The sequence below is a fragment of the Vibrio crassostreae genome (assembly GCF_024347415.1).
GTDB classification, from domain to species: domain Bacteria; phylum Pseudomonadota; class Gammaproteobacteria; order Enterobacterales; family Vibrionaceae; genus Vibrio; species Vibrio crassostreae.
Genome location: NZ_AP025477.1, coordinates 1,384,115 through 1,441,785 on the forward strand (window position 1 = coordinate 1,384,115; position 57,671 = coordinate 1,441,785).

Annotated in this window: 56 protein-coding genes (2 of these 56 running past the window's edge); 25 read left to right on the plus strand and 31 right to left on the minus strand. The window is 44.6% G+C overall.

Annotated features, from left to right (window positions below; all coding sequences use genetic code 11):
* Positions 1-414: the start of an acyltransferase gene (locus tag OC193_RS21885; RefSeq protein WP_048662453.1), read on the minus strand. 531 nt of this gene lie to the left of the window's left edge; the window shows 414 of its 945 coding nt (coding positions 1-414); it begins with the start codon at positions 412-414; the stop codon falls past the left edge of the window.
* 339 nt (positions 415-753) lie between these two features.
* Between OC193_RS21885 and OC193_RS21890 the strand changes: the two genes are divergently transcribed.
* The 3 genes from OC193_RS21890 (at position 754) to OC193_RS21900 (ending at position 3,167) form a co-directional block, all read left to right on the plus strand.
* Positions 754-1,557: a ferredoxin--NADP reductase gene (locus OC193_RS21890; protein WP_048662454.1), complete on the plus strand. Its 804-nt coding sequence runs from the start codon at positions 754-756 to the stop codon at positions 1,555-1,557.
* 62 nt (positions 1,558-1,619) lie between these two features.
* On the plus strand, positions 1,620-1,952 hold the full coding sequence (locus OC193_RS21895; RefSeq protein WP_048660978.1) for a DUF1971 domain-containing protein: 333 nt from the start codon (positions 1,620-1,622) through the stop codon (positions 1,950-1,952).
* Between the two features lie 222 nt (positions 1,953-2,174).
* Positions 2,175-3,167: a 2-hydroxyacid dehydrogenase gene (locus OC193_RS21900; protein WP_048660977.1), complete on the plus strand. Its 993-nt coding sequence runs from the start codon at positions 2,175-2,177 to the stop codon at positions 3,165-3,167.
* Between the two features lie 103 nt (positions 3,168-3,270).
* Here the strand turns inward: OC193_RS21900 and OC193_RS21905 are convergent, their stop codons facing one another.
* From OC193_RS21905 to OC193_RS21915, 3 genes are all read right to left on the minus strand, one after another.
* Entirely contained in the window at positions 3,271-4,143 is an 873-nt protein-coding gene (locus OC193_RS21905) for a patatin-like phospholipase family protein (protein ID WP_048662455.1), read from the minus strand.
* Positions 4,144-4,347: 204 nt separating this feature from the next.
* A complete protein-coding gene (locus OC193_RS21910; RefSeq protein ID WP_048662456.1) occupies positions 4,348-5,799 on the minus strand; it encodes a catalase in 1,452 nt (483 codons plus the stop codon).
* 199 nt (positions 5,800-5,998) lie between these two features.
* A complete protein-coding gene (locus OC193_RS21915) occupies positions 5,999-7,168 on the minus strand; it encodes a glycerate kinase (protein WP_048660974.1) in 1,170 nt (389 codons plus the stop codon).
* Positions 7,169-7,450: 282 nt separating this feature from the next.
* Here OC193_RS21915 and OC193_RS21920 point away from each other — a divergent pair, with 282 nt between their 5' ends.
* Entirely contained in the window at positions 7,451-7,660 is a 210-nt protein-coding gene (locus tag OC193_RS21920; protein WP_009845895.1) for a hypothetical protein, read from the plus strand.
* Between the two features lie 162 nt (positions 7,661-7,822).
* Here the strand turns inward: OC193_RS21920 and OC193_RS21925 are convergent, their stop codons facing one another.
* The 6 genes from OC193_RS21925 to OC193_RS21950 all read right to left on the minus strand — a co-directional run bounded on the left by OC193_RS21925 (position 7,823) and on the right by OC193_RS21950 (position 13,375).
* Complete coding sequence (locus OC193_RS21925) at positions 7,823-8,704, minus strand: L-ribulose-5-phosphate 3-epimerase (RefSeq protein ID WP_048662457.1); 882 nt, start codon at positions 8,702-8,704, stop codon at positions 7,823-7,825.
* Positions 8,705-8,712: 8 nt separating this feature from the next.
* A complete protein-coding gene (locus tag OC193_RS21930; protein WP_048660972.1) occupies positions 8,713-9,360 on the minus strand; it encodes a 3-keto-L-gulonate-6-phosphate decarboxylase UlaD in 648 nt (215 codons plus the stop codon).
* 4 nt (positions 9,361-9,364) lie between these two features.
* On the minus strand, positions 9,365-10,186 hold the full coding sequence (locus OC193_RS21935) for a pyridoxal phosphatase (RefSeq protein WP_048662458.1): 822 nt from the start codon (positions 10,184-10,186) through the stop codon (positions 9,365-9,367).
* A 110-nt stretch (positions 10,187-10,296) separates the two neighbouring features.
* Positions 10,297-10,995: an L-ribulose-5-phosphate 4-epimerase gene (locus tag OC193_RS21940; RefSeq protein WP_048660970.1), complete on the minus strand. Its 699-nt coding sequence runs from the start codon at positions 10,993-10,995 to the stop codon at positions 10,297-10,299.
* A gap of 9 nt (positions 10,996-11,004) precedes the next feature.
* Positions 11,005-11,472, minus strand: a complete 468-nt coding sequence (locus OC193_RS21945; RefSeq protein ID WP_048660969.1) for a PTS sugar transporter subunit IIA — start codon at positions 11,470-11,472, stop codon at positions 11,005-11,007.
* A gap of 64 nt (positions 11,473-11,536) precedes the next feature.
* Positions 11,537-13,375, minus strand: coding sequence for a PTS ascorbate-specific subunit IIBC (locus tag OC193_RS21950; RefSeq protein WP_048660968.1), 1,839 nt, complete (start codon positions 13,373-13,375; stop codon positions 11,537-11,539).
* 339 nt (positions 13,376-13,714) lie between these two features.
* On the opposite strand from OC193_RS21950, the gene ulaR reads away from it, so the two are divergent.
* The 4 genes from ulaR to OC193_RS21970 all read left to right on the plus strand — a co-directional run bounded on the left by ulaR (position 13,715) and on the right by OC193_RS21970 (position 16,636).
* Entirely contained in the window at positions 13,715-14,470 is a 756-nt protein-coding gene (gene ulaR / locus OC193_RS21955) for an HTH-type transcriptional regulator UlaR (RefSeq protein ID WP_048662459.1), read from the plus strand.
* Positions 14,471-14,590: 120 nt separating this feature from the next.
* The gene (ulaG, locus tag OC193_RS21960) at positions 14,591-15,658 is read left to right on the plus strand and encodes an L-ascorbate 6-phosphate lactonase (RefSeq protein ID WP_048609867.1); all 1,068 of its coding nucleotides are present in this window, start codon (positions 14,591-14,593) and stop codon (positions 15,656-15,658) included.
* Positions 15,659-15,726: 68 nt separating this feature from the next.
* Positions 15,727-15,969 carry a hypothetical protein gene (locus OC193_RS21965; protein ID WP_048662460.1) on the plus strand — a complete coding sequence of 81 codons (243 nt, stop codon included), beginning with the start codon at positions 15,727-15,729 and terminating at the stop codon, positions 15,967-15,969.
* A gap of 205 nt (positions 15,970-16,174) precedes the next feature.
* Positions 16,175-16,636 carry a hypothetical protein gene (locus tag OC193_RS21970; RefSeq protein WP_048662461.1) on the plus strand — a complete coding sequence of 154 codons (462 nt, stop codon included), beginning with the start codon at positions 16,175-16,177 and terminating at the stop codon, positions 16,634-16,636.
* Between the two features lie 43 nt (positions 16,637-16,679).
* Here OC193_RS21970 and OC193_RS21975 read toward each other — a convergent pair whose 3' ends face one another.
* Entirely contained in the window at positions 16,680-18,911 is a 2,232-nt protein-coding gene (locus tag OC193_RS21975; RefSeq protein WP_048662462.1) for a hypothetical protein, read from the minus strand.
* Between the two features lie 455 nt (positions 18,912-19,366).
* On the opposite strand from OC193_RS21975, the gene OC193_RS21980 reads away from it, so the two are divergent.
* The gene (locus OC193_RS21980; protein ID WP_048662464.1) at positions 19,367-20,266 is read left to right on the plus strand and encodes an AraC family transcriptional regulator; all 900 of its coding nucleotides are present in this window, start codon (positions 19,367-19,369) and stop codon (positions 20,264-20,266) included.
* Between the two features lie 76 nt (positions 20,267-20,342).
* On the opposite strand, the gene OC193_RS21985 is transcribed toward OC193_RS21980, so the two are convergent.
* The 3 genes from OC193_RS21985 to OC193_RS21995 all read right to left on the minus strand — a co-directional run bounded on the left by OC193_RS21985 (position 20,343) and on the right by OC193_RS21995 (position 22,160).
* Entirely contained in the window at positions 20,343-20,681 is a 339-nt protein-coding gene (locus OC193_RS21985; protein ID WP_048662465.1) for a hypothetical protein, read from the minus strand.
* A 198-nt stretch (positions 20,682-20,879) separates the two neighbouring features.
* Complete coding sequence (locus OC193_RS21990; protein WP_048662467.1) at positions 20,880-21,854, minus strand: Gfo/Idh/MocA family protein; 975 nt, start codon at positions 21,852-21,854, stop codon at positions 20,880-20,882.
* 3 nt (positions 21,855-21,857) lie between these two features.
* Complete coding sequence (locus OC193_RS21995) at positions 21,858-22,160, minus strand: putative quinol monooxygenase (RefSeq protein WP_048662468.1); 303 nt, start codon at positions 22,158-22,160, stop codon at positions 21,858-21,860.
* Between the two features lie 106 nt (positions 22,161-22,266).
* Between OC193_RS21995 and OC193_RS22000 the strand changes: the two genes are divergently transcribed.
* Positions 22,267-23,124 carry a LysR substrate-binding domain-containing protein gene (locus OC193_RS22000; protein WP_048660958.1) on the plus strand — a complete coding sequence of 286 codons (858 nt, stop codon included), beginning with the start codon at positions 22,267-22,269 and terminating at the stop codon, positions 23,122-23,124.
* A 63-nt stretch (positions 23,125-23,187) separates the two neighbouring features.
* On the opposite strand, the gene OC193_RS22005 is transcribed toward OC193_RS22000, so the two are convergent.
* The 3 genes from OC193_RS22005 to OC193_RS22015 all read right to left on the minus strand — a co-directional run bounded on the left by OC193_RS22005 (position 23,188) and on the right by OC193_RS22015 (position 26,040).
* Positions 23,188-24,381, minus strand: a complete 1,194-nt coding sequence (locus OC193_RS22005; RefSeq protein WP_048660957.1) for a winged helix-turn-helix domain-containing protein — start codon at positions 24,379-24,381, stop codon at positions 23,188-23,190.
* A gap of 34 nt (positions 24,382-24,415) precedes the next feature.
* On the minus strand, positions 24,416-25,063 hold the full coding sequence (locus OC193_RS22010; protein WP_048660956.1) for a DsbA family oxidoreductase: 648 nt from the start codon (positions 25,061-25,063) through the stop codon (positions 24,416-24,418).
* Positions 25,064-25,242: 179 nt separating this feature from the next.
* Positions 25,243-26,040, minus strand: coding sequence for a Cof-type HAD-IIB family hydrolase (locus OC193_RS22015; RefSeq protein WP_048660955.1), 798 nt, complete (start codon positions 26,038-26,040; stop codon positions 25,243-25,245).
* Positions 26,041-26,333: 293 nt separating this feature from the next.
* Between OC193_RS22015 and OC193_RS22020 the strand changes: the two genes are divergently transcribed.
* From OC193_RS22020 to OC193_RS22030, 3 genes are read left to right on the plus strand one after another with little or no spacing between them, the layout of a single operon-like run.
* Positions 26,334-27,740, plus strand: a complete 1,407-nt coding sequence (locus tag OC193_RS22020) for a CHASE2 domain-containing protein (RefSeq protein ID WP_048660954.1) — start codon at positions 26,334-26,336, stop codon at positions 27,738-27,740.
* Positions 27,741-27,771: 31 nt separating this feature from the next.
* Positions 27,772-28,149 (plus strand): hypothetical protein, encoded by a 378-nt coding sequence (locus tag OC193_RS22025; protein ID WP_048660953.1) that lies wholly within the window; start codon positions 27,772-27,774, stop codon positions 28,147-28,149.
* Positions 28,149-29,762, plus strand: coding sequence for a M48 family metallopeptidase (locus OC193_RS22030; RefSeq protein WP_048660952.1), 1,614 nt, complete (start codon positions 28,149-28,151; stop codon positions 29,760-29,762). Before OC193_RS22025 ends, OC193_RS22030 begins: the two co-directional genes overlap by 1 nt.
* 47 nt (positions 29,763-29,809) lie before the next feature.
* On the opposite strand, the gene OC193_RS22035 is transcribed toward OC193_RS22030, so the two are convergent.
* Entirely contained in the window at positions 29,810-30,355 is a 546-nt protein-coding gene (locus OC193_RS22035; RefSeq protein WP_048660951.1) for a TetR/AcrR family transcriptional regulator, read from the minus strand.
* Positions 30,356-30,483: 128 nt separating this feature from the next.
* Here OC193_RS22035 and OC193_RS22040 point away from each other — a divergent pair, with 128 nt between their 5' ends.
* From OC193_RS22040 to arsB, 3 genes are all read left to right on the plus strand, one after another.
* Complete coding sequence (locus tag OC193_RS22040; RefSeq protein ID WP_048660950.1) at positions 30,484-31,020, plus strand: HPP family protein; 537 nt, start codon at positions 30,484-30,486, stop codon at positions 31,018-31,020.
* 125 nt (positions 31,021-31,145) lie between these two features.
* Positions 31,146-31,481 carry an ArsR/SmtB family transcription factor gene (locus tag OC193_RS22045; protein ID WP_048662469.1) on the plus strand — a complete coding sequence of 112 codons (336 nt, stop codon included), beginning with the start codon at positions 31,146-31,148 and terminating at the stop codon, positions 31,479-31,481.
* A gap of 109 nt (positions 31,482-31,590) precedes the next feature.
* Positions 31,591-32,646 (plus strand): ACR3 family arsenite efflux transporter, encoded by a 1,056-nt coding sequence (gene arsB / locus OC193_RS22050; protein WP_048662471.1) that lies wholly within the window; start codon positions 31,591-31,593, stop codon positions 32,644-32,646.
* Positions 32,647-32,746: 100 nt separating this feature from the next.
* Here the strand turns inward: arsB and OC193_RS22055 are convergent, their stop codons facing one another.
* Positions 32,747-33,628 (minus strand): LysR family transcriptional regulator, encoded by an 882-nt coding sequence (locus OC193_RS22055; protein WP_048662475.1) that lies wholly within the window; start codon positions 33,626-33,628, stop codon positions 32,747-32,749.
* 130 nt (positions 33,629-33,758) lie between these two features.
* Here OC193_RS22055 and OC193_RS22060 point away from each other — a divergent pair, with 130 nt between their 5' ends.
* From OC193_RS22060 to glpD, 5 genes are all read left to right on the plus strand, one after another.
* The gene (locus OC193_RS22060; protein WP_048609883.1) at positions 33,759-34,190 is read left to right on the plus strand and encodes a PACE efflux transporter; all 432 of its coding nucleotides are present in this window, start codon (positions 33,759-33,761) and stop codon (positions 34,188-34,190) included.
* 448 nt (positions 34,191-34,638) lie between these two features.
* A complete protein-coding gene (locus tag OC193_RS22065; RefSeq protein ID WP_004732234.1) occupies positions 34,639-35,493 on the plus strand; it encodes an MIP/aquaporin family protein in 855 nt (284 codons plus the stop codon).
* A 59-nt stretch (positions 35,494-35,552) separates the two neighbouring features.
* A complete protein-coding gene (gene glpK, locus OC193_RS22070; RefSeq protein WP_048660940.1) occupies positions 35,553-37,073 on the plus strand; it encodes a glycerol kinase GlpK in 1,521 nt (506 codons plus the stop codon).
* Positions 37,074-37,383: 310 nt separating this feature from the next.
* Positions 37,384-38,175: a DeoR/GlpR family transcriptional regulator gene (locus tag OC193_RS22075; protein WP_048660939.1), complete on the plus strand. Its 792-nt coding sequence runs from the start codon at positions 37,384-37,386 to the stop codon at positions 38,173-38,175.
* A gap of 327 nt (positions 38,176-38,502) precedes the next feature.
* The gene (gene glpD, locus OC193_RS22080) at positions 38,503-40,062 is read left to right on the plus strand and encodes a glycerol-3-phosphate dehydrogenase (protein WP_048662476.1); all 1,560 of its coding nucleotides are present in this window, start codon (positions 38,503-38,505) and stop codon (positions 40,060-40,062) included.
* Between the two features lie 217 nt (positions 40,063-40,279).
* On the opposite strand, the gene OC193_RS22085 is transcribed toward glpD, so the two are convergent.
* The 9 genes from OC193_RS22085 to OC193_RS22125 form a co-directional block, all read right to left on the minus strand.
* Positions 40,280-40,516 (minus strand): YdcH family protein, encoded by a 237-nt coding sequence (locus tag OC193_RS22085; protein WP_009845921.1) that lies wholly within the window; start codon positions 40,514-40,516, stop codon positions 40,280-40,282.
* Between the two features lie 682 nt (positions 40,517-41,198).
* Positions 41,199-41,894, minus strand: coding sequence for an aspartate/glutamate racemase family protein (locus OC193_RS22090; protein WP_048662477.1), 696 nt, complete (start codon positions 41,892-41,894; stop codon positions 41,199-41,201).
* A gap of 160 nt (positions 41,895-42,054) precedes the next feature.
* Positions 42,055-43,038 carry an HAD family hydrolase gene (locus tag OC193_RS22095; protein ID WP_048662478.1) on the minus strand — a complete coding sequence of 328 codons (984 nt, stop codon included), beginning with the start codon at positions 43,036-43,038 and terminating at the stop codon, positions 42,055-42,057.
* 153 nt (positions 43,039-43,191) lie between these two features.
* Positions 43,192-44,436 carry an NADH:flavin oxidoreductase/NADH oxidase family protein gene (locus OC193_RS22100; protein WP_048660935.1) on the minus strand — a complete coding sequence of 415 codons (1,245 nt, stop codon included), beginning with the start codon at positions 44,434-44,436 and terminating at the stop codon, positions 43,192-43,194.
* Between the two features lie 176 nt (positions 44,437-44,612).
* The gene (locus OC193_RS22105) at positions 44,613-46,043 is read right to left on the minus strand and encodes a DUF1254 domain-containing protein (RefSeq protein ID WP_048662479.1); all 1,431 of its coding nucleotides are present in this window, start codon (positions 46,041-46,043) and stop codon (positions 44,613-44,615) included.
* Positions 46,044-46,055: 12 nt separating this feature from the next.
* A complete protein-coding gene (locus tag OC193_RS22110; protein ID WP_048662480.1) occupies positions 46,056-46,733 on the minus strand; it encodes a hypothetical protein in 678 nt (225 codons plus the stop codon).
* Between the two features lie 61 nt (positions 46,734-46,794).
* The gene (locus OC193_RS22115) at positions 46,795-48,333 is read right to left on the minus strand and encodes a sulfatase-like hydrolase/transferase (RefSeq protein WP_048662482.1); all 1,539 of its coding nucleotides are present in this window, start codon (positions 48,331-48,333) and stop codon (positions 46,795-46,797) included.
* A gap of 187 nt (positions 48,334-48,520) precedes the next feature.
* A complete protein-coding gene (locus tag OC193_RS22120) occupies positions 48,521-49,417 on the minus strand; it encodes a LysR family transcriptional regulator (protein ID WP_048662484.1) in 897 nt (298 codons plus the stop codon).
* A 17-nt stretch (positions 49,418-49,434) separates the two neighbouring features.
* Positions 49,435-50,586 carry an anaerobic sulfatase maturase gene (locus tag OC193_RS22125; RefSeq protein ID WP_048662485.1) on the minus strand — a complete coding sequence of 384 codons (1,152 nt, stop codon included), beginning with the start codon at positions 50,584-50,586 and terminating at the stop codon, positions 49,435-49,437.
* A gap of 229 nt (positions 50,587-50,815) precedes the next feature.
* Here OC193_RS22125 and OC193_RS22130 point away from each other — a divergent pair, with 229 nt between their 5' ends.
* From OC193_RS22130 to nfsA, 3 genes are all read left to right on the plus strand, one after another.
* Complete coding sequence (locus OC193_RS22130; RefSeq protein WP_048660929.1) at positions 50,816-52,216, plus strand: DUF1254 domain-containing protein; 1,401 nt, start codon at positions 50,816-50,818, stop codon at positions 52,214-52,216.
* A 102-nt stretch (positions 52,217-52,318) separates the two neighbouring features.
* Positions 52,319-53,431 (plus strand): OmpP1/FadL family transporter, encoded by a 1,113-nt coding sequence (locus tag OC193_RS22135; protein ID WP_048662486.1) that lies wholly within the window; start codon positions 52,319-52,321, stop codon positions 53,429-53,431.
* A gap of 189 nt (positions 53,432-53,620) precedes the next feature.
* Positions 53,621-54,343 carry an oxygen-insensitive NADPH nitroreductase gene (gene nfsA / locus OC193_RS22140; protein WP_048660927.1) on the plus strand — a complete coding sequence of 241 codons (723 nt, stop codon included), beginning with the start codon at positions 53,621-53,623 and terminating at the stop codon, positions 54,341-54,343.
* A 118-nt stretch (positions 54,344-54,461) separates the two neighbouring features.
* Here the strand turns inward: nfsA and OC193_RS22145 are convergent, their stop codons facing one another.
* Both OC193_RS22145 and OC193_RS22150 read right to left on the minus strand, forming a co-directional pair.
* Complete coding sequence (locus tag OC193_RS22145) at positions 54,462-55,994, minus strand: phospholipase D family protein (RefSeq protein ID WP_048660926.1); 1,533 nt, start codon at positions 55,992-55,994, stop codon at positions 54,462-54,464.
* A 205-nt stretch (positions 55,995-56,199) separates the two neighbouring features.
* The gene (locus tag OC193_RS22150; RefSeq protein ID WP_048660925.1) at positions 56,200-56,769 is read right to left on the minus strand and encodes a TetR/AcrR family transcriptional regulator; all 570 of its coding nucleotides are present in this window, start codon (positions 56,767-56,769) and stop codon (positions 56,200-56,202) included.
* A 61-nt stretch (positions 56,770-56,830) separates the two neighbouring features.
* On the opposite strand from OC193_RS22150, the gene OC193_RS22155 reads away from it, so the two are divergent.
* Entirely contained in the window at positions 56,831-57,397 is a 567-nt protein-coding gene (locus OC193_RS22155) for a dihydrofolate reductase family protein (RefSeq protein ID WP_132957247.1), read from the plus strand.
* Positions 57,398-57,517: 120 nt separating this feature from the next.
* Here the strand turns inward: OC193_RS22155 and OC193_RS22160 are convergent, their stop codons facing one another.
* On the minus strand, positions 57,518-57,671 hold the 3' portion of the coding sequence (locus OC193_RS22160; RefSeq protein ID WP_048662490.1) for a dicarboxylate/amino acid:cation symporter. It continues 1,127 nt past the right edge of the window; 154 of the gene's 1,281 nt are visible here — the last part of the coding sequence; the start codon falls outside the window, past its right edge — the gene reads right to left on this strand; it ends in the stop codon at positions 57,518-57,520.

Sequence of the window (57,671 nt, forward strand, 5' to 3'; positions counted from 1 at the left end):
TCGCATGAACGGCATATCCAAGCCCCAGCAGGCCAAGCCAACAAAAGGCACGTACAGCAGTTCGTGCTTAAGGAAGAACTTCGTCATCGGCATCTTGTCTTTCAAGATAGAAGACAAAATCACAATATCCGCCCAGCTCAGGTGGTTCGACATCATCAAATACCACTGCTTAGTCGAGATATCTTCCCCGCCTTCCACTTGCCACTCGATGTCATTATTCACGTTCAACATCCAAAGATTGAGCGAAGCCCAACACCAGAATGTGAAGTTAGCTAAACGAGTACACGACTTTTGCACAACAGAGATTGGCAGAATCAGTTTGATGAGGCCAAAGAAACTCACGGTAAACGCAGTCATTGCGGTATTGAGGGTCACGAACAACACGTTCAAGGCCATACGAAGATTATCAAGCATAAAACACGGCTATATTGAGATCGAAAGCCGCCATTATACGCATCTATAAATTATTCTCTTTAGTTATTAGTGCAATACTTCAGGGGTCAAACCACTCTTCGGACTTTGCGAAAGCTCGGCTCTAAATCCCCCAAAACAACGCACCACGCACACAACAAACACACATATGAGTCATTTAGACCAATTTACAAAAGGGTCTTTTTGACACAAAAACAGTTAATTCCAGCTATCAAGTCAGTATTGATAAGCATTCTCATTATTGGCATGGTACATGCAACTCCAAAATGTAAATAGTTGAGTATCCTTAATGAGATAACTTCTCTTCTTAAAGGTGATGATATGACAGATATTCCTCATGGTTTGGTAACCGGAAAAGTCCTACACAAGACAGAGTGGACAGAACAATTGTTCTCACTCCAAGTCAGTGCTCCTGTCTCCCCTTATCAGGCAGGTCAGTTTACTAAGCTCGGTTTGCTAAATAGTGAAGATGAGTTCGTGAGACGTGCTTATTCAATGGTAAACGCACCAGAGCACGAAAAAGGTCATCAACATCTCGAGTTTTTAATTATTAAGGATCAGAACGGTCAGCTCTCTCCTCAGCTTCATGAATTGAAAGCAGGCGATGACATCTTTGTCGGCAAAGACCCAAGCGGCTTTATGACATTGGATGAGCTCCCAGAGAACGTCGACGATCTGTGGATGCTTTCAACCGGAACCGCGGTTGGCCCATTCATCTCAATGCTCGAAAGCATGCAGATTCAACAACAGAATGGATTGGCTACAGAAAAAGCCGCGTCATTCAACAACCTTGTATTGGTTCATGCCGTAAGAACAGAACAAGACTTGACTTATCGAGACCGTATCACTCAACTCGTCGATCACTTTCAAGGAAAACTTAAATATGTGCCAATTATTTCTAGAGAATCAGTTACCGGAACTTTGCGCGGACGAATCCCAAGTTTGTTACTTGGAGGCGATCTCGAGCAAGCCGCGTCTGTCGCTTTCAATCAAACCCGCAGTTTCTTCTACCTTTGCGGCAATCCGCAAATGGTTCGTGACACAAGTGACGCACTAACAAGTTTAGGTTTCGAAAAGCATCTACGGAGAAAGCCTGGTCAATTCAGCAGTGAAAATTACTGGTAAAGATAGGCCACCTAAAACACCGAAGTATCTATTTCAAAGAACAGTCAGATAAGAGGTTTTATATGAGTCATTTACGTATTCCGTCACACTGGAAAATCCAACGTTCAACACCGTTTTTCACTAAAGACAACATCCCAGCAGCACTGCTCAACCATCACAACACCGCGGAAGGCGTGTTTGGTCAGATCTGCGTCATGGAAGGCACTGTCACCTTCTATGGTTTTGCTGATGCAGAAGCAACAGAACCAGAAAATGTTATCACGATTGAAGCCGGGCAATTTGCCACCAGTCCACCTCAATATTGGCATCGAGTGGAACTGAGTGACGACGCGCAATTCAACATTAACTTCTGGTCAGAAAAAGAGACCAAGAAGATGTTCAACACTCGAAAATAAGATCCATTCGATATTGATGAACTTATAAGCAAGCTACTTCGTAGTGTGATTTTTAGTGTTCAATAAGTAAAGATAAAAAACCAAATAACCATAGTAATTACAATGACTAATGGTGATAGACAAGAGAAAAAAACTCTAGCACACTGAACAGAGTTGTTAATTTTAACCCCTTATCAAATAAACATAATTGGGGTATTCATTTTTTAGGTAAGAGAGGAAGCCATGCTCAACATTGCTTTTTTTAGCTCAAAATCATACGACGAAAAATCATTCAACCTAGCGAAAGGCAAACTCAACGCTGAGTTTCATTTCCATGATTTTCGCCTCACTACAACCACAGCGAAAATGGCGCACGACAATGAAGTGGTGTGTGCATTTGTAAATGACGACTTATCACGAGACGTGTTAGAGATTCTTGCACAAGGCGGCACTAAGCTGATTGCGATGCGTTGTGCAGGCTTTGATAAAGTCGACCTAGACGCAGCCAAAGAGTTTGGCCTGCAAGTGGTTCGCGTTCCTGCTTATTCACCAGAATCGGTAGCTGAACACACAGTCGGCATGATGATGTGTTTGAACCGTAAGCTGCACAAGGCATACCAACGCACTCGTGATGCGAACTTCTCCCTTGAAGGCTTGGTAGGCTTTAACTTCCACGGTAAAACCGTTGGTGTAATCGGTTCAGGTAAGATTGGCTTAGCAACCATGCGTATTCTGAAAGGTTTGGGCATGAACATCCTATGTTACGACCCGTATCCAAATCCATTAGCCGTTGAACTAGGTGCTAAATACGTTGAACTGGATGAGCTTTATCAAGAGTCTGACGTGATTTCTTTGCACTGCCCTATGAGTAAAGAAAACTACCATCTATTAGATGCGACTGCATTTGAGAAAATGAAAAATGGCGTGATGATCGTCAACACTAGCCGCGGTGAACTGCTAGATTCAACTGCAGCTATTGAAGCGCTTAAGCAGAGTAAGATTGGCGCGCTTGGCCTTGATGTTTACGACAACGAGAAAGAGCTGTTCTTCCAAGACAAGTCTAACGATGTGATTGTCGATGACGTATTCCGTCGCCTATCTGCTTGTCACAACGTACTGTTTACAGGTCACCAAGCTTTCTTGACCAAAGATGCTCTGTTCAACATTGCCAATACAACCCTAACCAGCGTTGATGCTTTCTTTGCAGGCAACACCAGCGGCAACGAACTCGTTTAATAACAGACTGAGTTAATTACAAACTAGATCTGCCAATACAAAGCCACTCTATCCTTAAATGAACAGCGTGGCTTTTTGGTTTATGCCTGTATCGAAAGCAGGGCTAGATGCAGAAGTGACAATCCTCTATATCTAACCCGTATGTACCTTTTCGAATCGCCAGATGCTCTTCCCCTGCCTTCACGCCCATCTCATAACCTGCATCCAAGATGCTTTGATCCATAGTGAGTCGCTTAACTGCAAACGTTTCCGGTGGCGCAATCACCTTGATGGTCGCATCTTTTGGAGGGTTACGAATGAACTCCAAAGATTGGTTGTAGTTTTCAGCACGCACCGCCATCGACTCTGCAATGTTAGGGAATTTCTTTAGTAGTTTTTTCAGCATCCACTGATACTTCTGCGGTTTCATTCGGTAACTCAGAGGGTGAGAAAGAATAACGGTAATATCGCGAGCACCACGGCGATAGGCTTCACGAACCGGAATCGAATCGGCGACACCGCCATCGGTATAACAGCCGCCAGAGAAGCACGGAGTTTCGCGGTAAGCGATAGGTAAAGCCGTTGTTGCTTCAACCACATTAGAAAGGTTTTCAGGCTTAATATGATAGTAATCGGCACTGCCTGTATCCACATTAGTCACAGCGGCAATCAGTGGGATACTTGAAAACATCTCACCACAATCAAGCGGGTAGCGTTGGTTTGATTCGTTCCATAGCCACTTCACGTCTACCAAGTTACCACCCTTAGCAAAACGAGCTGGGTTGAAGAAGGTTTTGTCGGTCGCCATCGTAGTGATCACGTTATAGCTGCGTTTTGGCGCTTGAGATAAATAACCAACTAGGTTGGACACACCCGCAGATACGCCAATAGCAAAATCATAAGGACGGAAATCGTCTTGCATAAAGGCGTCTAACACTCCGGCAGCGAAGATGCCTCTCATTGCTCCACCTTCAACGATTAATGCGCTGTTACTCATCTCAAACTCTTCTACTTTATAAACTGATAGTCGTAGAATAATTCGATCACTCTTACAAAGATAATGGGCTGAGTTTATTAATTTGATAGGCAAAAGCTATCATTAAATATCAACTAAGATTCAATAGCTTATTAAGCCATAGGATCAAAAAAGGCCGTGAGTGCATCACTCAACGGCCTATTGATTAACCAATTACATTATCGATTACGAATTAAACTCGCTTACATCGATTTCAAGCAGTTTACCAATGCCTTCGCCGTATGCCGGGTCGGCTTTGTAACAGTGTCTTAGGTGACGCAGTTGAATCTCTTTAGGCACGCCGCCTAGGTTACGAGCTGTGTTATCAAACAGAATCGCTTGTTTTTCTGGTGTCATCAGACGGAATAGGTCTCCCGGTTGTGAGAAGTAATCTTCATCTTCGCGGTGATCCCAGTGCGCTGCAGCACCATCCAAGTTCAATGCTGGCTCTGCAAAGTCTGGTTGCTCTGCCCATTGGCCTTCATTGTTTGGCTCATAGCCAAGTGTACTGCCAAAGTTACCATCAACACGCATTGCACCATCACGGTGGTAGCTGTGTACAGGACAACGAGGTGCGTTCACAGGGATATGCTGATGGTTAACACCTAAACGGTAGCGCTGTGCATCACCGTAAGCAAACAGGCGACCTTGCAGCATCTTGTCTGGTGAGAAGCTGATACCCGGAACCACGTTTGCAGGGTTGAATGCAGACTGCTCAACTTCAGCGAAGAAGTTTTGCGGGTTACGGTTCAATTCAAACTCACCCACCTCAATCAATGGGTAATCTGCGTGTGGCCAAATCTTAGTGAGGTCGAACGGGTTATATGGCACTTTCGCCGCATCCGCTTCAGGCATCACTTGCACTTTCAGCGTCCATTTCGGGAAGTCTTGGTTATCGATGCTGTCTAGTAAATCACGCTGGTGACTTTCACGGTCATCGCCGATCACTTGTGCCGCTTCTGCATCAGACAAGTTCTTAATACCTTGCTGAGATTTGAAGTGGAATTTAACCCAGAAGCGTTCATTATCAGAGTTGATAAAGCTGAATGTATGACTACCAAAACCGTGCATATGACGGTAAGTCGCAGGGATACCACGATCACTCATCACAATCGTGATTTGGTGAAGCGCTTCAGGTAGAGAGGTCCAGAAATCCCAGTTGTTCTTCGCGCTGCGCATGTTGGTGCGTGGGTCACGTTTCACCGCGTGGTTTAGATCTGGGAACTTAAGAGGATCACGAAGGAAGAATACTGGCGTGTTGTTACCTACCATATCCCAGTTACCTTCTTCAGTATAAAACTTCAATGCAAAGCCGCGAATATCACGCTCAGCATCGGCCGCGCCACGCTCGCCGGCGACTGTCGTAAAACGGGCAAACAAGTCGGTCTTTTTACCTACTTCAGAAAACAGCTTTGCCTTAGTATATTTGGTGATGTCATGCGTAACAGTAAATGTCCCGTAGGCACCAGAACCTTTCGCGTGCATACGACGCTCTGGAATCACTTCACGATCAAAGTGCGCCAATTTCTCTAAAAACCAAACATCTTGCAGCAGTTGAGGGCCACGTTTGCCCGCCGTTTGAACATTCTGGTTATGAGCGACAGGACAACCCGCAGCTGTGGTCAGTTTTTTACTCATGGTCTATTCCTTAAGGTTAAAGATATCGCATCGTTGCCACATCTTAGATTTAAGTGGATTCAATACTTTAAAAACCACTAAAACAATATGGATAAAGAATAGACCTGAGTTGGCAGAAAATATAATCGTTTATATTTATCGTTGTTATCTATAAAACCTATTGAACTTCATTGCGAATAAGCCTATGTATAACTTCGCTTTAGTTAAAAATGGCATGGCCTAACCTCAGAGTTGATGCAATGTTCCTCGCCGTTCTGGTTAGGTTCAATTCAGCTTCTCGTAGTACTTGCTCGAGTGACTGAGGAGATCGCACTGTTCCGAACAAGCTGCTCATTTCACCATATAAGGCTTCGACTTCAGTGCCCAAAGATCCTGCAATCCCTATCGTCGGAATGCCTTGCAAGCTCGCACGTTTAGCAATGCCATAAGGCGTTTTTCCTTGAAGGGTTTGATTGTCCATCTGACCTTCGCCGGTAATCACAAGGTCTGCGCCTTTCAATACTTCATCGGCTTGTAAAACATCGAGTACCATCTCAATGCCCTGTTTAATCTGCATATTGAATAGCAAACCAAGTCCCATCGGCGTACCACCAGCCGCGCCATAACCAATGCGCTTGTGAACAGGTTCATCGCCACTAGCACAACCCTGCATCTCAGCAACTTGAGCAAAGTTCGCAAGCGCAGTATCAAGCATCACAACTTGGTCAGGTGTCGCTCCTTTTTGTGGGCCGAAGATATGGCTGGCACCATTATCACCACACAGTGGATTATCGACATCGCACGCCACAATCAATTCGATATCAGCACAGCGTGAATCTAGGTCGGTAAGATCGATAGATGCTAAATCCGCTAGCGCAGCGCCACCTCGGCTGAGTTCTTGCCCTGCACGATCAAGCAATCTACCACCTAACGCTTGTACAATTCCTGCACCACCATCATTGGTCGCACTGCCACCCAAGCCAAGAATGATCGTTTGAGCGCCCTGCTGCATCGCTTCTAAAATGAGCTGACCTGTACCAAATGAAGAGGCTACCAATGGATCACGCTGCTCTGGTGTTAACAAATCCAAGCCTGATGCGGCAGCAATCTCAATCAGTGCAGTTTTTTTCTGATTGCTTGCGGATGGCTCAAGTATCGCCCACTCCGCGTTTACAAGTTCACCCAACGGCCCTTCTACTTGGTAGGTTCGCTTCTGTCCTGCTAAACCTTGCAACAACACATCTACCGTACCCTCACCACCATCAGCCAGAGGTAAAGTCACATAGTCAGCGTCAGGAAAGATTTCACGAAAACCCTTTTCAATACACGCCGCCACCGATACCGCCGATAAAGATTCTTTAAACGAGTCTGGTGCAATAACAATTTTCATACTGATAAATCCAAGGAAATAATAATTTTGATAGGCTGTCGATCCAAAAATGCCCCTATGTCAGATTAGCAAGCCAATCAAGCAATAGGGGCAGTATATAAAGGAACTAATAAATACATCACGTTGCAGAGATTGAACCACCCAATTTGTGAGAGAGATCGACTACTTACATATTGGAATCATAGTTTGAGAACATCGACCGAAACTTTAGAGTTGGTAGAGTAGAGTTAAATAAATCGATGATGATATAGTCCACCAAAATCAAATACCTTGGACATGACCATGCATTCTAGCGACATCATCAAATTGGCAAATTTAGGCGTTAATATCGAAATTTCAAAAGACTCTTCGTTGCATCCTTCTGATGCGTTAGAAGTGGTAAAGATTGTTGCTGAAATCGGTAGCCAAATCGTTATCAAGAAGAAGTACCACACGGACTACCTCATTCAAATGGCTGAAGTGGGTCGTGATCATGTGACGATCGCTGTTTAAGAACAGCCACTATTTGAAAATTGACAGAACCTCAGCTTCAAAAGTTTAGAGCGACATGTTGATATAAAAATGCAGCATATTGGGGGCAATATGCTGCATTTTCTCTTTTCGTTAGGAGCATGGAGAACGCAAAGAGAAACTCGTTAAGCATTCTAAATAGAGCTAGTGGTCAAACAACATCGGAACACCCGTTTGAACACACACTTCATTCAAGCGTTTTTGTGCCATGAGTATATTCTCTTTCCAGCGTTCATCTTGAGCCCACATCTCGATCACGAGTGGTACCACGCACTCAGTCTCTTTCAACGTTTCAAAAATGGCATTGAAGTCAACTTCACCATCACCAATCACTAAGTCTCGGAATTGCCCTTTGTACTCGTCAGTCACTTTATATGTGTCTTTGAGATGGATCTGAGTGATATGAGGCTTACTCAACTTCAGTTCCGTTACTATGTCGTAATTCCAACCGGAGATATTACCCACATCTGGATACGCCGTGAAATACGGTGAATTGACTTCACGACTCAATACTTCAAATTTGCTCAAAGAGTTCAAGTAATCGGTATCCATGATCTCCACAGCTAGCATAACGCCCGACCTTTCAGCCAACTGCGCCGAAAGCTTCATGCCTTCAATGAACCTCTGGTGAGTCACTTTATCAGCAGGCTCGTAGTAAACGTCATAACCAGCGAGTTGGATGGTGCGAATACCCAATTTGTAAGCCAACGAGATAGCCTTCTCCATATGGATAACCGCTTGCTCACGAATCACCGGATCTGCGGAACCAAATGGGAACTTGCGATGCGCGCTTAAACACATAGATTGCAGTGGTACACCATGCTTTTCACACAGACGACGTAGGGCATACACTTCCTCGTCATTCCAATCCAAACGGCTACGGCGCTCGTCTGATTCATCGACCGATATCTCAAGAAAATCAAAGCCGAGTTCTTTGGTTGTTACCAACTTGTCTTCCCAGCTGAGTTCGTTAGGTAGGGCCTTCTCATAAAGCCCTACACGGTGGCGTAACAAGTTTTGATACATAACGCCTCCTAGTTCCAGTAGCGATCGATCTGAGCTTTTAGTGCTTCTGCTGTTTCTTTACCTTTGTCACCCGCAAGTGCGCGACCTGCGATAAAGGTTTTCGCTTTAATGCCTTCAAATAGGTATAGGTCTTCAGGCACGATGCCACCTGTGATAGAAAGCTCGATGCCCATTTCAGACAATGCACGCATCTTCACAAGATCTTCTTCTGTCCAACCCACACCGGCTAATTCAGCGTCACGAGAACGGTGGTAAATCGCTTGTGAAATACCTAAGTCGACCCAAGATTGAGCGTCATCCATTGTCCAATTGCCGTAAATTTCGATTTGGATTTCACCGTTAAATTCGTCAGCGACTTTCTTACATGCACCAATGGTTGCGATGTGTGCAGCTGCAGAAACGGTTATCCAATCAGCACCGGCTTCGAATGCCATGCGCGCTAGAATCGCGCCACCATCTGTTGTTTTCATATCGCACACAAGGATATGGTCTGGGTGATTCTTACGAAGCGTAGAAACCGCCGTCATTCCTTCTGCAAACGCCAAAATAGTGCCTACTTCAATCACATCAACGAAGCTTTCAACGTTACTTGCCACTTCAATAGCAGCAGGAAGGTTTGCTTGGTCTAGGGCGATCTGAATCATTGGTTTAGTCATGTTGTTATCCTTTAATTTGTTCACGTATTAGACGGGCTAAGCCATCATGGTTGTTATCTGTTGAGCACACGCATTGAACGTGTGACTTGACGATGTCATCAGCATTGAGCATCGCTACGCCTAATCCGGCGTACTTAAGCATGGAAATGTCATTGTGGTTATCGCCGACGGCAATCACGTCAGTCGGTTGGTAACCTAGGTCTGCGATGTATTCAGCAAGGCGTAGGCCCTTACTGTTACCTTTCGCAGCAAAATCAATTCGGTTTGACCAAGAACGTTCACCGTTGAAGTTCTCTTCTATCCATGGGTGTTGCATTAAACGGTCTACTGAGTCTTGGCTGCCTTCCACCACAAACTTCCAAACATGTTCGGCTTTCTGAGCCGCTTCAATGAATGATTCCACTTGGTATATTTGAGGTCTATATTGCTCCGGTGCGGTTTCCGCCCAGCTTTCCAACGCCAGCATGTAAGCAAATGGGTTGTACTGTGAGTACGTCATCGCATGTGTGATGTACATGACCATTTTGAGCTGAAACTCGTCAGCCATATCGATGAAGGTTAGCGCCTTATCTTTCTCTATGGCGCTTTGAGTCAGTACCGTTTCCGTCTGATAGTCATAAACATAAGTGCCGTTACAGCAGATGATTGGCGTATCTAACCCCAATTCGTAGTAATAAGGTCGCGCAGCTGTGTGATGTCGACCTGTAACAATCACGACATGACAACTTTGTTTCGCTTCTTGAATCGCCTTTTTTACCTCTGGATGAATAGTGTGCTCATCCTTTAACACGGTTCCATCGAGATCTAACGCCAGCACTTTATACATAGAGTCCTCTCACTTATTCCCTGAAATCAGGCCTAATCAACATTGAAACTACTTAGAATCGAAACTCGTTAAGCGGCAGACTTAAACGACTTGTTTAAACGAAAGCCGATCTACTGTTGGCCGTAATAAGCATTTTCACCGTGCTTACGTAAGTAGTGTTTGTCGGATAGTTCTGGCTGAATTTTGATGCCGCTATTCAATGTGCGCGTTGCTAACGCCATTGCCGAAACTTCTTCTAATACCACCGCGTTATGAACGGCATCGTTGGCATCTTTGCCCCAAGAGAACGGCGCATGTCCTGCAACAATCACACTTGGAACGGCCATTGGATCGATTCGACGTTGCTTGAACTCTTCAATGATCACCAAGCCAGTGTTTTTCTCGTACTCTTCAGAAATCTCAGAGTGAGACAATCGACGTGTACATGGGATGTCACCGTAGAAATAATCAGCGTGAGTGGTCCCTAAGGCTGGAATGTCGATACCGGCTTGTGCCCAAATTGTGGCACTGCGTGAATGCGTGTGAACAATGCCACTCACTTCAGGGAAAGCTTTATAGAGCTCTAAGTGCGTTGCGGTATCGCTTGAAGGATTGAGTTTCCCTTCAACAACCTTGCCTTCGAGATCGACGACCACCATGTCTTGAGCCGTCATATCACTGTATTCGACACCTGATGGTTTAATCGCTATCACTCCGTTAACACGGTCAAACTCAGAGACATTACCCCAAGTGAATGTCACCAAACCGTATTTAGGAAGCTGCAAATTGGCTTCTAAGACACGTTGTTTCAATTGGCTATATTTAGACATATCGACTCCTTAAGCCGCTTCCGCTTGCAACAAAGCAGCATCAATTAAACGCGCGACTTCTTCTGGGCTTTTGCAGGCACGAAGTTTTGAGAAGTCTTCGTCAAATTCAATCAAGTTCGCGACTTGCATCGTCCCTTCGATGTGCTCTTCTGAGTCCTTACCCGCTAGTGTGATCAGCACATCAACAGGCTCATCAACACCTTCAAACGTAATTGGCGTTTCAAGCACAGTTAATGCAAATCCTGTGCGAATAACACCATCTTCAGGGCGGCAATGAGGTAGAGCGAACGCATCGTGGATACAGATATAAGGGCCTTCTTCGCCAATCGCTTTGGTAATCGCGTCGTAGTAACACTCTTCCGCGATACCAGCTTTCACCAATGCATCAGTACCAAGCTTGATCGCCGCTTTCCAGTCTGCTGCTTTAGCGTTGAGTAGGATAGAGTTGTTCTGGATAAGAGATTCTTTTAAGTTCATGTTATTGCTCACTTATATAATTGTTTTTATTGGCTCAGTAGCGCTATGCCGCTGAGCCATTTCATTATTTGTGGAAGTTATTCTCGATGATGGAAACAAGCTCGTCGCCGAAGGTTTTCACCATAATCATGTTCTTCACCGCTAACTGCTGTTTGCCTTCAGGAAGCCCTGTGATCTTCGCTGCAAGAGCAATCGAAGTAACGATGATGTCGAATGAGCCAAGGTGCGATTTGTAATCCGTGATAGCGCTGTTGAACGTCGTGCTTGGGATGCCTTTCTTGTCCAAGTACTCTTTGATTTTCTTAGAACACATCATTGAAGAACCTTGCCCAGAACCACAGCACACTAAGACACGAACCGGTTTCTGGTCAGCGGCTGGTGAGATTCGAGTCTCTGATGTTGTAGAAGCTGCCGTTGTTGAAGCAGATGGTGCTTCAGCGGTTGCTGTCGATTGTTGTGGGACCGCGACTTCAACCTCAATACCTTCAGGCGTTACTGCAGTCATTGTTTCAGCAGCAGCTTCTGCGTCTTCTTCAGCTCGTAGTTGCTTAGAAGCGAAGTACATGTAGATGCCAGCCAAAGCCAAAATCACAAAGAAGAACATGCTAGAGCTTGAGATACCTTGCATGATTGGCGGGAACACAAGTGCCCAGTCAGCCATACCCATCCAGCCGTTAAACTCAGTACCAGATTGAGCAAAGATATGAATTGCCCAAGCCGAACCAACTACTTCGATGATGCCCATCACGAAACAGATCTTCATCACCGCTTTCCAACCACCAAAGTGGTTAGCAAACACGCCGATAGTTGCGTTCGAGAAGAACATCGGGATAAAGCCAGGAATGATCATGATTGGTGCGTCGAACGCAAGCATTGCAAGAACAGCGGTGAATTGACCCACTGCGCCCCACATGAAACCAAATACCATTGCGTTCGGAGAGTAGGCGTAAATAGCCGCACAATCGATTGCTAAAACGGCGTTAGGAATAAGGCGTTGAGAAATACCGTTAAATGCCTCGGACAGTTCCGCAACGAACATACGAACACCAGTAACGATGACTTGAATGGCAACAGCGAATTTCAAACCAGTTTCAAAAATGTAGATGAACCAGTGCGTTTTACCTGACATGTCTTGAAGGTTATCAAGACCAAATGAAAGAAGGATAATGCCAAAGAACGCAGTCATTACAAGTGTGGTCGCTGCAATGCTGTCGTGGAAAATGTGTAGCCATTTAGGCAGTTTGATGTGGTCAACACTGTCATTCTTGTCGCCAAGTTTCGGTGCAACTTTGGTCGCAACCCATGACGCAAACTGTTGCTGGTGACCAATTGAGAAACCCGCACCGCCAGTCACTTCTTGAGTCGGCTTGAACATGATGTTTGAGGAGATACCCCAGTACAACGCCATCAATATTGCTGAATAAATAATGGTTTCCCACATACCTGCACCAAGCACGAAGTAGAAAACAGCGATGAGGCCAGCTTGCTGGAACATGATATGCCCAGTCAGCATGATGGTTCTGATACCCGTAATACGTCGGAAGGCAACAAGTAGAATGTTTAGCCCAAGAGCCAGCAGTACTGCATACCCAACCCAAGAGTAATTGTCGCCCATGGTTTCCATGGTAGACATCATGGAGGTGTACGGGTCAATCACCGACCCCGTCAATCCATGTATTTCACTCATTTTTTCGATAACTGGTTTGAAACCCGCTACCAATGTTCCCGCACCTACCTGCACTATCATGAAACCAACGATGGTTTTTATAGAGCCGGAGATAACAGTTGTTGCGTCACGTTTTAAAAGGATGTAGCCGAGACAAGTAACAAGACCGAGTAGCAACGGTGCTTTGGTCATTACCTGACTGTAAAAAATATAGAAAATATCGTATAAGAATTCCATATCTTTACCCCTGATTGATTTTTAATTTTAATGATTTGTAGGATGTGATGATTCTAGTTTTGCTCACGAACTAGACTTTACCAATCAAAAGTAATCATTCAATGCTCACTTGTGATTACTTTGATTTATATCAATTAACCACATTCAGAATGTGCCTAATTGAGCTTTAGATCACACACGAAAACAAAAATCCAAATAAAATCAATTACTTATAAAACATTGCGATTAAGATCTGGTTTTTATAGCGATGTGGTTTGACAATCACGATGGTGATTATTAGAATCAAAACAAATCAAAAGTAATCATTAAATTGTCACAACGACAAAAAGAGTGATAAATATGAATGAAGTACAAAGACATAACGGCATCGTGTCGCTGTTAGAAGATATGCAGACAATCAACGTCTCTCATATTATTGATAAATTTAGCGTTTCTCCTGCTACTGCTAGGCGCGATATCGCTAAGTTAGATGAGGTTGGCCGACTTAGAAAAATTAGAAATGGTGCGGAACGAGTAGAAACTCAGAAGAGAAAGTGGTCACCACTGAATATCAACAGCACTGAGTTCTATGAAGAGAAATCAGAGATTGCTCAAGCAGCTGCAGGACTATGTCAGGCTGGCGATACAGTCGTGATCAACTGTGGTTCGACGGCTTTTCTACTCGGTCAGCAATTATGTGGCGATGACGTTCAAATCGTAACGAACTACTTTCCACTCGCAAGCTACTTGATCAACGAAGATCATGACGATGTCATCATCATTGGTGGTCAATACAACAAAGCGCAGAACATCTTTCTAAACCCTGCCCCTAATTCATTAGGCGGCTATGCGGGAAACTGGATGTTCACCTCAGGTAAAGGCTTAACGGATGCCGGGCTGTACAAGGCCGACATGTTAACGGCCGTAGCCGAACAACAAATGCTCGAACAGGTCGATAAGCTTGTCGTCGTGGTCGATAGTTCAAAAGTTGGACAACGTACCGGAATGCTCTTTTGCAGCACCAAGCAAATAGACATCGTCATCACCGGTAAAGACGCCAATCCCGAAGTCGTAAAACTGATTGAATCTCAAGGGACACAAGTCATCCTAGTTTAAATCGCAGGGCTAACTAGCCCACCAATAATAATAAATTTAGCTCAGTGCCTTAATCCAAATTAAGGCGCTCGGCTCCCTACATCCAAAATTAATCAAATTGTTGAAATAAAAGGTATTATCATGAGCAATGTAAACGAAATCACTCGCGAGTCTTGGATCCTAAATACATTCCCTGAGTGGGGCACATGGTTAAATGAAGAGATAGAGCAAACTGTTGTTCAACCAGGTACATTTTCTATGTGGTGGCTTGGCTGTACAGGTATTTGGCTAAAATCAGAAGAGGGTGCAAACCTATCAATGGACTTCTGGTGTGGTACTGGTAAAAAAACACAAGCTGTTCAAAAAATGAAAAACCAGCACCAAATGATGCGTATGGGTGGTGTTGAAGCACTTCAACCAAACCTACGTACTGCAATCTTCCCATTGGACCCTTTCGCTATCAAAGAGATCGATGCAGTGATGGCATCTCACGATCACGGCGACCATATTGATATCAACGTTGCAGCAGCGGTTCTTCAAAACTGTGGTGAGCACGTTAAATTCATCGGTCCTAAAGCGTGTGTTGATTTATGGATGAAATGGGGTGTACCAGAAGATCGTTGTGTTATCGCGAAAGTTGGCGACGAGATTAAGATCAAAGACGTCAATATTAAGGTTCTTGATGCATTCGACCGTACTGCTCTAGTGACACTTCCTGAAGGAACATCTTCCCTAGACAAAGAAATTCTAGACGGAATGGACGACCGTGCAGTGAACTACCTAGTAGAAACAACAGGTGGTTCAGTTTACCACTCTGGTGATTCTCACTACTCAAACTACTACGCTAAACACGGTAATGACCACAAGATAGACGTTGCACTGCTTTCTTACGGTGAGAATCCACGTGGCGTAACAGACAAAATGACATCTTCAGACATTCTTCGTGCTGCTGAGTCTTTGAACTGTGAGGTGGTTGTTCCATTCCACCACGACATTTGGGCTAACTTCCAAAATGACCCGCGTGAAATCGAAATGCTGTGGAACATGAAGAAAGAACGTCTTCAATACGGCTTCGCACCTTTCTTCTGGCAAGTTGGTGGTAAATACACATACCCAACAGATAAAGGCCGCATGCACTACCAGCACTTCCGTGGCTTTGCAGACATCTTCACAAATGACCCAGAACTGCCATACCGCGCATTCTTGTAATCATTAATAGCCACTTTAACTAGGGAGCAATGCGCTCCCTTTTTTTATCATCGAATAAGGATATTGATATGGTATTACGTGAGTTCAAAAAACATTTCAGTCGTGGCGATCTGAAAGCAGCAATTGGTGTTGTATCGCCCGGCGCCAATGGTTATTACTTAATGGTGAAAAGTCATAAGTGGGGAGTAAACAGTTTTCTTGAATCTGATAGAAAGATGCAACCCCGAGTATTTAAGACTCAACAGGCGCTGTTGAATGCAGCAAAATCGATCGGTTTTCCTTACCACTCAATTGATATCCAACATTTATAATCACGACGGTCAGGCATTTTGTTTGATTAGATAAGTGGTGTGCCTTCCTAAAACAACTAAACATTCAGAGCCTGAATGCCAAAACTCCAAAACCATCTATTTATCCACTCGATAAAAATAATTCTTACAATTAAGTTTCTATATTCATTAATAATATTATCAGCGGACGGCATAATGGGCACAAATCCCTTCAGCGAGTTTGGTTATGTTCAACAAGCGCCTTTTGGTATTAGCTTTACCGCTTACTTTTGTGTTTCCCACCCATGCTGAAACGTTTGGTGAGCGAATGACGCGTATCGAACAAGAGAATGTACTGGCGAAAACCATGAGTGAAGAACAAGTCGAATTGATACAAAAAGTCGTACAGACCAACCACTGCGCTAAAGTGGCGTTAACCCACCATCAACGCATTTTAGGCCAATATAAGGTTGAAACGTCCTCTTCAGAGTTATTTGTAAAATGGCGTCAACTCGGTAAGCAGTTAGACGCTCAATACGAAACGGATTACCCCGGCTACCCTAAGCACGTTTTTCAGGAGTACCTTGCGGCTTCAAGCAAAGTCGATGGTTACCTTTTTGCTTTAATCGACAATGGATTAAACGAGCAATTGTGGATCGCCAAAGAGTTTAAGCAGTGTAAAAAGAATAAGCTGATATCCCGAACCTAAGCTCTAGTCTGCTCTGGTTCGAGAGTGCTCATTCGCATTGGTTTTAATAAAGTAAGAACAGTCCTTCATAACCGCCAATTTCTATTTCACTCACATACTCACCAACGTTACCGTTAGCATCAACAGATTTCATTGGAACATCCAGCGCGATGGTGAGTTTTTCCGCGTCATAAAAACTCGGATTCTTACCGTGGAAATCCGTGCGATACAACACACGACCATTACTAAACTCTCTCGCTAACACCATGTCCTCAGGGCCACCAGCAACCACCTGATTATCAGATTGATATATAAAGTACGTGAACGTCGGTAGAACGTGAGTCATGCCATTGGGTAGATCAGCATGCACCATTTCGTTCATCGAGGAGTCGCCAACGATGGTGTAGTCAGCGGGTTGAGGTGTCATTGTCGATAGCATCAAAGGAATCGGCTCAAAGCCTTGTGGGATATGATGACTCGGCTCTCCCAAATCAACAGCCAATAACGAACTTGGTTGATAGGCGATGTTTTTAGGGACACCACTTTGCCAGAAAGTATCTGCAGTCGTGTTACCACTTCCATAAACGTAACCATTGTTCCACTGATTAAAGTAGCTATGTTGAGCGTGTCGATTGAGGTGATAAATCGCTAGGGTCGAGTATTGGTCTTGCTTCCAGTTATCTTCACTATTTCCAAGATATTGAACTCGTCCATAACGCGTTGTCGCCTGAAAGATAACACTTTGCCCATTATAGGCGAGCGCAGAATTATCCCAGAATTTAGAGATCCCCGAGTAACCACTAAACCCAGTAGACGGAAAAATGTAGTGCTCTCGTAAATACAGAGATCCCGCCTCGCTAAGATGAGACTGTCCATTTCGACCCAGCAAGTTCGCGGTTCCGATGTTCAACCCAATCGACGCATCACTTTCTAAAGCAGATAGATTTTTCAGAAACGCTGAAAATTGTTGTTTGTAGAGATCGTCTGCTTGATTCGAACCCGCAACTGCTCCTAACTCTTGAACATGCCCGCCAGAATGAACATAGAACTGGTTCGAACCAATGAGTTTATTTGTGTCGTCGTTGTACGCACCATTCAAACCTTGGCTTGTCCAGCTTTGCTTGTAGTAGCGATGAATGGCAGATAGATAATCCGTGTTTGCGACGTTCGTTAACGACCAAGATGAATTAGCGCTCCACATTCGACCAAATGGCACCACTCTTGATTCCCAACGAAAACGCGCTGTCGCGTTCTTATTGGTTCGATTTCGATACTCGCTCGGCGACAAGTAGTTATCGCCATCTAGGTCTGCAGACACATCAAAACCGCGGATTTTGCGCCATTGGCTGATAGCATCGCCATCCGGTGTTGTGCTCGGGGCATCGGTTAATTTGACGGTTGGAAAACTGTTTTTGAGTTCTACTTCTTTTAAACGCGGCCTGTCGTCAGCGTTCTCACTTTGCCAACGAACTCTCACAACGTATAAGCGCCCACCATCTCTCAAAAAGGTTGAACCAAAATACTGGCCGCCACCATAACTCGCACCGCTCCCATCATGAGTTGTCGCTCTCACCCAATCATTAGGTAGGTTCCAAATCACAGACTGGTTTTTGGTCATATTGAGGGTTCTGTCTTTCTTAATATCAAGCCTTTCCCACCGAGACACCATTCCGCGAGAATCAATAACCGTTGGGTATTCAATCCAGAGTTCTCCGCTGCCAGCAAACTGTGAGAAATTGAAGGTCAGCCGTTCGAACTGCTCGGCATGATAGACGTACAAAGCCCCGCCCTGTTCAAAATTCTCAAACACATCGGCATCCCATGGAGGCTCTTGATACAGCCAAAATCCAGCATGATCTTCACCTGAGGTATAACCGACGATCATGGGCTTGCGATTTAGTAGAGTGTTTTCACCGTGAGTATTATCAACTTCGGCAATGACAGTATCTTCAGAAAAGTGTAGGAAATAATCTTCGAAATTGAGGCCTTCTACCTCAGCTTGGTTACGGAGATCGTTCTCCAACCAACCCGAGTTCATCGCCATGACTTGGTTGTACATATAACCAATTGTCGTAGCCCGCTCATTGTCGGCTTTGTCGGCATAGGCACCGAAAACAATATCACTGTTGGTAATTTCCCAATCAATGACAGCATTCGCAGATAGTGGGGAGCCCGAAAGATCAACACCAGCTTCATGTTGCCCTGGCAGCACAACTGCTGTACCAACAGCAAAAGCGTAGCCAGCGATTAAACATGACGGTATGAGTGCGAGCAGCCCAGAAGTGTAGGTTTTCATGAATCATATTTCCTAATCGATACTGTCATGCCTTAAATCACAAGACGAAAAGTCAGCCAACTTACGTGTCAATTTAGGAATCAAAATACGAAAAAAGTATCGACTACATGGCTGAATTGTTCAAGTGCTCGTCTGTCTTGTTTCATCGGTGGTAAGGAAAACGAGAAAATGTCGATTAAAAATCAAGATATTAAGGAAAAGATAAATTTTTGTGATATTAATTTTATTTGGAAACCAAGTATCTCCGGCTAACGAAAAATCAGCTCAGATTTTCTCAAAATGAGAATAAAGCAGTTTGGAAGACAGAAGATTATCAGAACTTAAAGCTCAGAACGGGCTGAGATTTGCTGCATCGAATCTCAGTTTCAACGCCACACTGTTGAAACTCAATTTGGATAGGCTAGTCTCGGTCATCTAAACAAGAACGATGACAACAGAGAGTGGTAAATAAAGAGATGTACGTTGACTATCATAAGCGGCTTGTTCCCGTTATACGCTATTTAGAGAAGCACTTTAACGATCCGCTCAACCTGATCGAAGTCGCGGCATTAGCCAACTTTTCACCCTACCATTTTCATCGTACTTTTAAGGCCGTTCAAGGCGAGACGCTTGCTGATTTCACCAGACGGCTGAGACTTGAAGCGGCAGCCAACGATCTCTTCAAATCCAAACAACCTATTATTAATATTGCATTGGATTATGGATTCTCATCGTCTCAAAGCTTTGCCAAAGCCTTCAAGCAACACTTTGGTGTGACGCCTAGTGCCTTTCGTGATTGTGAAGACTACCAAGCTTTCGGTGAGTTAACTCGAAATAGCAAGATTGGACACACGTTGCGCAAGAATGGAACCGATGCAGTCGTCGGCAATTCATATACTGACTCCGAACTTTCAACATGGAGCATGACAATGAAAACACAACAATTCGAACCATCAAAACTGGCGTATGTGCGAGTAACAGGTCCCTATGGACAAGGGTATGAAGAGCCAAGCGGTCGTCTTTATCAATGGGCAGAAATTAAAGGGTTATCAGGCAATACCTGCATGTTCATTTATCATGACAATCCAGAAATTACACCGACAGATAAGTGCCGAACAGACATTTGTTTAATGGTCCCTGAAGATGTGGAAGTACCCAGCGGTATCGAACTGAAGGACTTTCCCGGCGGGCAATATGCGGTGATGAGACAAACGATTACCGAAATCGGCCAATATGCCAAAGCGTGGGATGATTTAATGAGTAACGTCATTGAGTCCGGTATTGAAACAGACGATCGACCTTGTTTTGAGCTTTACCACAGCTACGACCCGCAAACTCAACATTCAGATGTCAGCTTCTGTACTGCAATCAAGTAACGACAATGAAAGCCTACCTCGCGTAGGCTTTCATTTCTCTGGATCGCTTACCAAATAGCACGACCAATAAAGCGCCTTAAAGCCTCTTGTTCCACTTCCCTTGATGGTCGCGGTCGCAATTTTCTTGTGTATCGTAACTGATGTGTTTATCGATATTCTTTAATGTAATTCCGACCTGACTGAACGCCTTTTGAATGTTCGTTGAGACTTCCTTCTGACCTTTTCCTGCTAAGAAATTCGCTCTATCTTGATTGGTGTCGAATACACAAACAATTTTCAAGCTTTGCGGAAAAGAAGAGAAATTGACCGTATGAGTCACCCAAAGAAAACCATCGTAGCTTTTCAACGTATCTTCACACACGTCCGTTAACACGTCTCTGATTTGATTTTCGATCTTCTTATCTGATTTTCGCATGCGGTAAAGGTCCTCTTTAACACCTTAAAAAATAAGGTTTTTTTGTCAATGTAGTCTTAACCGACATTGGACACTGTGGCGGTTTCAAATGCAAAGTATTTATTGAAGAGAATGGGCGAGAGGGATTAGAGAGACACCTCATGCTCGATAACTTACGAGGCATCAAACATGAGGCAGATACAGAATTTAGTTAAGAAATTAGCTCGCCGCTTGTTCCCAATCAGTCAGTAACTTCATGATTACGCGAGAGTCTTGATGAATTGCCATTGGCGCAGCAAGTTGTGTGTCACCTCGCTCAACCGCTTGGCGAACATTACGCACTTGATAATGGAAACCATCGCCTTGCGCTTCGACTTTCACTTCACGTTTCGATGTTTCGTAGATCTCAACCGTGAATGTGTTGTCTTCGGTCGGCAGCCATGGATTGGTGTCGAGCGTGATGCAACCTTTGCTACCTAGAATCGTGAAGCCATGCTTTAAGCCGTGGTCTTCCGCGGTGTGGATTTGCGCGGTAAAACGCTCGTTGAAACGCATCATTGCCGATGATTCACAAATATTGCCATCTTGGCCTCGTCGACCTATTGCTGAAATCTGCACATCATTGAACACGCTCTCGCCAAATTGCTGCTGCGCAACAGAATGAATCAGCGACATTGGGTAACAACCTAAGTTGTACAACGCGCCTTTGCTCGCAGGGTTAACGAACTGGTCAATCGCAGCAACGTATGAACCCTGAATTGAGCGCACTTCGCCAATCTCACCGGTTGCCAACTCTTGATGAAGCTTAGCGATAAGCGGGTGATTTAGATACATCAAACCTTCTGCGAAGAACACGCCAGATGCTTTTACCGCTCGCAGAGCTTGCTCGGTTTTTTCCATATCAACCGATAACGATTTTTCACACAGGATCGCTTTGCCTTTTTGAGCCGCTTTAATCACGTATTCGTGGTGAACGTGATTTGGTAGAGCGATGTAGATAATGTCGACTGACTCATCTTCAATCAGAGCTTCATAGCTGTTGAAGGTTCGTGTTGGTTGGTATTGGGCTGCAAACTCGTTAAGTGTTTTTTCAGTACGACCAGCGACAGCATATAGCTCGCTTTGAGCATCGCCTTTAATCGCATCCGCCATTACGCCTGAGATAAAGCTGGTTCCTAGGATTCCCCATTTCATGGCTTAGATCTCCTTCTTATGAGTTTCAAATGCTTGTACTAATTCCGTTATATCACGCTCAATAAACGCTTGAGTATGAGGCATTCCAAAGTGCTGATTGATCGCTTCACGGTTAACGTATTGCTCTAGCAAGATCACACGATCGCTTTGGTCTTGATCATAGGTTGCTATCGCTTGTAGGCAGCCCGGCTCACTCTGCATGTCTAAACAAAACTGTTCGATAGCTTCAACTGCAGCCTCACGTTCAATGTTGGTTTTGATCTTAAGTTCGGCAGTGACAAAGATGATTTCATTCGATTGAGGCATTTCACGCTCTTATTTTAGTTAATTATCAGTTTGCCATTAATATAATTAACCCCTAATAATTGATAAACTTACCTTTTGTTTACTGTTTATCAACCAAGAGTGTTTAATGGATAAGTTAACCAGCATGAAGGTCTTCGTTTACGTGGTCGAGCAAGGCAGCTTTCGTAGCGCCGCAAATCACTTCAACCTGTCAGCGACCATGATAAGTAAACATGTCCATTCCTTAGAAACCGGTTTGAATTCTCAACTGATCCACCGCACCACGCGCAAGCAATCATTAACCGATTCAGGGCAGCTTTACTATCGAGAATGTAAGCGAATTCTCGAAGATATCAGCAATGCCGAAAACCTCATTCAAACCTTAGAAAATCAACCTCAAGGCACAGTAAAAATTAACTGCCCAGTCACTTATGGGAACAAGGTGATTGCCCCTATTGTGGCTAAGTTCCTCGCACATCACCCAACCATAAACGTCGAGCTGATGTTGAATAATGACCTTGTTGATCCTTACTCATCCGACATTGATTTGATGGTGCGAATTGGTGACCTATCCGATTCAAGTTTGGTCGCAAGATATTTAGGGGACTATGAGATGTGTTATTGCGCCGCTCCCGATTACCTTAACCAACATGCTGAAATCAAAGTATTAGAAGACTTGGCACAGCACCCATCGCTTGGGTTCGGTTACAGCAGCCAAGCCCCTCACGCCACATCGAATAAAGAACGTGTTCGCTTGATGTCGAATAATGGTAATGTGTTGCGATATGCCGCCCTACAAGGCGTGGGCGTGTTGTTGCAGCCGACTATCTTAGTCTCAGAAGAGATTGAGCGTGGTGCTCTGTTGGAAATTTTAGCTGGCATGGCACCATTACCAAAGCCGATTCACCTACTCTACAAAACCAAGCAGCTGTCGTTGAAGAACAGAACCTTTGTTGAGTTCTTGCTAGCCGAGCTTTCCAAATAACTAGGGTGATCTGAGTAACTAAGGTGGTCTGCGTTACTAATGGCTTTAAAACAACGATGAAGGTTAATGCCCTTGCCAATGGCTCACCAAGCGTTTACCAAGATCAGAAGGTGTAGTGTAATGGACGATCATCTCATCACATTGGTTGAACACCATGAAGTGTTTAAGCTCATCGCATAAAGCGTGAACCAATGACTCATAGTTTCTAATTCGCTCTTCAACAACCAAGTTGCGAATATTGAGTAAACGGGTCTTCCTGTCGACCTTACAATCCATTCGCGCCACCAGCTTACCTTGCCACAGAATCGGCAAACTAAAGTAACCAAACTGGCGCTTGGCTTCTGGAACATAGCACTCAAGAAGGTAATCAAAGTTGAACAATGATTGCATTCGCTTACGTTGAATCAGCAGATTATCAAATGGCGAGAGTATCTTAAGCTTAGTCCTGGAAAGAGGCTGATTCAACAGTTCAAAAGCATCCGGCAGCACATAATAATCAGAGCCTTGAACACTCACTTTCATCACTCGTTTGTCTTCAAGCATCTCCTGGAGTGTTTTCTGAATCAGAGGTTTGGTGTTCTTGAGGAGATAGCTCATCTCCGACGCTATTCCCATACCATTGGCTTCTAAATAACGCGTGATCAGATGCTCAATGTACTCTTGTTCCGTTGGTTCAGAGGTATCAATGCCGCTCGGCAAAACTCGCTCGGTTAAGTCATACACCTTATGAAAGTTTACTCGGCTCGGCACCATTAAGTCACCTTGCATAAACAAGGTCTCTAGCGCCTGTTTGGCCGGTTTACCGCCCCACCCACCGGGGTTTGGTCTATCCCCTTCAAAGTCTTTCGCCATTAATGGCCCTTCGCTCTCAATACGTTTGAGAACATGTGCCATCAGTGCGTCGTCTTTTTTATACCAATGCTTAAGCTTACCGCTCGTAAATCCATTCTTTCGATGCAAGCTGAAACGATAATCTCGCATGGGTAAATACGCGGCGGCGTGCGACCAATACTCAAACACTTCACGACGCTCTAACAACTTATCAAGGTGATTCAGTTGGTAGTCTTGATTGCGATTCCACAACGTATGGTGGTGGGCTCGCTGAATCACAGAGATGGTATCAATTTGCACATAGCCAAGGTTTTCAAGCGCAGACAGCGTGTTCGCCAAAGCGCCCCCATTACGTTGCTTTTTAGGTGGCAGCTTTTGCGAAAGCAGTACAATTTTTTGTGCTTGAGCGAGTGACAATGATTCCATGAAATTCAGACTCTAATTGATACCAATAATCGGCTTATGATTCAGCAATCAGCTCTTGAAGAATTTGCTTGTACGTTTCGACCGTCTGCGCACCAGTCACGGCACTCTTGCGGTTGAATACCACAGTAGGAACCGCAGAAATGCCCATGCGTTGCCATTCAAACTCTTGCGCTTCAATTTGCTTTAAGTTGTCGATGTTCTTCAAGCGTTTCAGTGCCTTCGTTGAGTCTAAGCCAACCGCTTCAAGTTCTTGTGCAATCACTTCAAGATCAGACAGATCTTTCTGCTCTGAAAAGTGCGCAGTAAAGAAGCGTAGCTTTAACTCAGTCTGTTTACCGTGCGCTAGAGCAAAATCAAGCAGCACATGTAGGTGACGTGAATTCACCATTCTCATGCTGTCATAGAAATTGAAATCGAACCCTACCGCTTTGCCACGAGCAGCCAGTTGCTCACGTGAATTTTGGCTCTCTTCCGCACTAGAGCCGTATTTTCTCATGATGTGGTCGCGCAGGTTTTCACCTTCTTGCGGCATATCTGGATTCAACTCAAACGGCTGCCATTCAAGTTCAATTTGCTCCGCTAAACCAAGTTCCGTAATGGCTTGCTCTAAGTTTTTGTAGCCGACCACGCACCATGGGCACATTACGTCAGAAATAATATCGAGTTGAAGTTTCTTGCTCATCGTCATTCCAAATGTCGTTGATAAGGCGCATCCAATACAACTGAATACCCATCTTTCTAATCAGACTACAACAAACTGAACACTCGTTCAAATTTAACTCAATGCACCAGTAGCCAACAAAAAAGCCAACTCATCTTCACGAGTTGGCTTTGATAAAAATAGGATTGAGCTTAACCGCGTTACGCTAGCAGTTTCTCAAGTACTTGGAATACACCGGCATCGACGTTACTTGGCGCGCTAAAACGTGCGATCTCTTTTAACTTTGGATGCGCGTTTTCCATCGCGTAAGAGTGATAGCTCTCTTTAAGCATTTCCAAGTCATTTAGGTAATCACCAAAGCTCATGGTCTGCTCGTAAGTGAAACCTAATGTGTTTTGCAGATGCTTGAGCGCCGCACCTTTTGACGCTTCAGCGTTCATCACATCCAACCAAATTTTTGCGCTCACAACCACTTGGTAATTCTCACCAAACTTAGCGTCGATGCTTGGGTTTACTTTCTCTTGTGAACCATCAAAGTGGCAAATAGCAACCTTGATGAAATCGTCTTCTACCGCCAGCAAGTCTTCTACTTGCTCACGGCGATGGTAGTACTTAGAGATCTCAGCTAAAGCACGCTCGTCTTTGGTTTCGATGTATGCCGACTTCTTACCACACAACACAACATGAGCGCCTTCGATAGCACGCGCTTCTTTGATGATGTCTTTGATGGCATCAGTATCAAGCAAGCAACTGTAAAGCTCTTGGCCTTTGTGCATCACTAATGTGCCGTTTTCAGCAACAAACATCATGCGGTCTTTAATTGGAGCAAAAGTTTCCATTAAGCTGTAATACTGGCGACCCGATGCCGCCGCAAAAATGATGTCTTGAGCTTCTAGTCGCTCATAAAGATTGAAGAATTCTGGGTCTAACTTTCCGTGTTCATTAAGCAGAGTGCCGTCCATATCAGCAGCGATAAATTTGATGTTCTGTTGTGGCATTTCAGATACTTACCTTAAAATTGTAATAAGTCCACAATGTCGTGGGCAAGTCGTTGATTATATCTCAATCTAACCTAATTGCTCCCCTCTAACATGATTAAATAACTAACATAAAAATCAATAAAAAGTGAAAAAACTGGGACTCATCATTAACTTATTGTTCCATTTATAAATACGCCATACTTTTGTGATATTACTCCCATAAAAACACCCCTAGCAGTGTTATTTTGCACAACTTTGCAACGAGTTGTTCACCTACATATTGCTTATTTATAATTTATGGTTGTTGATTAATGTTTTTTAGCTTCGAAATATTCCTTAAAGCCCTAATCACAACGAGCCTGATATTAGTCGTCTTCATTGTTGACCCACTTGGAATCAGAAACTCTGCCGAAGACCACTATGAAGATCATATTCTAAGATTATGGTCTCCATTCTTTAGTGAAACAGTTTCTAAAGACATCGTAGTTGTATTAATTGATGACCAATATATAGAAGGAACTAACACTTACCCGGTTAGCTACCGAAATCTTGCCCGGCTACTTAAAACTATCTCACGTTACGAACCACAATCCATGTTCTACGATATTCTTCAACATCATGAGCATTCCGATAATCTAAAGCGTTGGTTGCGCATGCTGGATAACCAGAAGTTCCCCATTTTCATGGCCAGCAACACCAATTATGACACTGAACAAAGACTTAATGATCCGGAATCACTAAGACACAAAATATCAAATGTCACACAACTGGCAGCAGTATCTTGGAGTGGTGAAGGACGATACTACCCGTTGTCTGTCCCATGGAATGATAAGACAATGAACACCGTTGCGGCTGCGATGTATCAAGACTGGTGCGCACGAGACAAACAGTGCGATACCACATCCATCGGCAATATGGATGACGCGGTCATTGTCCAATGGAGCAACAAACACGCTAGTAACCAGGAGTCATTTTTTCCACTTGGGTTTGACTGTGGAGAACACACCAGCCAGTTTCAACAGTTAAAAGAGTTACTTGTCGTAAGCCTTACTCAAGGCATACAAGACCAAAATGATGTCGATGCCACGCTCAGAAAACGCTGTCCGCCCTTTCTTACTATTGCAGCTTCCAAGCTCAGTGCTCCTGGTGCAGCTGGTTCACCTGAACTAAAACAAGCCATTAAGGGGAAAATGGTACTCGTTGGTTACCATGTTACTGGTGGTGTCGATCTAGTTGTTTCACCCGTTCACGGCACGCTTCCTGGGGTCTACTTTCATGCTATGGCACTCGATAACCTAGTCACACTTAAAGATGACTACTGGCGTTCCCCTGACGACACTGGGTTATTTAACCTAAGTATTGCAGATATGGTTGAGATTTCAGTGCAAACCATCGTTCTATTTTTAGTCATTTGGTTTCGCTTTAACTTTCTAGAACAACAAGAAAGTCTGCAATTCAATGAAAGACAAAAACTTTGGGGCGCTTTCGTTCCGATGATAATCATCATTGCTGTCATCGCCATTTCAGTTGCCATATCTCACTTTGTACTTAACGTCGGTGCACCTAATTGGTATGGATTGGTTCTGATCATTTTTATCGACTTGCCGGTGTTTTTCTTCTTCATATTTGAAGCTTTCAGACCAAAACTCGAAATATATCGAGAGAAAGCCTGTGTATTCGCAAAAACAGCCAAGCATAAATTAAGAAAAATACAATAAACACATAATATTCAGTAAATAAGGAACATTTATGAAACTATTATCAACGCTAGTTCTAGGCTTATCATTAGGTTTTTCGACATCAGCAGCCATGGCGCAAGACCACGTCAAGATTATTGACTTTTTAGTCGATAATGTTTGGGTGTGTGACAAGAATAATGAATGCGCAGACGTATCAACGAAGACTTTACCTGACCCAACCCAAAGTGGGCTCATTGTTGAAAACTATGACCGCAAAGAACAGATGGTAATGGTCAAAATTGATGGCCAAGAAAAATGGTTTGACCAAATCGAAGTGCAGCTCAATAAAACTGCGGTGGCCAGTGTCGTATGTAGCACACAAGTCATTAGTGCCAAAAGTGACAGTGGTACTTACGCAACCCTAGGTTTAGGTGAGGGGTGTAACTAATGAAGAAACTACTTTGGCTAGCTGCGCCTTTATTAATATCAGGATGTGCCGTCGACAGCCTCAATAATCTTGTAGGCAGCAAATACGAATCTTTCGATGGTAAATACATCGACCAACACCTTGGTGAAACAAATTCTCCAAAGAAAAACACCGAGGCGAGCGCTGAGTTTGCGAATATAGTCAACACGCGCGCCGCTGCCGATAAAGACCTGATCGCAAACCCATACGTTAATAAATACCTAGAAGGTATCTTAGCTAAAATTCTTAAGCAGTGGGACCAACCTGTCGATAACGACATTGCCATTATGGTCTCATCTGACCGCAGCTACTCTGCTTATGCAACACCTAATACCATCGTCATCACTCAAGGCGTATTAGCCGATGCGGAATCTGAAGATGAGGTAGCGTTCATTATTGCACATGAGCTTTCCCATATTTTACTTAAGCATAACGACACCAATGAATACTTTGCTAAGCAAAGCGCTTTAGTCAGTAAAACAGCAAACATAGCAATGAGTACCGCACTCATCACTGATATGAAAACGGAAAAAACAAACAATGGTTACAAAATAACCAACCAAAATAAAAGCTCGACCAAAAATCTAATTAAAGACTCCTACCGTGCGGGTTTAACCATTAACCGCTTAAGTCGAGACGTTATTAGCTCTTCAATGAGCCGTAATGCTGAAGATGAAGCGGATCTACTCGGCATGGATCTCTTAGTAAAAGCGGGGTACAGCCCAAGAGCCTTCTCACCAGTACTTGAACGACTAGACAGTAGTCAGAAGTTTACAACAGCTCAGCTCAAGGAAAAAAAACAAGACTTTCAAAGCTTTGTTAGCCTAGCGAGTGATGCGGGTAAGCACTTATCCAGTGAAAACAAATGGAGTAACTTAGGCTATTTAGCTGCAAATGAAGCTGGCACTCAACTTTTGCAAAGTTTTTCTGCCAGACATGCCTCTCCAATAGATCGCAAGAAAGACCTATCAGCTTACGTTAAACGTGAATATAGAAAAGAGCGTAAAAGATACGTGTCATCGACTGAATTCGAGAGGGTGGTAAAAAACGGTAAAGGCAAGCAGATCCAACAGAACTATTGGTATGCATCCGAGGCTTTTAAAGCCTTAGAGTTTGGCGATATAAAAACGGCAGAAACGCTCGCAAGAAAAGCAGTATCTGGTCCAACTAAAAATCATGCTTACCCGCGTTTAGCTTTCTATGGAGTACGAAAAGCACAAAACTTAGACTCGAAAGCACTGCAGAATCTAGCCCTGATCAAGAACTGGGACTATGCCTCAATTCAAACTTTCACGTTAGCTGCACAATCTTATCGCGAACAGAAAAAGCCAACCAACTCGCTCAAACTGCTCGCAAAAGGTGAACAAGTTATCGGAACCCAAGTCCCGTTCTTCCCCGAGTACATTGCAGCACACAAAGCATTAGGAAATGACACCCAAGTAGCGGAGCTTCTTACACAATGTAAGGGACTAAGTGAAAGTAATATCGTTGCTCAATGCCATAACAGTGCAGGAGTCGCGATTCCACAAAGCACAGAATCAAGTAGCAGCCTAATGGATTCTTTTAATTCTTTAACCTCGTTGGTAGAACTTTAGTCACAATAGGCACCAGTAAAAGATTTCATTATTGGTGCCTTCATTTGCTAAGGGGTCACGCCTGCCAACTTCAACCAAACTTCACGGTAGTCTTGCCTATTAGCCTCGCTTCCCTGAAACTCACTTCGAACAATCAGCCCCTCTAGAAAGACCATCATCATTTCAGGTCGCACGTCATGAGGTTTCTTTTCCGAAAGCAACGGCACAATAAGTTCTTTCAACCATGATTTGTGCTGTTGTGAAAGCATCGCAATGTCATCTTCCGATTCTTTAAATTCGGCGAGTGCGTGCATGAACATGCAACCTTTAAAGTCAGGCTGTTCAAACCAAGCAAAGTGCCAATCTAACAGTGCATTCAGTTGGTTTTTCAATCCGGAGGTGGATGACAGTGCCGCTTCTAAACTCGATTCGAAGCGCCGGTGACGCCTAGCCAGAACGGCTTCAATCAGTTTAGCTTTTGAACCAAAGTGACGGTACATAGACGTCTTAGAAACTGCCGCTTCATCTCGAATCATATCCACTCCAACGGCAGTATAGCCAAGACGATTAAACAAAGATTCAGCCACATCTAAGATCAGTTCTTTCTTACTCATCCAATCCACTCTATCAATTAAGGTCGCAAAGTTTTTCGTTGTAATGAGTGTACAGATCTGTATCATCCAAATCAAACGGTACAGATCTGTACACTCTTAAATATTACTCTTAAACGAGGAGCTACGTGATGATCAGAAAACTAACTGGTGGCGGAGAACTACCTCCCAAAGCAACACTAAGCCAACTACTAAAAGGCTTTGTCGGTGGTACGGTAGGCATATTGATCTTGTGTTTACTTGCCGAGCAATCACAAGTGCCATGGTTAATGGCTCCATTCGGCGCGACGTGTGTTTTACTGTTTGCAGTGCCAGCATCACCACTTGCTCAACCACGGAACATCATTGCTGGCCATTTCATATCAGCTGCTGTCGGCTTATTAGCACTGTATGGCTTTGGTGACTCTTATCTCGTGATGTCTTTTGCAGTGGGTAGCGCGATCTTTTTGATGCAATACTTTCGCGCGGTTCATCCACCTGCAGGCGCTAACCCGATTGTTATCGCGTTAGCAGGCACATCTCTTGTAGATTGGACTTTCCTGTTTACGCCCGTTTTAGTGGGCAGTATCGCGCTCGTTTTGATTGGTACTATGCTCAATAACACTTCGACTCAACAGAGGTGGCCACTCTATTGGATCGGGAAGTCGAACGCAGGCAATAATCGCTAGCTTACTCATGGGTAAGGTAGCTAGTGAAATTTACTCTGACTTTTAAAATTCGCGTTGACCGCTAAAACAAATAGGCTTACTATTAATCGTCTTTTAACGATTGGTAGTAAGCGAGCCCACTAAATATGACCACAACATGCCAAGCAACAGATAGCTGTTCTCTGCCTCCAAGTAACGCTGAAGCAGAAAAAGAAATGGCGGCGTTGGCAAAAGCACTCGCTCACCCAGCGAGAATTCGCATACTTAGTATCTTGTCCGCGTTAGAAAAGTCAGGCGGCTGCTTGAACAGTGATCTGGTTAGTGAATTAGGTTTAGCTCAATCAACAGTATCAGAGCACCTAAGAATCTTGAAAACCTTAGGTTTTATCACTGCTGAGTCTATCCCGCCGAAGATGTGTTACCGCATCGACCGCGACAATATTCAACGCTTCGAATCGGTATTTAACAGCATTTTAAAATAGAAGTTCACGCTTGAGGGATCGGCTTTGATAGCCTTTACTTTTAAGCGTGTTTTTTTGCCACAATCAATCGTTTTTCGACGATTTACGATATCACTAAAGAGAGATTACCATGAAACCAAAGTTAGGTTTTCTAGATCGCTACTTAACACTCTGGATCTTCATCGCCATGGGTATTGGTGTGCTGCTTGGCACCGTATTCCCACAAATCGAACAGTGGAACGAATCTATGTCTGTTGGCACAACCAACATTCCACTCGCGATTGGCCTTATCTTAATGATGTACCCACCTTTGGCTAAGGTTAACTACAGCCTATTGGGCACTGTGGTAAAAGATAAGAAAGCCATCAAACTGTCTCTGATCATGAACTGGTTGGTTGGCCCTATCCTAATGTTTGTATTGGCGCTGACGTTCTTGGGTGATCACCCAGGTTACATGGTCGGTGTGATTCTGATTGGTCTTGCTCGTTGTGTGGCAATGGTTCTGGTTTGGAACGACATCGGCGGCGGCAACAAAGAGTACGGCGCGGCATTGGTTGCTCTAAACAGTGCATTCCAAGTGGTGAGCTACAGCTTTATGGCGTGGCTATTCATCAGCGTTCTTCCACCAGTATTTGGTTACGAAGGCATGATGGTAGATATCTCGATGATCGATATTGCACACAGTGTACTTATCTATCTAGGTATCCCATTCCTAGCGGGCTTCCTAAGCCGTAAGATCCTAGTGTCGATGAAAGGCGAGCAGTGGTACAACGATGTGTTCATTCCACGCATCTCACCAATCACACTGATTGCTCTACTGGCGACTATCGTTCTGATGTTCAGCCTAAAAGGCGAGATGATTGTTGAACTGCCAATGGACGTATTGTTGATTGCTGTTCCACTGACTATCTACTTCACAGCGATGTTCTTCATCAGCTTCTTCATTGGTAAGAAGATGGGCATTGAGTACGACAAGAATGCATCAATTGCCTTCACAGCGACAGGTAACAACTTTGAATTAGCCATTGCGGTTGCAATCTCTGTATTCGGTATCAACTCAGACCAAGCGTTTGCAGGTGTTATCGGTCCACTGATTGAAGTGCCAGTATTGATTTACCTAGTGAACGTTGCGCTTAAGATGAAAGACAAGTACTACAACGGTCAGACCGTTAAATCTAGCATCTAGCATCTAGCATCTAGCATCTAGCATCTAGCAGAAGATTAGAAAAACTAAGGGCTTACCTTTCGGGGTAAGCCCTTTTTATTTGTCTGTCGCCTATGAAAGATTAGTCGAGCAAGGTTTTGAGATGCTCTTCCAACCACAGTAAGCCCGGCCCTTTCATCGCTTTCTTAGAGATCACCAAATCGACAGGAGGCGACCATGTTTTATGGTCAAACGAGACGTTAATCTGGTTAAGCTTTCCCTGTTGAATCTCATCTTCCACCAAGTAACTTGGCAAGTATGCCCAGCCCACCGAGCTATGTACGATCATCTCTTTAATAGCGACAAAGCTGTTCGCCCACCACACCTTGCCAGCGACTACCGGAAAATGGTCAATCACCTTACCTTTGTTGCCCCGTAGAATAAGCTGACGATGAGAAATAAAGTCGGGTAACTTAGCAACCGACACTTCAGCTAAAGCATGATCTGGATGACACACAGCAACAAAAGGCAGGTTACCAATAAAGCAGGGTTCGGAGTCGGCGTGAAAAGCGAGGTCGGTAAACATCAGGCCGATATCTGCACGGTCTTGTGACACCAAGCGATTAACATCGGTACTCGCCGCAGCCATTAACTCAACTTCGGTGGCAGGGAATGTTCGGCTAAATTTATCCAACACCTTAGGCAATGAAGGAAGCAACAAGGCATCGTCTAAAGCGATACGCAATAGCCCTTCCTCTTGATTATTGATGGCGTTAACTGATGAGTTGAGATCTTCCACCTGCAGGATAATCGCTTTTACCTGCTTGAAGAGCTGCTGGCCTTGCGCCGTCAGCGTTGGTTTGCGGGTCGAACGGTCAAAAAGTTGAACATTAAAATCTATTTCAAGATTACTGATACCTTGGCTCACCGCCGACTGCACCTTGCCCAACTCACGAGCACTGGCAGAAAATGACCCTAATTCAACGGCATACACAAACATTTTCAGTTGTTCAATGTTGTACATTCGGTGTCTCCCAAAACTTACTATCACTATATGTGATACTAACTATCTTTATATTATCACCTAAGTAGATATTATCTAGCCAAGTCATTAGCCCATCGGCGGCTATTTAATCGTAAAGAGAGTTAGAAAAATGTCACATAAAGAACGCATGTTGCACATGGTGCTATTTGAATTGGTTGCTTTGGTTTTGATGGCAGGGCTTGCAACCTATATTACAGGAAACGGCGCAGGTGAAATGGCAGGCTTAGCGCTCGCAATATCATTGATAGCGATGGCTTGGAACTACGTTTACAACTATGGCTACGACAAAATTTACGGAGCTGACCGAAGCAAAAGAACCAAGAAAACACGTGTTCTGCACGGATTAGGTTTTGAGCTTGGCTTAATGACAGTGACTCTACCTGTCTTGATGTGGGTTCTACAACTCGATTTCCTAACCGTACTGATCATGGACATCGGCCTAGTTATTTTCTTCGTACTTTACGCGATTGCGTTCAACTGGGCATACGACTCGGTTCGAGATCAATTGGTAGCGAAAGGAAAAGTGGCAGCTCTGGTTTAGAGCGGTAAGTTCGTATCGTATAACAAGAACATACACCCAAATTTAAACTGCCAAACTACAACATAGTTGGCAGTTTATTCATTTATGCATATAAGCTCATTTGTTAACTCCCTTGTTACATAGCAAAAACATCACACAGCCCTCCCTAATTAAGTCTAATAATCCGCCACTCACGAAGTAGCATCACAAATCCAAACATAAACTCCTCGTACCAGTTGCGCATTCATTTACATATAGGTAGTTTGAGCGGCTTCGCAACCTATCAATTCGAGCAAAGACGTTCATTCGAGCCTCTTTTTCTAACAAAAGTGTTCGGATTAACATTTCAAGTGACTTTAATTAACAATTTTATGCTCAAACGCTCACTTTTGATGTTCGTTTATTTTCGAGTTCGCAAATATATGCACAATACACGTGCTAGATAAGCAAAACTAAAAAGGACTCGAACATGACAACAAACAAACACCCTTCTTTATTTGGGCAATGCTTGGCTGAATTTATCGGTACAGGATTACTCATATTCTTTGGCGTTGGCTGTGTGGCCGCTCTGGTATTAACTGGTGCGACATTCGGACAATGGGAAATCAGCATCATCTGGGGCTTCGGTGTTGCGATTGCAATTTACTGTACTGCCGGCGTTTCAGGCGCACACATCAACCCAGCCGTAACGATTGCACTGGCCATGTTCCATGGCTTTGATAAAGCGAAAGTGGTGCCTTACATCATTTCGCAACTGCTTGGCGCTTTCTGCTCTGCAGCATTGGTTTACAGCCTGTACAGCAACCTATTTACTGACTACGAAATCGCACATAACTTCGTTCGTAGCAGCCAAGACGCACTATCAACTGCTGGTATCTTCTCGACTTACCCACATGCTTCACTTTCTTTCTTCGGCGCTTTTGCTGTGGAATTCGTGATTACTGCAGTGTTGATGTTTGCCATCTTAGCGTTAGGTGATGAGAACAACGGCGCATCTCGCGGTGCGATGAACCCTCTACTGATCGGTATTCTTATTGCAGTAATTGGTGGTTCTTTAGGTCCACTGACTGGCTTCGCAATGAACCCTGCTCGTGACTTTGGACCAAAACTTTTCGCTTACTTTGCAGGTTGGGATTTCGCACTAAGCGGTGCTCGTGATATTCCTTACTTCATCGTTCCAATTCTTGCTCCAATTGCTGGTGCGTGTTTTGGTGGTTGGTTGTACCCACGAGTTATCGGTGCTTACCTACCAGTAGAAGGCCAAGGCTGCACAATTCCAAACCAATGTGAAACAGAAGAAGAAGCTGAACAAGCTCAAGCTTAATCCCTAAGCGACCTTACATTTACTAAAATATAAATAACGAAAGAAAAAGGATTCTTACCATGACCGAGCAAAAATACATTGTTGCCCTAGACCAAGGCACCACAAGTTCTCGCGCTGTAATCCTCGATCACGATGCAAACATCGTTAGTTCTTCTCAACGAGAATTCACTCAGATTTACCCGAAAGCGGGTTGGGTTGAGCATGATCCAATGGAAATCTGGGCGACTCAAAGCTCTACATTGGTTGAAGCGCTTGCTAAAGCAGGCATTCGCAGCGACGAGCTAGCAGGCATTGGTATCACTAACCAACGTGAAACCACCATTGTTTGGAACAAAGAGACAGGCAAGCCTGTTTATAACGCAATCGTATGGCAGTGTCGCCGTACAGCAGACATCTGTGAAGACCTAAAAGCACGTGGCCTAGAAGACTACGTACGTGACAATACTGGCTTAGTCCTTGACCCGTATTTCTCAGGTACAAAAGTAAAATGGATTCTAGACAACGTTGAAGGTGCTCGCGAAGACGCTGAAGCAGGCAAATTGCTATTCGGTACGGTTGATACTTGGTTGGTTTGGAAGATGACTCAAGGACGTGTACACGTTACGGATTACACTAACGCGTCACGTACTATGTTATTTAACATCAACGACCTATGCTGGGATCAAAAACTACTTGATGAGATGGGTATCCCTTCATCAATGATGCCAGAAGTGAAGCGTTCTTCTGAAGTGTACGGTCAAACGAACCTTGGTGGTAAAGGTGGTACTCGTATCCCAATCGCGGGTATTGCGGGTGACCAACAAGCTGCACTTTACGGTCAAATGTGTGTAGAAGCTGGCCAAGCGAAGAACACGTACGGCACAGGTTGTTTCCTTCTGATGAACACAGGCCAAGAGAAAGTAACCTCGAAAAACGGCCTACTAACAACACTGGCATGTGGCCCTAAAGGTGAACCTGCATACGCACTGGAAGGTGCGGTATTCATGGGTGGCGCATCAATCCAATGGCTACGTGATGAGATGAAGTTACTGGCTGGCGCAGAAGACTCTGAGTACTTCGCAACCAAAGTAGACTCTTCAAACGGCGTTTACGTGGTTCCTGCATTCACTGGCCTAGGCGCACCATACTGGGATGCTTACGCTCGCGGTACGATTGTTGGTCTAACTCGTGGTGTTAACTCGAACCACATCATCCGTGCAACACTGGAAGGTATTGCTTACCAAACTCGTGACGTACTGGATGCGATGCAAGCGGACTCAGGTATCAAGCTAGCGAAACTACGTGTTGATGGCGGCGCAGTAGCGAATAACTTCCTAATGCAATTCCAATCAGACGTGCTGGATACTGAAGTTCACCGTCCTGAAGTAACGGAAGTAACGGCTCTGGGTGCCGCTTACCTTGCTGGTCTAGCGGTTGGTTTCTGGGACAGCATTGACGAGCTTCAAGGCAAAGCTGTTCTAAACCGTACCTTCTTGCCACACCACGATGAAGAGAAGCGTAACCGCCGCTACAAAGGCTGGAAGCGTGCTATCAAGTGTGCTCAGGTTTGGTCTGAACTACACGATGACGACGAAGAGTAATACTGAGTCTTCAACTAGTCGCTATTCGTTAAACACTAGTCGTTCACTGAGCTAAAGCATTCGAATAATCACTTTCATGTCGATTGAATTGTTCGAACCTCAGTAAACGAAACTCAAAAGAGCACTATTTTGTGCTCTTTTTTGCGTTTTGGGCTCAAATTTTCTGCTCTGAGCACCGTTTTTGCGGTTTAGACACGATTCCTTACCATCATTACTTCTCTCTCTTCGTCAATTCGAGCACAATAGCGCGAGTTTATATTTTCGATTTTGACGCGCTAGAGCCTTTGGCGTGCAGGGAGTGGTAAGTTAAGTGAAGCAGATACCAAGACACCAGCAGATTGTAGACCTGGTTAAAACACAAGGATATGTGAGTACCGATGAGCTCGTTGAAAAGTTCGATGTCAGCCCACAAACCATCAGACGAGACCTCAACGAACTGGCCGATAGCAACAAAATCCGTCGCTATCACGGTGGTGCAACCATTCCTTTAAGCTCAGAAAACACCTCTTATAACACGCGTAAAGCGCATAACTTCAACGAAAAAGACGTGATCGCCGACGAACTGGTAAAACATATCCCAGATGGTGCAACCCTGTTCGTTGATATCGGAACTACACCAGAATCGGTTGCTCGCGCACTCAACAAGAATCATAAACAACTACGAGTTGTGACCAACAACATTAACGTTGCGAGCATCCTTCTGCCGAACCCTGAGATCAAGGTTATCTTGGCGGGCGGAGAAGTAAGAAACCGTGACGGCGGCATCGTAGGTGAAGCAACACTCGATTTCGTTAAACAGTTCCGCCTTGATTTTGGTATCTTGGGGATCAGTGGTATCGACTTTGACGGCTCACTGCTTGACTTTGACTATCACGAAGTTCGAGTGAAACAAGCCATCATCGAAAACAGCCGCAGTATCTTCTTAGCTGTCGACCACACTAAGTTTGGCCGTAATGCGATGGTTAAGCTTGGTAATATCTCTCAGGCACACATGGTGTTTACTAATAAGCAGCCGCCGGAAGAGATTCTCAACATCCTTAAAGATTCAGACATTCCATTAGAAGTCATCGATACCGCTCACCCTTCAACACCAAGTGAATAGCCCCTGCTAAGCCAAGCTAGATTAAATTGAGTGAATGGAGTTAAGCAGTCACATTCGTGAGCAATCAAAGCCAGATCTATTGATAAAACACTTTATCGATAGCTGGCTTTTTTAATAACTGAACCATCAATACTTGATCCCTGTTCATGTCACTTCTATGCTCGAATAAGTTTTATTTGAACCTCTGCTTTCATAAGCAGAGGTTTTTTTATGCGCAAATCACATAAAACGCGCATAAACGAAAATAATAAATGACCGCAAACGAAAGTTAATATAGGATTCAATTATGTTCTAAAATGCTCGTTCGCTCAGCAAGAGGTCAAAACCATGAGTGCTCAACAAAATAATTCAAAAAATAGTACATCTTCAACTCTAGACTTAATCGTGATCGGCGGCGGCATCAATGGTGCAGGTATCGCGGCAGATGCAGCAGGTCGTGGTCTAAACGTTGGTTTATACGAAGCAAATGATTTCGCCTCTGCGACATCGTCTGCAAGTTCAAAACTTATCCACGGTGGTTTACGTTACCTTGAACACTACGAGTTTCGTTTGGTTTCGGAAGCACTGGCCGAGCGTGAAGTATTACTAAGAAAAGCACCTCATGTTGCTCAACCTATGCGTTTCCGTTTACCTCATCGACCATTTTTACGCCCAGCTTGGATGATCCGCTGTGGCTTATTCCTTTACGATAACTTGGGTAAACGCACCACGCTTCCTGGTAGCAAAACAGTGAACTTGGCGAAATCAGGTTTATTGAAGCCAGAGATGAAAACAGGTTTCGAATACTCAGATTGCTGGGTAGATGATGCGCGTATGGTATTGCTGAACGTGTTAGCGGCGAAAGAGAACAACGCAGAAGTTCGTAACTACTGCCGAGTTGAAAAAGCGCACCGTGAAGGCGATGTTTGGCATGTAACGATTCTTGATGTGATGACAAACCAACGCTTCGAGCGCAAAGCAAAAGCACTTGTCAATGCAGCAGGCCCTTGGGTGAAACAGTTCTTCGATGATGGTTTAGAACAGGCTTCGCCTCGTAATATTCGTTTGATCAAAGGCTCACACATTGTTGTTCCACGCATTCACGACGAACCACAAGCGTACATTCTACAAAACAAAGATAATCGTATTGTGTTCATGATCCCTTACCTAGACAAATTCTCGATCATCGGTACTACCGACCTTGAATACAAAGGTGATCCGCGCGAAGTGGCTATCGACGATGTAGAAGTTGATTACCTGATTGATATCGTTAATCAGCACTTTGTTAAACAGCTTGGTCGTGAAGACGTAGTTTGGACATACAGTGGCGTAAGACCGCTTTGTGATGACGAATCGGATTCACCGCAAGCGATCACTCGTGACTACACGTTGGAATTGGACGCAGAGCTAGATCAAGCACCACTGCTTTCGATCTTCGGCGGTAAACTAACCACTTACCGTAAACTCGGCGAAGCAGCACTTAAGAAGTTAGAACCACACCTAACCAATATGGGTGCGCCTTGGACAGCCAACAACACGCTTCCAGGTGGTAACTTCAGCTGTAGCAGAGAGCAACTTGCGAAGATGATCCACACTAAATACCCTTGGGCATCTGAAGCGCTATTGCTTCGCTACGTGACTCAATTTGGTACTTACACGTGGAAGCTACTGGAAGGTGCGAATAGCGAAGCTGACCTTGGCATTCAATTCTCAAGCGAAGCCCATGGCGTTTATCAAGTTGAAATCGATTACTTGATCAATGAAGAGATGGCGATGACTGACGAAGACATCTTGTGGCGCAGAACCAAGCTTGGCCTGTACATGAGTGAATCAGAGCAGCAAGCAGTAACGGATTACCTGAAACAGAAACTACAAAGCAAGGTAGTGAGCTTTTCTCAAGTAGGCTAATCCCACCAGCCTAAACATGGTTCAAGAACATACTTAACAACGAAGCTTAGCGCCCCCCCCCGCGCTAAGCTTTTTTATATCCAATGAAACCCAAGCTTATGTGTTCAGGTAGGGACTAGAATGCAGAAAAAAAACTCCCGAAGGAGTTTTTATTGTCTCAATCTGCAATTCGCTAACTAACTATCTAATTTAGCTATTCAGCAAAATAACCCGCTAGCTAGGCAATTAAGCGAGCATGCAGTGAATCTTTAAGCTCAGAACGATCATGTTTCAGTTGGTGCATCGAGCCGTCATCAATGGGTGAATCTTTCAGCTCTAGTTTACGAATCTCTTTATCAAGGTTGTCGTATGTCTTCATATCTTCTGCAAAGCCATCGTCAGTTTTAGCAAGCTCAGCAATTTTGTCTTTCATTTCAGGAAATTCGTGAACAAGAGAGTGATTTTCACCTAGCATAGAAACCTCTTAAGTTGAGTAAAGTGATTGGTATTAAGCACATTTCATTATTAACCTTAGCAAGTGCTTCAAATAACAAATGAGATCCAGTACACAGCCTAGAATATAGACAATTCAGATTCACAAATTTACAATCTTCCCCCACAAAGCTATGGTATTGGATTGAGGTTTTTCTCAATAACAAAATCTGCCACTGACGATATGCCATATCACCAAGTTGTTTTTTATAGCCTTTGAATAAAACAAAACCTCACTTGATCGTGAGGCCTTAGACTGGTCGTTGTTATAAACGATAGCTAACAAATTTTGCTACATAAATTGGGGTTAGCTATTACAACCCCCCGAATGTACTCGATTCATATCATCACCAACCTGTGATTCAGACCCCGTAGATTGGCATCCTGCCACGAATAATAGCGTTACAGATAAGATAAGCCATTTCATAATAATTCCTCTTTTAGTCATGACTAAAGCATAGTGCTTAAAAGCGCGGATACTTCAGCTATTAACTAAAGCCTTACCTGCCGATAAAGCCTTGGTTAATAAACAAAGCATCGCTTCATTAATTAACGACCTGCTTTTGTACAAAAAACTTTCACTCAACTAAATAAAAATCGATCAAAAACTGAAAGAGGACAGTTGTGGAGCCATGACGAGGATCTAAAAAACGAGTCGCTAAATGTTAGTCGCTCGTAGCCAAGCGCACCGCCGCTTCAGAGTGAATTGCTGTCGTATCAAACAACGGTACATCCGTATGTTGCTGTTGAATCAGTAAGGCGATTTCCGTACAGCCTAGAATAACGGCTTCAGCGCCTTGCTGACTTAGTTTCTCGATGATTTGACGGTATATAGCTCTAGACTCTTCTTTTACTTCGCCTCGACACAACTCCTGATAAATGATGTTGTGCACTTTTTCTCTGTCACCGTCATCAGGAATAACAACATCAATACCGAACTTGTTAGTCAGGCGCCCTTTATAGAAATCTTGTTCCATCGTGAAAGCGGTACCGAGTAATCCTACTTTCTTCACGCCCTGCTCCAGCAGCTTCTGCGCTGTGGTATCAGCGATATGTAAGATAGGGATCGTGATCTTCTCTTCGATCTCAGGAATGACCTTATGCATGGTATTGGTACAAATCAGAATGAAATCAGCCCCACCCCTCTCTACCGATAAAGCCGCGTCCGATAAGATATCGGCTGTCTCCGCCCAGCGACCTTGATGTTGAAGCTTTTCTATCTCATCGAAGTTCACGCTGTACATACAAACCTTTGCCGAGTTAAGCCCACCCAGCGTCGCTTTAACGCCCTCGTTGATGGATTTATAGTAGCTTACTGTCGACTCCCAACTCATACCACCGAGCAAACCGATCGTTTTCATGTTTTTATTCCTTTATTTTTCGACTATCCGATTAAACCGTCATGACTTAAGAACTTATAGTACGTTCTTGCTAAAAATGAGATGAAGCTTTCGCTACTTAGCAAAAATGCTCGAACTAACAATTCGAGCCTTTGTTGTTTTATCTGAAAGTCTATGAGGGTTAATACACCTCACACCAATCGGATTTCATATCGATCAGCGTCCAATCATCTCTAGAATTCGCTTCATCGAGTGCTTTATCTAGCTTGCCCACATGGGACTCACGATCGTACTGCCACTCGCGCTCAGCATCAGTGTGATGAACAATCATCGCCATAGAGTTGGGTTGGCTCGTTGCCCATTGCATCATGGCTTGATCACCGTCTGAGTTACCGACCGCTAGAATAGGTTTCTTGCCGATAATATGCTGAATATTGGTGACCTTTCCGGCTTTATCATCAATGGTCAAAATGGACGAGTCTTTGGTTACAGTCGGGTTGCCGTCGTTGAAGCTGTAGTTGTATTTAAGCGCGCTGCCAATGATCTGTTCTGGCGGGATATTATAGGCCTCGGGAGCCCACACTCTCATGAAATCAACGCCGCCACCCGACACTATGTAAGTTTTAAAGTCATGCTCTTGAAGGTAAGTCAGCATCTCTTTCATTGGTTGGTAAGTCAAATCGGTATAGGCTTTGTTGAAACGAGCGTCTTTCGCTGCGGCTAACCATTGCTCAACATCTTTTTGGTATTGTTCAACTGTCATACCAGAGTGCGTCGCCATGATAATTTTCAATAAACCTTCTTCGCCGCTTCCTAGAACACTCTTAACGTCATCTTCAAGCACGAACTTAAACGGTGCTTCCGTTTTCCATTCAGGGTGTTCAGGCGCCATCTCTTTTACACGATCTAGCGCAAAGGCCAGCTGGAAGTAATAAGGTTTTTCTGACCAAAGCGTACCGTCGTTATCAAATACAGCAATACGGTCTTGGACCGCAACGAACGTATCAGACTCTGCTTTGGTGGTTTGCCCAACAAAATCCACGATGGCGGATTTACTCTCGCTATCTTTCCAAGATGGCAACAAATTGGGGTCACAATCCTTAGCAAAAGATGAGAAAGAGAGGCTAGATAAAATCGCAACTGACAAAAGGTTTATTTTCTTCATAGCAACTACCATGTTATTGAATTAATTGTAGGGTTTAATTCAATTCATCCTAATTGGTCTACTCTGATTTTCCACTTATGAACACTATAACCGCTGTTTATGTTGCCGTTAGATTAGTGCCACGACGAGTTCTGCTTTTTAGTTCGTTACGGCTTACGCTCTGCGCTTTTTGAACGCGTGCCAGCCGGCGCTGAGAATTGTTTTTAACACCACACCGAGTGCGCTTAGTTTAGGGTCGGCATTCTTGCCAGAGGCAATACGCCACATCTGATGCTCATACCAAACCAACCCGACCATCGCCACCTTGTCTAATGCGGGTTTACCTGTGGTGGGCACCGTTAGCGGCATGCCGTGGCTAGGGTTTTCGATTAACTTGTTAGGAAAATCAGGATCAACCGCCATTGTGCGCGCAATACCAATAAAATCGGTTGCCGATGTGTTTAATGCTTCATTCATTGCTTGCGCGGTTCGAAAGCCACCCGTGACCACCAGCGGTGTGCTGACGAGTTTTCTCGCCTTCACCATGTAATCCATAAAATACGCTTCACGCTTTACCGTGCTGGCCTTGATTGGTTCAGCCTTATTCTTTGAACCCATCATTGATGGACTTTCATAGGTGCCGCCGGAGATCTCAATCAGGTCAATACCGTTATCACTCAATGTTTGCACAACTTGCATTGACTCTTCTTCAGTGAAGCCACCTTTCATGAAATCGGCGCTGTTGAGCTTAATCCCGACAGGGAAATCGTCACCGACCTCTTTTCGAATCGCACGATAAACCTCAAGCACGAAACGAAGTCTGTTTTCGAGTGAGCCACCCCATTTATCTTGGCGTTGATTGTGTCTCGAAGACAAAAACTGACTGACAAGATAACCATGAGCACCGTGAATCTGGACACCAGTAAAACCCGCTTGTTTTGCAAGCTTTGCACTCCGCGCAAATTTATCAATGATTGCGATTATTTCTTTTTCAGTCAGAGCTCGTGGCGTATTGAAGCCCTTCTCTAATCCACGCTCTAAAGAGATAGCCGAAGGCGCAACCGGGCTATCACATAAGAATTTAGGGATTTGCTTACCTGGGTGATTCAGTTGCATCCATATCTGCGAACCATTCTGTGTTCCGGCACTCGCCCACTCACGAAATACGGTTAAGTCACTGTGCTCATCTAACACAACGTTTTTAGGTTCACCAAGCGCACTTCTATCGACCATCACGTTACCCGTCATGGATAGGCCAATTCCTCCTTGAGCCCAACGCTGGTAAAGCGTGACCAAACCTTGCTTAGGGTTATGGTGTTTATCACCTAGCTGTTCACTCATTGCCGATTTGAACAGGCGATTTTTGATCACCTGGCCATTAGGAAGAGAAAAAGGGTCGTTGAGGCAGATTGGATTCATGCGCGTGGTTACTTTCTTTGGTTTATATATTCAGTCCAGTATGCCCTATTTTATCCGACAGTTCTGAGCATTTGACGCCTATTTCGAAGCAAGTTTCGCTCAATAAAAAATGCCAGCGGCATAGCAACTGGCATTAATCGATTATAAACAAAACCTTAAACAGGTGACTTAAATCATCACTTTACCGTGGATTTTTTGACCTTGGTAAATGGTGTCGATTTCCATTTATCTGTTCTCACCTCTTCACCGGGCGTGTACATGCGTAACACTGAATACCATTGGTGATCGGGGATAGGTAAGAAGTTAGGATCATCTTCATGCCCTTTTACATCGCTACTCATGTAAATGGTGTAGCTGCCATCAGCATTAGGCGTTAGCGTTCTGTCTCCTCGGGAATGACGGTTTAAGTCATTTTTCTCCATCAATCGGGTTTCACCACTGTAGGCCGTGTATGACCAAAAACCACCCTCTTCTAGCGGTGGCGCATCGAAGGTCACCGTGTAATCATACTTACTACCGTCGAGTGAACCACCTTCACTATCGAAGAAGTCACCACTATACATAGTGTGCTTTGCAGGCAGCCCCCATTGACCCATTAAGGTGCCGTAGGCGTGTTGAAAGCTTGGAACCTTAGTCATTTCATCGCGAGTGCCTAATACGTCACGTGAATCATCAAAGCCCGCATTAATGATTCGCTCCAGTCCGTCTTTTTGACCAGACTCGAGCATACTAAGCTGTTCTTTCGTAAATGGATGATTGGCTTTGCCTAATTCAACATCTCCTAAGCCAATGTACTCGAACAGTTCAAGCAGCTTTTGGTCATGCGCCTTCATTGTTCCTTCAGACAGAATGAAATTGGTTCGCTCGACCCAATTAGAGTCTTCAGGATCTGGATACTCGCGCTCAATAGGAACTGGCCCTTTCTGACCTAAGTATTCCGACAACGTCCTAACATTCCATTGATCCATTAACTTTTGAGCAGTTGCAGAATCGTCACCGCCAAGGTCCATGATTCGACCCATCATTTTGACCAGCGGGTGCTCGACATAGATGACTTGATCGACACTCGCAGGCACTTCACCTTTCCACCCTTCAACTGCATACATGAAACTGCCGCCTTTTGTGCCTCGCTGTGGAGAGCCAAAAGCCGAGTCAGTAAAGTGCTGCATATTCATGGTATGGAACAACCAGTATCGATTGTCATCATGGTCTGGAATCGTAACGATGACAGGCTCTGCTGCTAGGTCCATCCAACCCATCAAATGTAACGTGTCATTGTTAATCGTCGGGTGCGCAGTGTAAGTGTCGTCAGCAAGTATTCGAATATTTTGGAATCGATTCAAAGGGTAGTCTTGCTCAACGACGGTTTTGTAAAAGTATTTGTAGGCTTCATCTATCGAGTACGCGTACTCATAGGCAAGTTGTGCCAATAGCTGATTATCCTTTTTGAGCGACGCTAAACTCGCCATCTCAACGGGTAGAGTTTCCGTTTTTATCCCAATAGCTGCGCTGGTCGCCTCCACGGATTGGCTCGCAAGTACCGGAGATGGAAGTGCAACCATGAAAGCACAAGCCAGTGCTGCCGCAAGTATGTTTTTTTTCATCATTTAATGTCCTAACTAGAAGCGAGTACGGAAGGTGATCCAAGTGTTGTTGTCAGTATCACCACTAAAGATGATGATGTTGTCACTATCGACCTTGTAGCCCAGCTGCATTTCAGCAGAGAAATCTCGTGTGTTCTCACCATCCAATCCATAGGTGTATTGAGGGGCAAGTTGAAGATAAAATTGGTCAGCAAAATCGTACTTTAAGTAGTTAATACTGCTGATGATCTGAGTGTCTTGAAATTGGTTATTCTCTTCCCACATCCGTCCATACGTTATGGCACTGTAGAGTTTAAATTTGTCGCTTAACTCGAATGCTTGCATCACACCAATAGAGGCGTAGTTCGATGTTAGATCGTCGTTGGAGAAGTCGTGTCCAGCATCAACAAATAAGCCGGTGCCCGTTTTCTTATTGGGTGTGAAGAATCGTGCTCGATAGTTTTCAAAGTTGTTTTTGCCTTCCAGCTTACCCAACACACCCCAATCGCCACGATTCACGCCAAATTGGAAGGTAGCGCCAAGCCCTTTATTTCCCGCAATTAGTTCACCTCCCGTATAAACGGCCATTGGGTCAGCCATATCACTGGCAGGTTCTTCTTGAGCGGAAACAGAAAATGCAAAGGGGATAAGCGCAAAGATAGAGAGTGTAAAACTGGAAAAGGTGCCCGTGAGCAGACGTAACGGTTTCTTCATATTGTTGTCCGGTAGTAAGGTGCGCTTGTTACAGCACACCTTGCATTAGTCGTATTTGGCGTTAGTCAGCAACCACTGATTTGTCTGCCATACCAATACCACCGGCTTTCTGTCTTGGTGGAAACGCTTTGAGTGACTTCTGATATTCCGCCGCTGATTTTTGCAGCTTTGGTAATACCCAAGACTTCTCTTTCATCCATAAGAACCAACCACGAGTATCAGGGCTACGCTCATAAGGATCAGCCTTGATGTTAACAAGCATCCCTAGTGGCCACTCTTCAGGAGGCGCAATCCATTCCGTTTTGGTTTTTAGGTGCACTTTCCAATCATCAACTCGGAACGCATTCAAATCTTGCTCGTTGTAGAAGAAGAACTCGTGACGTTGACTCGGCTCGCCTTTGGTCAACATGTCCAGTTGGTTATAACCATCCAAGTGAACTTGATAACGCTCGCCGTTTAACTCTTTTCCATCAAGCAGTTCTTGCTTAATGTCGCCTTCACCCACTGCAGCCATAATGGTTGGCACCCAGTCTTCTGACGTCATGAAGCCGTCGGTATATTCACCTTGAGGGATTTTATCTGGCCAACTCACCAACATTGGTACACGGAAACCACCATCCCATGTCGTGCCTTTTTGTCCTCTGAATGAGGCAGAGCCTGAATCAGGCCAGTGGTCTAGGTTTACGCCATTGTCAGAAGTGAAGAGAATGATGGTGTTATCGATTTCGCCTAAATCTTCAAGCTTGTCGAGCAACACACCGATTTGGTCATCCAGTTCGATCAAGCCATCGTAATAGGTGTTGATTTGGCTCGCGCCTCGATACTCCGGACGAACGTGTGTTTTTTGGTGCATACGAGTCGGGTTGTACCACATGAAGTAGGGTTGTTCGTCTTTCTCTGCTTCATGTTTATCAAGCCAGTCCGTAGCAAAACCCAAAAACTCGCCATCAATGGTCTGCATACGCTTAGCGCCCAAAGTGCCCTTATCTTCAATAGTTTGCTTTCCAACCACACCAAATCTTGGGTCTTCTTGCATGTCCACACTCTCGGTAGCAACGGTGTGAAGAACATTGCGAGGGCGTCCTCTGAAGTTAGGGTCTGTTGGGAATTCCGGCTGTTCAGGCATTTCCATCACGTTAAGGTGATAAAGGAAACCGAAGAACTCATCGAAACCATGGACAGTCGGCAGATGGCTGTTGTTGTCACCCAAGTGGCTTTTGCCAACATGAACCGTGGCATAGCCCTTGTCTTTTAGCATTTCAGCCAGCGTAGGATCTTCTTTTTGTAATCCCAACGATGACCCCGGCTGTCCTACAGACGTCAAACCCGTTCTGAATGGGTATTGTCCGGTGATGAACGCAGAACGACCCGCAGTTGAACTGCCCTGTGCATAGTAATCACTGACCATCATGCCGCGCTCGGCAATTCGATCAATGTTCGGCGTATCCACCGCGCCTAAACCACGGTGGTAGGCAGACAGATCCGTTGGGCTCACATCATCGAGCATGATAGCAACCACATTGGGTTGGCTCGCTGCATGTACGTTGACGCTCGCCAATACCGAGAGCGCCAGAGCGGATTTAACAAAAGACTTATACATTTATAACCCTCATTCACTATGAGTAAATCGCCGGAGTCACACCGAAATTTGTGTATGTCTCAAGCGAACTGTTGTTGAGGTAAATGGTATAAGAAAGACGCCAAAAATGGCTTGATAGCCACTATTACGATTTTTAATAGTGGCAGCCAGAAGGGGGGCGTTATTTAAAGGAAATAGTTTCGTGAAGCTAGGATTGAATGATCGACGTAATTTCTTTTTGAAGCCAATCCGTGAACGGGTTATTGCGATTTGCTTGGTGAGTAAATAGAGCCAACTCTCGACGATACGTATCTTTCAACAGTTCCGGCGGTAGCTCAATACAGCGATAAGCGTGATCAAGCAAATAACGACATTTCGTCGATGTAATATAAATAAAGTCGCTGTCCTTAACGATCTCCAACATCAAGTTCATGTTGTTACTTCGAAGGGCAATATGCTTATCTAAGTCGTACTTTTTGATCAACATTTCTGTCTTAGATGGCTGAATGTAACCAGGGATCATGTTGATACATAATGGGTATTTCAGTACATCCTCAAGGGCATTGCTTTGAACAGGGTGATCGGCTCTTAGTACCAACATGAACTTATCAAAGCCAACCGGTCGCTCAGTCAACGTTTTATTCACATCCATAGGAAGATAGCTCACTCCCCAACACGTTCGATTGGTTTCTAGAGACTGCACGCCATTGTCTAACCAAGGTGAACATTGAAACGTGACTTGTGGAGCTTCTTTGGTCAGTTTTTTAATTAATGGCACACCCACTGGAACCAACAAAGGAGAAGGCAGCATGATTTGAACCTCTCCTCTTAAATCTTCCAACCCCCACTCTTCACTAGGTATGTAAAGATTGTCGAGTTGTTCTAATAGCAGAGGTAACGTTTCGATAAGCTTCAAGCATTTTGGGGTAGGTTCAAGCTTTGCTTTATCTCTAACAAACAACTCATCATCAAATTGTTCTCTGAGCTTACGAAGCATGACACTGATCGTCGGCTGACTCACATTCAACGCTTTTGCAGCAGTGACCGTTTGGCGAGTTTCATTGAGCACTAAAATAAGCCGCAGTAAATTTAGATCTTTGGTCATGCCCGACTCCAAGTGATTTAGAAAAGTGGAAAGTACGCTGGCGAATACCCTTTTTTCATCGCTTCAACCATTGGTAACAACTTAGGTAACGCATGACGAAAAAACATCTCATACCCTTGGCATAAATGATTCATCGCGCTGCCATCTTCGGTTGTTGCTATTCTATTCTTAGGGCAGCCACCTTGGCAAAGCTCAACAAAATCACAACCTCGACAAGTGCTGTTTAGTTCATGATATTTGTTGGTACCAAACGCTATTTGTTTCGGTGAGGTCGCCATGCTTACAAGCTTATCACTCTTCACGGTTCCCAGTTGATGATCTTGATACCCATAATGGTCACAACTATAAACATTACCGTCATGCTCAACCATTAACTGCTGACCACAAGTCGCACTGTGATGACACATTTGGCTTTGGTAGCCCATCAACACCATTAAACAGTTTTCAAAAAACTGGATATACACTTTACCGACATCATTGGCGCTCCACGCATCAAACAGATCACAAAGAAACTGCCCCCATTGCTCACCCGTTAACGACCAGTCATGCCCTGTTCGCCTATCTAATTCATGATCGATACAAGGCTGAAACTGCATGTAACCACTGCCATTTTCAACCAAAAACTGATAGATCGTTTTACCGTGTTTGTAGGTTTTATTGTTCACGACCGTTAACGTATTAAAATCAACATTGTGCTTCTTTAGATAAGACATCCCACGCATTGTGCGTTCAAAAGACGACTCGCCATTTTTGTCGATCCGAGCAATATCATTCAAAATGTTGGGCCCATCGATACTGATGCCCATCATGAAATTATGTTTAGCAAAGAAACTCGCCCAGCGATCGTTAATCATGGTTCCATTGGTCTGCATGGTATTTACGACGCGTTTTTTTGTGGCTTTGCTTACTTGCGCTTTCATTGCTGCTTCATAGAAATCGAGCCCTCTTAACATAGGCTCGCCACCATGCCAGATAAAGTCTACTTGTTGAGCTTTAACTGGCTGTGCGTCGATATGAGCACCTACAATTCGCTCCATCATATCCAGAGACATCGAAGACCTTTTATCGCCATCTTGTCTATTGAGGTAATAGCAGTAACTACAATCCAGATTGCACTGAGCCCCTTCTGCTTTAATAAATAAGCTAAAAGGATGAGTTGATGTGTTCATATTGATTCCCGTACTTTTTTGTCAACATATCAACCGTAAATCAATCAAACAATAGCACCCTATCCCCCTTATTTGCGCACGTCGTAGACACACCTCTCCAAGCTAAATAAAAACAATAGCTTGGAGTGAGACCAAGGAGTATTAACATCCTTAATATCGGCTATTACACTCCTTAATCACACTTCCTCTTATGCTCTTCACCATAGACTTCCAACAATATAGGTGTTCCATGAGAAAGCTGTTTTGTAAGAAAAAGGTACTGGCCACATTGGTGTGTTCTTTGTCCAGTGTTGTGGCGATGCCGTCTTTTGCTGAGCAACCAGCCACGCCAGAAGAGGAGCTTGCTTACAACTTAGGTGTGCAAGCATTCATTTATGGTACTGGACCTCTCACGGTTGCTGCTGTCAGACAAACCACCACCTCGGTCGATGCCGCCATGGACAATGGCATGGCACCTCTCAATGAGATGGGTAAAACACGCGCTTTGTCTGGGCCGCATGAGCAAATCGTGCCAACCGTCAATAACGACACGCTTTACTCACAGGCACACTACGATTTAGACCTATCCGGACCAATGGTACTGGATATCCCGAAAACCGATAACCGTTACTATATCGTGCAGTTATTGGATGCTTATTCTGAGTCGATTGATGATCTACACACTAAAAATGCCGGAGACCAAGGTTCAAAAGTACTACTGGTCAACAAAGGCTGGAAAGGTGAGGTACCGGACGGTATTGATCGCGTCGTTGAATCGCGCACTCCTATGGTTTGGTTGATTCACCGTACTGGCGTTTTTGGCGAACAAGACCTTAAAGATGCACTCGTGGTACACGATCAGTTCCTAAGTTACCCACTCAGCGAACTCGATAAAAAGCATACACCGGCGAAACTCAAGCATTCGAGTGGCGGTATTCCTCCGATGGCAAGGCCGGAAGGGCTAGAGTGGTATGCCTTAATCGACCGTGAGCTCAGAAAGAACCCGATTCCAGAAGATGCGCCGATTGTTGAACAGTTTGAGCAAATTGGGATTGGTGGTGATACGCCGTTCAACCCAGAAGCGCTTTCCCCTGAACAGCAAAAAGGTTTGCTACGAGCAATTGAGTCGTCTCAGAAGATCATTCAGTACGCAGGGCGCAGCATCGGCGATATTAACAATGGTTGGTCGATGATGTACGAAGGGGGTCGCTATGGAAACGACTACTTGAGCCGCGCCAGCATCAACCTTCGAGCTGCAGGGTTAAACGTACCTGAGCGAGCACTCTACCCAAATCGATACACAGACTCGAAGGGCGAACAGCTATCTGGTGAGCATCAATACCGCATGACCATGCCTGCCGATGCGCCTGCGGAGGCCTTCTGGTCATTGACGATGTACGATGCTAAGAACCTGTTTATGGTTGAGAACTTCATTCAGCGCTACTCAATCTCGACCAACCGTAAACAAGAGCTTATTTACGCAGAAGATGGCACTCTGCCGATCTGTATTCAGTACAGCAAGCCAACCGATCCAACATGTAACTGGCTACCAGCACCGAAAGATGACTTTTATCTGCACATGCGTCTTTACGAGCCAACACAAGCGGTACTCGATAACCAGTATCCACTACCGCAGGTAACCAAGCTCTAATACTAGAGAGCGAAGCCTGAAACACCCTACCCCCATTACCGCAGCGGCGCCACCCGCCGTCGTTGCGGTCAATCACTCGCTAAACAACATGAGACTCTTGTTTTGAAAACTCCGTTAATCGCACTTCCTATCATTATGGTTGGTGTGTTCACCTCAGTCGCGCATGCAGGTGGTTTAAACCTCTCACAAATCGCGACGACCAAAAGTGTCGGCACCGCTGGCACCGGAAATGTCACTGCAAATGATGCCTCTGCAGTGATCACTAACGCAGCCGCACTCTCTTCCATCGAGGATGACGCTTGGATACTTGGCGCACAATATCTGGATGTAAAGTCGACCTTTGTACGCAGCGATAGCCAAGCAGAAACCACCGGCAGTAGCGGCTCCGTGTTGCCTCACCTCTCTTACGCGGCGCGGTTAAATGACCGCTGGGTTGCGGGTGCAGCTTTACATGCCGCCGGAGGAATCGGGGTTAAATATTCTCAAGGCGTTGGTGCGAACCCAGCCCTGCTAATCAAAGAAAACAGCATCGCAGCGGTTAACCTCACCTCGTCATTGTCTTATGAGTTAACTGATACACTCTCGCTCGGTGGCTCACTCATCTTGCAGCATGCCTCACTCAAAACAGAAGCGATACAAGACCGTACGCTCGAAGGTGACAGCCTAGAACTCGGATTTGGCTTGAGTGTAAACCTCCACATTACCGATACCACGCAACTGGGGATCAGTTACCAAAGCCAGTTTGACCACGACCTCGAACTCGATAAAGCTAATGACTTTGGAGTCAGCTCTGAGTTGACTTGGGTACGAAGCTTGAACCTTGGAGTACGACACGCTTTGAATAGCGACCTTGCCTTGCTTTTAAGCACCAACCTAGAGACATGGCAAGACTATGATGAGAAGTACTCCACCACTTATTCGCTGGGTGTGGGCGTTGAATACACGTATGAAGATTGGTTGCTCTACAGTGGCATTAGTGGGGATACCAGTCCATTAGACAACCACAACCGAGACGTATTATTGCCACTCGATCAGCAATGGCGCATCGGCGTAGGTGCCGAGCGTAAAATTTCCAGCGACCTGCATCTTGGCTTAAGTTACCAATACCAAGATTTAGGCCATGGTGAAATTAATGCTGATTCAGGACTATTTCAGCCTTCTGGCAGCTATTCGACCAACAGAGTTCACTTCATCACTTTGTCTCTTCGCCATTAAAGCGAACTCTTAAGCGTTATTCGCTTCTAGCAAGAAACGTTACGAAAAAAGGATTGGCTGTGAGAGCAATCCTTTTGATTTCATGAATCTCATACCGCTAACCAGAAAGACTCTATCCCCCTTTACGCTCATAGTAATTGTCGTTATTGTGATTCTCTACACCATCATCACAAGGACTGTCTGAGAGTTATGAACAGCACGATTGAAACTATTCTGGGGCACCGCTCCATTCGTCAATATACAAATCAACCGATTGAAAAAGCACAACTTGATGTGATTATTCAGGCTGGTCTCGCGGCTTCGTCATCGAGCTTACTGCAGGCTGTTTCTATCGTGAGAGTGACCGACAAAGAGAAGCGAAAGCTGCTAGCAGAATACGCAGGCAACCAAGCTTACGTTGAAAGTGCGGCTGAGTTTTTAGTATTCTGCATCGACTATCAACGCCACGCTCAAATCAACCCTGAGGTGAAAACCGACTTTACTGAACTGACCCTGATTGGCGCAGTCGATTCAGGCATCATGGCGCAAAACTGTATGCTGGCTGCTGAGTCTCTTGGCTTAGGTGGTGTGTACATCGGTGGCTTGCGCAACAGCGCTCAACAAGTCGATGAACTACTTGAGCTACCACTACACACTGCCGTGCTATTTGGGATGTGTTTAGGTCACCCGGTACAGCAACCTGAGATTAAGCCTCGCCTTCCTGCTCATGTGGTGATGCACGAGAACCAATACCAGCCGTTGAGCTTAGACGAAATTGCTCGCTACGATGATTCAATGCAATGCTACTACGCGAATCGCTCAAGTAATCAGAAGCAGAGCAGTTGGTCACAGCAGATCACTCAAAAGCTGTCTGGCGAATCTCGTCCGCATATCCTGCCTTACCTAAACAGCAAGGAGCTGACTAAGCGATAGAGCAAAAGCCGCTCTGAAGACAGAAAGAGATTCCAGTGAGCGAGCCCCGTTTTAGCAACACAAACAAAAATGTCAGCGTACAATACGCTGACATTTTATTAATCCGGAGGCCGCTAGCTTACAGATATTTCTCTATCGGAAGTAATTGTAGAAAGCCAGACTGCATTCTCTCCCACTTGCCAGTTTCAGGTTCGCTGTCCCAGCTTTGCTCACCGGAATACCAATACACATCACCGTCTTCCAGTTCCAAGCGCCAGCTATTATCTTCACTCATCGCTTGCTCAATAGTGTCCGCTAATGTTTCAGCAATACCTTTGTTCTTGATGATCAAAACCGATTCCGTATTGAGGTAGGTAGAACGTAAATTGAAGTTAAATGAGCCAATGCTTGCGATACTGCGGTCAAATACCACTGATTTAGCATGCAGACCATAAGCTGTCTCAGGTGCACATTTAGTCACGTCTTGAGTCGATGCTTCACACAGCTTGGAATCTGGTTTTAACTCAAACAGGTCGATGCCATGCTCCAACATGTCGTAACGTCTGCCCGCATAAGCTGAATGATTAGTCACCAAATCATTAGACGCCATTGAGTTAGTTAAAGCCTTTATCTCGACGCCGCTTTTGTTCAACACTTGCCACTCTTCTAATTGGCCGTCATCAAATACTAGGTAAGCCGATTCTAGCAAGATCTCTTTCTTCGATTCACTGGCTAGCTGACCTAACAGAACTGCGGTCGCTTTCGGTTGATCGGTATTACCGGAGTCAACTGGAACAGGTCGGTCATAAGCGAAACTCGCGTTAACCCAAGTCATCTCACCAAGTGCCTTTTTTAGCAGGCTGTCTGCCGCTTCACGATCTAATGGTAGCTCTGGGTAATTCTGATAATGCGGAGCAGCAATATTCTCAATGATTGAGATATCGGGTTGTTCTTCGTCACCTAACATATCGACTGGATAAGACCATCGGCTGTTCCAGTATTCGATAAAGCTAGTTTGGATAGTGGTGACGACTGAGCCCATGACCAATACATCACGATCTCGGAAGTTAATCTCATCGGAAAGGTCAAAGTATTCATCACCAATATTGCGCCCGCCAACCACAGACAAAGTGCCATCCACGGTAAACGATTTATTGTGCATGCGACGATTTAATCGAGAGAAATCGCCAAGGAAGCTTAGCCACTTACTGAAACCACGGCGTGTTGGCGTTGGGTTGAAGATACGAATCTCGACGTTAGGGTGCGCATCCAGTGCTGACAACAAACCTTCACGTTCGTTGAGGTTGATATCATCCAACATCACTCGAACCTTCACACCACGCTCGGCTGCTGCCAATAAACGGCTGGCTAGATAACTGCCCGAACCGTCAGAGTTCCAGATGTAATATTGAATATCGATGGTGTGTTCTGCACTTTCAACCAACGCCAAACGCTGTGCCAATGCATCCCAACCAGACTCTTGTAAACGAACGGCGGTCGTCGCCTGCTCTGATGCTTCTGGTTGATATTCATCCGCTAAAACCGACAGAGTGCTTGGTCCATAAGAGGTGTACGGTTCTGCCGGGTGATCGATGCCTTCTGGTAATGAAGAACAGCCGCCAAGAATAGCGACTAAAATTAAGGTTAAACTGATGCGTTGGAGCACAGGCATGTGTCTGACTTCCTTTTCACGGTGACATCTTAGAAACTGTCCCTACAGCTTTGCGACTCACAAGCTGTTCAGGTCTATTCATTGATTATTACTGCTAAAGCCTGAAATTTATAGGTAATTATCCACTATAAATGAAACATCAGTACTCCATCGTGAGCAGCACATCGCTAAACCGCGCCCTGAAACCCTCACCTTTGCTCTGAAATTACTGCGATCTCAACTGTTCGATAGCCAAACAATAAAGGCCTAAAGGCTTTCTTACCATCTCAACCGTAATCTCTGTTCTATCCGGGTTACAGTTCAATGCAAGCGCATAACCGTGCAAATAGTCCACTAGCAAGTGAAGGGCGTCTTCGGCTTGTTCTGATGTAAGGTTCAGCGGACTCAACACCGCTTCAAAGCGTTCACCAAACACCTCAACAGGCCCAAGCGATTTCATCGTTAGTAGAGTTTCTAGCAACCCACGGTAGTCATTCAACACCGACAAGTAACTCACACTAAGTTGATAGAGGTTCTCTTGCCACGCATGGTTTTGCTCAGGCTGTGCCACCTCACCTACTAATGAAACAGTGATCGACTCCAATAGATCATTTTTGTTTTTGAAGTAATGGTATATCGCCATCGCATCGACGCCGAGTTCTGTGGCTAATCCTCTGATACTCGGCACTTTACCACCTTCCCGCATCATGCACTTTGCCGTATCTAAGATCTTTTCGGCACTTAGTTGGCTTGATCCACTCTTTGGTCGACCTCGCTTTTGATCCTTGACAGTCATAACACCACCTCTTAAACTTAAATTTCTACACTGTAGAATATTTTAATTTAATACAGTGTAAATGCCAAGTTCCTGTTCAATTTCGGAGTTAACAATGTCAAATATTGTCTTTATCGGTACGAGTCTTGATGGTTACATTGCAGACAAAAACGGTGATCTAGATTGGTTACAAGCCATCCCAAACCCAGAGGGTGATGACATGGGGTACAACGCCCATATCGATCGTATCGATGCTTTGGTAATGGGCCGAAACACAATGGATATGGTGCTGAGCTTCGGTATTGATTGGCCTTACACAAAACCGGTTTATGTTTTGAGTAACACGTTGACTGAAGTGCCTAAAGAGGTTGAAGGTAAAGTGTTCTTGATAAAGGGCGAACTCACTCAGATCATCGAAGACCTCAACAGCAAAGGCCTTAACAATCTGTATATTGATGGCGGTGTGACCATTCAAAACTTCCTGAAAGAAGACCTGATTGATGAACTGATCATCTCGACGATTCCCGTTGTTCTTGGTGGCGGATCTCCGCTATTTGGTGACTTAGTCTCTCCTCTCGACTTTACGCTCAAAAACGTCACGACTTACCTTGATGAGATCGTCACTACTCACTACTTACGTAAGTGTTAAATCTGTTGTTCGCATAAAGGTTATGTACCGATCAACACTGAATGACTGCATACATTAACAAACAACAAAAAGCCCGTTCATAATGTCTGAACGGGCTTTTTAATCAAACAAGAATATTCGCTAAGCTGGAGACTCGCTCAGTGTTGGCTCAGATACTGTTGTTTGTTGTTTCTGCCATTTATCCACGACCAGTGCAGCAATCATGTCACCTTCTACGTTTACCGCCGTACGGAATGTATCTAACGGGCGTTCAATTATGAGCAGAATCGCGATC

Coding starts and splice junctions, on each gene's coding strand:
- OC193_RS22150 (WP_048660925.1), bottom strand. CDS start 56,769: ATGACTGTCAAGGATCAAAAGCGAGGTCGACCAAAGAGTGGATCAAGC.
- OC193_RS22105 (WP_048662479.1), bottom strand. CDS start 46,043: ATGATGAAAAAAAACATACTTGCGGCAGCACTGGCTTGTGCTTTCATG.
- OC193_RS22030 (WP_048660952.1), top strand. CDS start 28,149: ATGAAGAAACTACTTTGGCTAGCTGCGCCTTTATTAATATCAGGATGT.
- OC193_RS21945 (WP_048660969.1), bottom strand. CDS start 11,472: ATGAACTTAAAAGAATCTCTTATCCAGAACAACTCTATCCTACTCAAC.
- OC193_RS22015 (WP_048660955.1), bottom strand. CDS start 26,040: ATGCCACAACAGAACATCAAATTTATCGCTGCTGATATGGACGGCACT.
- OC193_RS22085 (WP_009845921.1), bottom strand. CDS start 40,516: ATGCTAGGTGAAAATCACTCTCTTGTTCACGAATTTCCTGAAATGAAA.
- OC193_RS21900 (WP_048660977.1), top strand. CDS start 2,175: ATGCTCAACATTGCTTTTTTTAGCTCAAAATCATACGACGAAAAATCA.
- OC193_RS22025 (WP_048660953.1), top strand. CDS start 27,772: ATGAAACTATTATCAACGCTAGTTCTAGGCTTATCATTAGGTTTTTCG.
- OC193_RS21925 (WP_048662457.1), bottom strand. CDS start 8,704: ATGTATCAAAACTTGTTACGCCACCGTGTAGGGCTTTATGAGAAGGCC.
- OC193_RS21930 (WP_048660972.1), bottom strand. CDS start 9,360: ATGACTAAACCAATGATTCAGATCGCCCTAGACCAAGCAAACCTTCCT.
- OC193_RS21940 (WP_048660970.1), bottom strand. CDS start 10,995: ATGTCTAAATATAGCCAATTGAAACAACGTGTCTTAGAAGCCAATTTG.
- ulaR (WP_048662459.1), top strand. CDS start 13,715: ATGAATGAAGTACAAAGACATAACGGCATCGTGTCGCTGTTAGAAGAT.
- OC193_RS21965 (WP_048662460.1), top strand. CDS start 15,727: ATGGTATTACGTGAGTTCAAAAAACATTTCAGTCGTGGCGATCTGAAA.
- OC193_RS21890 (WP_048662454.1), top strand. CDS start 754: ATGACAGATATTCCTCATGGTTTGGTAACCGGAAAAGTCCTACACAAG.
- OC193_RS22120 (WP_048662484.1), bottom strand. CDS start 49,417: ATGACCAAAGATCTAAATTTACTGCGGCTTATTTTAGTGCTCAATGAA.
- arsB (WP_048662471.1), top strand. CDS start 31,591: ATGAAACCAAAGTTAGGTTTTCTAGATCGCTACTTAACACTCTGGATC.
- OC193_RS21935 (WP_048662458.1), bottom strand. CDS start 10,186: ATGTATAAAGTGCTGGCGTTAGATCTCGATGGAACCGTGTTAAAGGAT.
- OC193_RS21905 (WP_048662455.1), bottom strand. CDS start 4,143: ATGAGTAACAGCGCATTAATCGTTGAAGGTGGAGCAATGAGAGGCATC.
- OC193_RS22065 (WP_004732234.1), top strand. CDS start 34,639: ATGACAACAAACAAACACCCTTCTTTATTTGGGCAATGCTTGGCTGAA.
- OC193_RS22040 (WP_048660950.1), top strand. CDS start 30,484: ATGATCAGAAAACTAACTGGTGGCGGAGAACTACCTCCCAAAGCAACA.
- OC193_RS22115 (WP_048662482.1), bottom strand. CDS start 48,333: ATGTATAAGTCTTTTGTTAAATCCGCTCTGGCGCTCTCGGTATTGGCG.
- OC193_RS22095 (WP_048662478.1), bottom strand. CDS start 43,038: ATGAAGAAAATAAACCTTTTGTCAGTTGCGATTTTATCTAGCCTCTCT.
- OC193_RS22055 (WP_048662475.1), bottom strand. CDS start 33,628: ATGTACAACATTGAACAACTGAAAATGTTTGTGTATGCCGTTGAATTA.
- OC193_RS21950 (WP_048660968.1), bottom strand. CDS start 13,375: ATGGAATTCTTATACGATATTTTCTATATTTTTTACAGTCAGGTAATG.
- OC193_RS22010 (WP_048660956.1), bottom strand. CDS start 25,063: ATGAGCAAGAAACTTCAACTCGATATTATTTCTGACGTAATGTGCCCA.
- glpK (WP_048660940.1), top strand. CDS start 35,553: ATGACCGAGCAAAAATACATTGTTGCCCTAGACCAAGGCACCACAAGT.
- nfsA (WP_048660927.1), top strand. CDS start 53,621: ATGAACAGCACGATTGAAACTATTCTGGGGCACCGCTCCATTCGTCAA.
- OC193_RS21995 (WP_048662468.1), bottom strand. CDS start 22,160: ATGCCTCAATCGAATGAAATCATCTTTGTCACTGCCGAACTTAAGATC.
- OC193_RS21895 (WP_048660978.1), top strand. CDS start 1,620: ATGAGTCATTTACGTATTCCGTCACACTGGAAAATCCAACGTTCAACA.
- OC193_RS21970 (WP_048662461.1), top strand. CDS start 16,175: ATGTTCAACAAGCGCCTTTTGGTATTAGCTTTACCGCTTACTTTTGTG.
- OC193_RS22000 (WP_048660958.1), top strand. CDS start 22,267: ATGGATAAGTTAACCAGCATGAAGGTCTTCGTTTACGTGGTCGAGCAA.
- OC193_RS22035 (WP_048660951.1), bottom strand. CDS start 30,355: ATGAGTAAGAAAGAACTGATCTTAGATGTGGCTGAATCTTTGTTTAAT.
- OC193_RS22155 (WP_132957247.1), top strand. CDS start 56,831: ATGCCAAGTTCCTGTTCAATTTCGGAGTTAACAATGTCAAATATTGTC.
- OC193_RS21910 (WP_048662456.1), bottom strand. CDS start 5,799: ATGAGTAAAAAACTGACCACAGCTGCGGGTTGTCCTGTCGCTCATAAC.
- OC193_RS22045 (WP_048662469.1), top strand. CDS start 31,146: ATGACCACAACATGCCAAGCAACAGATAGCTGTTCTCTGCCTCCAAGT.
- OC193_RS21980 (WP_048662464.1), top strand. CDS start 19,367: ATGTACGTTGACTATCATAAGCGGCTTGTTCCCGTTATACGCTATTTA.
- OC193_RS21985 (WP_048662465.1), bottom strand. CDS start 20,681: ATGCGAAAATCAGATAAGAAGATCGAAAATCAAATCAGAGACGTGTTA.
- OC193_RS21975 (WP_048662462.1), bottom strand. CDS start 18,911: ATGAAAACCTACACTTCTGGGCTGCTCGCACTCATACCGTCATGTTTA.
- OC193_RS22020 (WP_048660954.1), top strand. CDS start 26,334: ATGTTTTTTAGCTTCGAAATATTCCTTAAAGCCCTAATCACAACGAGC.
- OC193_RS22005 (WP_048660957.1), bottom strand. CDS start 24,381: ATGGAATCATTGTCACTCGCTCAAGCACAAAAAATTGTACTGCTTTCG.
- OC193_RS22145 (WP_048660926.1), bottom strand. CDS start 55,994: ATGCCTGTGCTCCAACGCATCAGTTTAACCTTAATTTTAGTCGCTATT.
- OC193_RS22060 (WP_048609883.1), top strand. CDS start 33,759: ATGTCACATAAAGAACGCATGTTGCACATGGTGCTATTTGAATTGGTT.
- OC193_RS21990 (WP_048662467.1), bottom strand. CDS start 21,854: ATGAAATGGGGAATCCTAGGAACCAGCTTTATCTCAGGCGTAATGGCG.
- OC193_RS22100 (WP_048660935.1), bottom strand. CDS start 44,436: ATGAATCCAATCTGCCTCAACGACCCTTTTTCTCTTCCTAATGGCCAG.
- glpD (WP_048662476.1), top strand. CDS start 38,503: ATGAGTGCTCAACAAAATAATTCAAAAAATAGTACATCTTCAACTCTA.
- ulaG (WP_048609867.1), top strand. CDS start 14,591: ATGAGCAATGTAAACGAAATCACTCGCGAGTCTTGGATCCTAAATACA.
- OC193_RS22090 (WP_048662477.1), bottom strand. CDS start 41,894: ATGAAAACGATCGGTTTGCTCGGTGGTATGAGTTGGGAGTCGACAGTA.
- OC193_RS21915 (WP_048660974.1), bottom strand. CDS start 7,168: ATGAAAATTGTTATTGCACCAGACTCGTTTAAAGAATCTTTATCGGCG.
- OC193_RS21920 (WP_009845895.1), top strand. CDS start 7,451: ATGCATTCTAGCGACATCATCAAATTGGCAAATTTAGGCGTTAATATC.
- OC193_RS22125 (WP_048662485.1), bottom strand. CDS start 50,586: ATGAACACATCAACTCATCCTTTTAGCTTATTTATTAAAGCAGAAGGG.
- OC193_RS22130 (WP_048660929.1), top strand. CDS start 50,816: ATGAGAAAGCTGTTTTGTAAGAAAAAGGTACTGGCCACATTGGTGTGT.
- OC193_RS22110 (WP_048662480.1), bottom strand. CDS start 46,733: ATGAAGAAACCGTTACGTCTGCTCACGGGCACCTTTTCCAGTTTTACA.